Source organism: Rufibacter ruber (assembly GCF_001647275.1).
GTDB lineage: Bacteria > Bacteroidota > Bacteroidia > Cytophagales > Hymenobacteraceae > Nibribacter > Nibribacter ruber_C.
In genome coordinates this window covers 1-57671 of sequence record NZ_LRMM01000020.1, presented here as the reverse complement: position 1 = coordinate 57671, position 57671 = coordinate 1, and the positions used below count along the sequence as shown (strand labels likewise).

Annotated in this window: 37 protein-coding genes, 1 pseudogene and 1 riboswitch (1 of these 39 running past the window's edge); of the genes and pseudogenes, 21 read left to right on the top strand and 17 right to left on the bottom strand. The window is 54.2% G+C overall.

Features of this window, described 5'->3' with window-relative positions; translation table 11 throughout:
• On the top strand, window positions 1–404 hold the 3' end of the coding sequence (locus A8O25_RS09885) for a succinylglutamate desuccinylase/aspartoacylase family protein (protein ID WP_066834239.1). It extends 535 nt beyond the left edge of the window; only the last 404 of its 939 coding nucleotides appear in the window; the start codon falls outside the window, past its left edge; it ends in the stop codon at window positions 402–404.
• 208 nt (window positions 405–612) lie between these two features.
• On the opposite strand, the gene metF is transcribed toward A8O25_RS09885, so the two are convergent.
• Window positions 613–1566: a methylenetetrahydrofolate reductase [NAD(P)H] gene (metF, locus tag A8O25_RS09880; RefSeq protein WP_066834237.1), complete on the bottom strand. Its 954-nt coding sequence runs from the start codon at window positions 1564–1566 to the stop codon at window positions 613–615.
• A 477-nt stretch (window positions 1567–2043) separates the two neighbouring features.
• A complete protein-coding gene (metH, locus tag A8O25_RS09875) occupies window positions 2044–6222 on the bottom strand; it encodes a methionine synthase (RefSeq protein WP_066834235.1) in 4179 nt (1392 codons plus the stop codon).
• Between the two features lie 83 nt (window positions 6223–6305).
• Window positions 6306–6413: riboswitch (SAM riboswitch) on the bottom strand.
• 162 nt (window positions 6414–6575) lie between these two features.
• On the opposite strand from metH, the gene A8O25_RS09870 reads away from it, so the two are divergent.
• Window positions 6576–8228, top strand: coding sequence for a T9SS type A sorting domain-containing protein (locus A8O25_RS09870; RefSeq protein WP_066834233.1), 1653 nt, complete (start codon window positions 6576–6578; stop codon window positions 8226–8228).
• Window positions 8229–8453: 225 nt separating this feature from the next.
• Here A8O25_RS09870 and A8O25_RS09865 read toward each other — a convergent pair whose 3' ends face one another.
• The 10 genes from A8O25_RS09865 to A8O25_RS09805 all read right to left on the bottom strand — a co-directional run bounded on the left by A8O25_RS09865 (window position 8454) and on the right by A8O25_RS09805 (window position 24223).
• Window positions 8454–9599 (bottom strand): fatty acid desaturase family protein, encoded by a 1146-nt coding sequence (locus A8O25_RS09865; protein WP_066834283.1) that lies wholly within the window; start codon window positions 9597–9599, stop codon window positions 8454–8456.
• Window positions 9600–10076: 477 nt separating this feature from the next.
• Window positions 10077–10586 (bottom strand): hypothetical protein, encoded by a 510-nt coding sequence (locus tag A8O25_RS09855; RefSeq protein WP_066834229.1) that lies wholly within the window; start codon window positions 10584–10586, stop codon window positions 10077–10079.
• A 143-nt stretch (window positions 10587–10729) separates the two neighbouring features.
• A complete protein-coding gene (locus A8O25_RS09850; RefSeq protein WP_066834227.1) occupies window positions 10730–11515 on the bottom strand; it encodes an SAM-dependent methyltransferase in 786 nt (261 codons plus the stop codon).
• A 58-nt stretch (window positions 11516–11573) separates the two neighbouring features.
• The gene (locus tag A8O25_RS22960; RefSeq protein ID WP_153042689.1) at window positions 11574–11777 is read right to left on the bottom strand and encodes a hypothetical protein; all 204 of its coding nucleotides are present in this window, start codon (window positions 11775–11777) and stop codon (window positions 11574–11576) included.
• Between the two features lie 911 nt (window positions 11778–12688).
• Window positions 12689–13351, bottom strand: a complete 663-nt coding sequence (locus A8O25_RS09835) for an oxidoreductase (RefSeq protein ID WP_066834221.1) — start codon at window positions 13349–13351, stop codon at window positions 12689–12691.
• A gap of 16 nt (window positions 13352–13367) precedes the next feature.
• Window positions 13368–15911, bottom strand: coding sequence for a DUF5916 domain-containing protein (locus A8O25_RS09830; protein ID WP_066834219.1), 2544 nt, complete (start codon window positions 15909–15911; stop codon window positions 13368–13370).
• Between the two features lie 31 nt (window positions 15912–15942).
• Window positions 15943–16779, bottom strand: coding sequence for a CvfB family protein (locus A8O25_RS09825; RefSeq protein ID WP_066834216.1), 837 nt, complete (start codon window positions 16777–16779; stop codon window positions 15943–15945).
• A 195-nt stretch (window positions 16780–16974) separates the two neighbouring features.
• Window positions 16975–18006, bottom strand: coding sequence for a PorP/SprF family type IX secretion system membrane protein (locus A8O25_RS09820; RefSeq protein WP_066834281.1), 1032 nt, complete (start codon window positions 18004–18006; stop codon window positions 16975–16977).
• Window positions 18007–18016: 10 nt separating this feature from the next.
• Complete coding sequence (locus A8O25_RS09815) at window positions 18017–21820, bottom strand: PKD domain-containing protein (protein WP_153042688.1); 3804 nt, start codon at window positions 21818–21820, stop codon at window positions 18017–18019.
• Window positions 21821–22432: 612 nt separating this feature from the next.
• Window positions 22433–24223, bottom strand: coding sequence for a hypothetical protein (locus tag A8O25_RS09805; protein ID WP_153042687.1), 1791 nt, complete (start codon window positions 24221–24223; stop codon window positions 22433–22435).
• A gap of 326 nt (window positions 24224–24549) precedes the next feature.
• On the opposite strand from A8O25_RS09805, the gene A8O25_RS09800 reads away from it, so the two are divergent.
• From A8O25_RS09800 to rodA, 12 genes are all read left to right on the top strand, one after another.
• Window positions 24550–25815: a putative DNA modification/repair radical SAM protein gene (locus A8O25_RS09800; protein WP_066834209.1), complete on the top strand. Its 1266-nt coding sequence runs from the start codon at window positions 24550–24552 to the stop codon at window positions 25813–25815.
• Window positions 25816–25892: 77 nt separating this feature from the next.
• Window positions 25893–26039, top strand: a complete 147-nt coding sequence (locus A8O25_RS23220) for a hypothetical protein (RefSeq protein WP_161947732.1) — start codon at window positions 25893–25895, stop codon at window positions 26037–26039.
• A 19-nt stretch (window positions 26040–26058) separates the two neighbouring features.
• A complete protein-coding gene (locus tag A8O25_RS09790; protein WP_066834205.1) occupies window positions 26059–26895 on the top strand; it encodes a TIGR03915 family putative DNA repair protein in 837 nt (278 codons plus the stop codon).
• A 1411-nt stretch (window positions 26896–28306) separates the two neighbouring features.
• Complete coding sequence (gene purN / locus A8O25_RS09785) at window positions 28307–28918, top strand: phosphoribosylglycinamide formyltransferase (RefSeq protein ID WP_066834203.1); 612 nt, start codon at window positions 28307–28309, stop codon at window positions 28916–28918.
• A gap of 214 nt (window positions 28919–29132) precedes the next feature.
• A complete protein-coding gene (purH, locus tag A8O25_RS09780) occupies window positions 29133–30662 on the top strand; it encodes a bifunctional phosphoribosylaminoimidazolecarboxamide formyltransferase/IMP cyclohydrolase (protein WP_066834200.1) in 1530 nt (509 codons plus the stop codon).
• Between the two features lie 940 nt (window positions 30663–31602).
• Window positions 31603–31767, top strand: a complete 165-nt coding sequence (locus tag A8O25_RS23215; RefSeq protein ID WP_161947731.1) for a hypothetical protein — start codon at window positions 31603–31605, stop codon at window positions 31765–31767.
• A 234-nt stretch (window positions 31768–32001) separates the two neighbouring features.
• The gene (locus tag A8O25_RS09775) at window positions 32002–33030 is read left to right on the top strand and encodes a rod shape-determining protein (protein WP_066834197.1); all 1029 of its coding nucleotides are present in this window, start codon (window positions 32002–32004) and stop codon (window positions 33028–33030) included.
• A gap of 175 nt (window positions 33031–33205) precedes the next feature.
• Window positions 33206–33448, top strand: a complete 243-nt coding sequence (locus tag A8O25_RS23800; RefSeq protein WP_241498986.1) for an MreC domain-containing protein — start codon at window positions 33206–33208, stop codon at window positions 33446–33448.
• 62 nt (window positions 33449–33510) lie between these two features.
• Complete coding sequence (gene mreC, locus A8O25_RS09770; RefSeq protein WP_241498985.1) at window positions 33511–34107, top strand: rod shape-determining protein MreC; 597 nt, start codon at window positions 33511–33513, stop codon at window positions 34105–34107.
• Complete coding sequence (locus tag A8O25_RS09765) at window positions 34100–34624, top strand: hypothetical protein (protein ID WP_066834195.1); 525 nt, start codon at window positions 34100–34102, stop codon at window positions 34622–34624. The genes mreC and A8O25_RS09765 overlap by 8 nt, the downstream gene beginning before the upstream one ends.
• Window positions 34621–36456, top strand: a complete 1836-nt coding sequence (mrdA, locus tag A8O25_RS09760) for a penicillin-binding protein 2 (RefSeq protein ID WP_066834193.1) — start codon at window positions 34621–34623, stop codon at window positions 36454–36456. The genes A8O25_RS09765 and mrdA overlap by 4 nt, the downstream gene beginning before the upstream one ends.
• A 9-nt stretch (window positions 36457–36465) precedes the next feature.
• Window positions 36466–37740, top strand: coding sequence for a rod shape-determining protein RodA (rodA, locus tag A8O25_RS09755; RefSeq protein WP_066834191.1), 1275 nt, complete (start codon window positions 36466–36468; stop codon window positions 37738–37740).
• Window positions 37741–38084: 344 nt separating this feature from the next.
• On the opposite strand, the gene A8O25_RS09750 is transcribed toward rodA, so the two are convergent.
• Complete coding sequence (locus tag A8O25_RS09750) at window positions 38085–38768, bottom strand: response regulator transcription factor (RefSeq protein WP_066834279.1); 684 nt, start codon at window positions 38766–38768, stop codon at window positions 38085–38087.
• Between the two features lie 42 nt (window positions 38769–38810).
• Window positions 38811–40253 (bottom strand): sensor histidine kinase, encoded by a 1443-nt coding sequence (locus A8O25_RS09745; protein WP_161947730.1) that lies wholly within the window; start codon window positions 40251–40253, stop codon window positions 38811–38813.
• 103 nt (window positions 40254–40356) lie between these two features.
• Here A8O25_RS09745 and A8O25_RS23505 point away from each other — a divergent pair, with 103 nt between their 5' ends.
• On the top strand, window positions 40357–41571 hold the full coding sequence (locus A8O25_RS23505) for a TIGR03435 family protein (RefSeq protein WP_066834182.1): 1215 nt from the start codon (window positions 40357–40359) through the stop codon (window positions 41569–41571).
• Between the two features lie 95 nt (window positions 41572–41666).
• Here A8O25_RS23505 and A8O25_RS09735 read toward each other — a convergent pair whose 3' ends face one another.
• On the bottom strand, window positions 41667–42815 hold the full coding sequence (locus A8O25_RS09735; protein ID WP_153042686.1) for a hypothetical protein: 1149 nt from the start codon (window positions 42813–42815) through the stop codon (window positions 41667–41669).
• A gap of 34 nt (window positions 42816–42849) precedes the next feature.
• Here A8O25_RS09735 and A8O25_RS09730 point away from each other — a divergent pair, with 34 nt between their 5' ends.
• From A8O25_RS09730 to A8O25_RS09710, 5 genes are all read left to right on the top strand, one after another.
• Window positions 42850–43170, top strand: coding sequence for a 2Fe-2S iron-sulfur cluster-binding protein (locus tag A8O25_RS09730; protein ID WP_066834178.1), 321 nt, complete (start codon window positions 42850–42852; stop codon window positions 43168–43170).
• Between the two features lie 686 nt (window positions 43171–43856).
• Window positions 43857–44450 (top strand): thymidine kinase, encoded by a 594-nt coding sequence (locus A8O25_RS09725; protein ID WP_066834175.1) that lies wholly within the window; start codon window positions 43857–43859, stop codon window positions 44448–44450.
• Between the two features lie 457 nt (window positions 44451–44907).
• Complete coding sequence (locus A8O25_RS09720; RefSeq protein WP_066834172.1) at window positions 44908–48192, top strand: S41 family peptidase; 3285 nt, start codon at window positions 44908–44910, stop codon at window positions 48190–48192.
• Window positions 48193–48547: 355 nt separating this feature from the next.
• The gene (locus tag A8O25_RS09715) at window positions 48548–48847 is read left to right on the top strand and encodes a hypothetical protein (RefSeq protein ID WP_066834170.1); all 300 of its coding nucleotides are present in this window, start codon (window positions 48548–48550) and stop codon (window positions 48845–48847) included.
• Between the two features lie 465 nt (window positions 48848–49312).
• Window positions 49313–50536, top strand: a complete 1224-nt coding sequence (locus tag A8O25_RS09710; protein ID WP_066834168.1) for an RtcB family protein — start codon at window positions 49313–49315, stop codon at window positions 50534–50536.
• 966 nt (window positions 50537–51502) lie between these two features.
• Here A8O25_RS09710 and A8O25_RS09705 read toward each other — a convergent pair.
• Window positions 51503–52588: a mechanosensitive ion channel family protein gene (locus tag A8O25_RS09705; protein ID WP_066834166.1), complete on the bottom strand. Its 1086-nt coding sequence runs from the start codon at window positions 52586–52588 to the stop codon at window positions 51503–51505.
• A 254-nt stretch (window positions 52589–52842) separates the two neighbouring features.
• Between A8O25_RS09705 and A8O25_RS09700 the strand changes: the two are divergent.
• Window positions 52843–55013 (top strand): annotated as a pseudogene (locus tag A8O25_RS09700) (bifunctional alpha,alpha-trehalose-phosphate synthase (UDP-forming)/trehalose-phosphatase).
• A 739-nt stretch (window positions 55014–55752) separates the two neighbouring features.
• On the opposite strand, the gene A8O25_RS09695 reads toward A8O25_RS09700, so the two are convergent.
• Window positions 55753–57534 carry a glycoside hydrolase family 15 protein gene (locus tag A8O25_RS09695; protein WP_066834164.1) on the bottom strand — a complete coding sequence of 594 codons (1782 nt, stop codon included), beginning with the start codon at window positions 57532–57534 and terminating at the stop codon, window positions 55753–55755.
• Window positions 57535–57671: the final 137 nt, after the last annotated feature.

Here is a 57671-nt window from a genome sequence, read left to right as displayed (position 1 = left end):
GCCCCGGCTCTTTGCGGAAACAAGCCGCCGGCATGGGCAAAACCATCATTGTCTATGAAACCGGCGAGTCGCTGCGGTTTGACGAACCCGGGATCAACCTGGCCATGGAAGGCACAATCCGTATCATGCAGTACCTGCAGATGGTAGAGCAGGCCGTGCCCGTGTCACACCCCCCGGTCATCTGCCAGAACACCACCTGGATCAGGGCCCGGCGGGCAGGAATGTTCAGGAGCTTTGTCAAAAACGGACAGGCGGTGAGCCGGGGCCAGCAGGTAGGGGCCGTGTCAGACCCCTTCGGCTATGCCACCCACCCCATTACCTCGCACGTGAGCGGCTACGTGGTGGGCGTCAACAACATGCCCGTGGTCAACCAGGGAGATGCCATCTTGCACATTGGCTACTGATCTTCAGGTGAACTTTTCTCTTGGGGCACATTCCCGTTTTGGGGCTGTTTTTCAAAAAATAGGCTGAAAACAGGAATAGAATCAACAGTTGCGTGGGGGCAGAAGATAACAGAGAGCATGCTGTCAAATAAAAACGGGAGCCTGTCTGGTTAAATAGACAGGCTCCCGTTTTGGGGCTGCTTTTTGAAAAACAGCCTGAAAACAGCTGTTAGAAAATGGCTCTTGCCACAGCCGCGGTGGCCTCAGACTTGCTCATGGTATAGAAGTGCAGGCAGGGCACCCCAAACTCCACCAGCTCTTTGCATTGCTGAATGGTCCATTCAATGCCTATCTGTTTCACCTGCGCGGGCGTTGTGGCGGCTTCTACGGCGTTCACCAGATCCTCAGGCAGGTCAATGTTGAAATAGCGCGGCAGCACGTTGAGCTGGTTTTTGGTGGTCAGCGGCTTCAGGCCCGGGATAATGGGCACGTTGATTCCCGCGGCGCGGCAGGCTTTTACAAAATCACAGAACTTCTCGTTGTCAAAGAACATCTGCGTGATGATGTAATCTGCCCCCAGGTCAACCTTCTGTTTCAGGTACTTCAGGTCAGTAGACAGGTTGGGGGCCTCCATGTGTTTTTCCGGGTAACCGGCTACGCCAATGCAGAAATCGGTGGGCACAGGGTTCTCCATTTCCTCATCCAGGTATTTGCCGTGGTTCAGCTGCACCACCTGCTGAATTAACTCAGAGGCGTGGGCGTGCCCGTCTTTGTGCGGTCTAAAGCCCGGCTCGGTCTTCACCGCATCGCCGCGCAGCAAGAGCACGTTGTCAATGCCCAGGAAGTTGAGGTCCATGAGCGCGTTCTCGGTTTCCTCTTTGCTGAAGCCCCCGCAGATGATGTGCGGCACCGCGTCTACGTGGTACTTGTTCATGATGGCGGAGCAGATGCCCACCGTGCCGGGCCGCTTTCTAATGGTGATTTTCTCCAGCAAACCGTTCTCGCGCTCCTTGAACACGTACTCCTCGCGGTGGTAGGTCACGTTGATGAACGGCGGCTTGAACTCCATGAGCGGGTCAATGCCCTGGTAAATAGACTGAATGCTGGTGCCCTTCACCGGTGGTAATATCTCAAAAGAGAAAAGGGTTTGGGTAGCGTTCTGTAAGTGCTCGGTAACTTTCATTGACGTAGTGTCGGTGTCTTTTTTGGCCGTTGGCCGATGTTTATTTTTGATTCCGCCCAGGGCGATGCTTCTGTTTTATTGTAATTCTATGGGGTAAGCTTCTGCTTGGGTCCTTTCCCATTTTTGCCTGTTTTCTGGAAAACGGGCCAAAAACGGGACTGCCATTAGACACAGACATCGCTTTCGCTATTTTGTTTATGTCTCTAGAGGTTTACCTTTCTTATTGCTTTTGTTTCGGCTCTTATTCCCTTCTTTTTGTCATCCTGGAAGGATCTTGTGAGCGAACAGTAGCAGCGCTTTTTCCACGCTTTTCTAGTTCGCCTACTGTTCCCTAAGTTCCTTTCAGGATGACAGCAGGGGGAGAGGGTTGCAGAGAAAACAGAGTACAATATAAAAGACGGGTTTCTCCGGCTCCACTCCACCTGTTTGGTTTTCCGTTTTTGGCCTGTTTTCACCAAAACAGGCAAAAACGGAAAATCAGTAATTTAAATTCGGCGACAGCCAGCGCTCGGTTTCCTCCACAGGCATGCCTTTGCGTTGCGCGTAATCTACCACCTGGTCTTTCTCAATCTTGCCCAACCCGAAGTACCGTGACTGCCTGTGCGCGAAGTACATACCCGACACCGCCGCCGTAGGCCACATGGCCAGACTCTCGGTTAAGGTGATGCCGGTGTGCTTCTCCACGTTCAGGAGCTGGAACAGCGTGGTTTTCTCGGTATGGTCCGGGCAGGCCGGATAACCGGGCGCCGGACGGATGCCCTGGTATTTCTCTTTGATGAGTTCTTCGTTGGTGAGGCTTTCCTCGGGCTCGTAGGCCCAAATCTCCTTACGCACAATCTCGTGTAGTTTCTCCGCGAATGCTTCGGCCAGACGATCAGCTAAGGCTTTGGCCATGATGCTGTGGTAATCGTCATGATCGGCTTCAAACTGTTTTACCAGATCGTCCAGGCCAATACCGGCGGTTACCGCGAAACCACCCGTGTAATCTGCCAATCCGGTTTCTTTAGGCGCGACAAAGTCAGCCAAAGCTAAGTTGGGCACGTTCGGGCCTTTCTGGCCTTGCTGGCGTAGGGTACGGAAGTGTGTGAGGACTTCGGTGCGTTGCTCATTGGTGTAGATTTCCACGTCATCATCCCCTATGCTGTTGGCTGGGAACAGACCTGCCACGCCGTTGGCGGTGAGCAGTTTTTCGTCTACAATGCGTTGGAGCAGGGCCTGAGCATCGGCGTACAGTTTGGTGGCTTCGGCACCCACTACTGCGTCTTCCAGCAGTCTCGGGAATTTGCCGTGCAGCTCCCAGGCCTGGAAGAAGGGCGTCCAGTCAATGTACGGCACCAGTTCTTCCAGCGGGAAGTTTTGGAACACCTGTACACCGGTTTTGGCGGGCGTGTACACATCTTCGGCTTTCCACTCAATGGGTAGTTTGTTCGCACGGGCCTGCGGCAGGGGCAGGTATTTCTTTTCCTTCTGGCGGCTCAGGTAGCCTTCGCGCATCTCGTCATATTCTTTCCTGATGTCTGCCGCAAACTGCTCTTTATTGTCCGGGCTCAGCAGGTTGCCTACCACGGGCACGCTGCGCGAGGCATCCAGCACGTGTACCACGGTGCCGTTGTAGGCCGGTGCCACTTTCACAGCGGTATGGGCACGGGACGTGGTGGCCCCGCCAATGAGCAGCGGAATGTTGAAGTTCTGGCGCTCCATTTCTCGGGCAACGTGCACCATCTCGTCCAAAGAAGGCGTAATCAGACCACTGAGGCCGATTACGTCTACGTTGTGCTCACGGGCGGCATCCAGAATTTTATCGGCGGGGGTCATGACGCCCAGGTCAATCACCTCGTAGTTGTTACAGGCCAGTACCACGCCCACAATGTTTTTGCCTATGTCGTGTACGTCGCCTTTCACGGTGGCGAGGAGAATGCGCCCGGCATAGCGGGAGACCTCACCCCCCTGCCCCCTCTCCCGCGGAGAGGGGGTGTCCGCTGATGGGGTTGGGAGCGGTAATGGTTCCTTTTGGAGTTCCTTTCTTATTTTTTCTAACACCTGCGGTATTTGGGTGAGCACTTCCTCGTTGGTGAAGCGGATTACTCTGAAACCAAGGCTGTTCAAATAATCGGTTCTCAGCGCATCGTATTCTTGCTGCTGCTCATGGATTTCTCCGTCCACTTCTACCACTACCCGTGGATTCAAGCACGCAAAATCGGCGATGAATTCTTCAATAGTGTGCTGTCTCCTAAACTTGAAGCCTTCCAATTTTCGATTTCTAAGGGCTTGCCACAGCACATCTTCTGCTTTGGTAGGCTCTTGGCGGTTGTGCTGCGCAAACTCCTTCAAAACTTTCCACTTTTCGGCCGGCGATGTAAACACAAAGTTTCCCAACGCATCAGCTGAACTCCCCTCTCCGTGGGAGAGGGGTTGGGGGTGAGGTCCGTCTTCTGCTTCCAATGCAGCCACTCTCGCTTTCTCTTCCTCAATGAACGGCAACAAATACGCCACCGCTTTTTTCATCACGCGGGCGCTTTTCACCACCTGCGGGAGAAACATTTTGCCTTCGCCGAAGAGGTCGCCTACCACGTTCATGCCGTCCATGAGCGGACCTTCAATCACTTCCAGTGGCTTGCTGTACAGGTGGCGGGCTTCCTCCACGTCCTGGTCAATGTATTCTACCAGTCCTTTCACCAATGCGTGCGTTAAACGCTTTTGCACCGGTTCGTTGCGCCAGGCCTCGTCGCGCACCACTTCTTTGCCTTTGTTTTTCACCGTTTCGGCGAACTCCACGAGGCGCTCGGTGGCGTCTGGGCGGCGGTTCAGCAACACATCTTCCACGCGCTCCAGCAGGTCTTTCGGAATTTCCTCATAGACTTCCAACATGCCCGCGTTCACAATGCCCATATCCAGACCGGCTTTGATGGCGTGGTACAGGAATACAGAGTGCATGGCCTCGCGTACGGGGTCATTGCCCCGGAACGAGAAGGAAATATTACTCACCCCGCCGCTTACTTTGGCACCCGGCAGGTTCTGCTTGATCCAGCGGGTGGCGTTAATGAAGTCAACGGCGTAGTTGTTGTGCTCCTCCATACCGGTGGCCACGGTGAGGATGTTGGGGTCAAAGATGATGTCCTCGGCGGGGAAGCCTACTTCTTTGGTTAAGATGTTGTAAGCACGCTCGCAGATTTGGATGCGGCGCTCGTAGTTGTCGGCCTGGCCTTCTTCGTCAAACGCCATCACTACCACGGCGGCGCCGTAGCTGCGCACTTTGCGGGCATACTCTTTGAATTTTTCTTCGCCTTCTTTGAGCGAGATAGAGTTCACGATGGCTTTCCCCTGCACGCACTTGAGACCGGCCTCAATCACGCTCCACTTGGAGGAGTCAATCATGATGGGCACGCGGGCGATGTCTGGCTCGGAGGCGATCAGGTTCAGGAACAAGGTCATGGCGGCCTCGGAGTCCAGCATGCCTTCGTCCATGTTCACGTCAATGATCTGGGCACCGTTCTCCACCTGCTGACGGGCTACGGCCAGGGCTTCTTCGTACTGCTCATTCAGGATCAAGCGGGCGAATTTTTTGGAACCGGTCACGTTGGTACGCTCGCCAATGTTCACGAAGTTAGAACCTTCATATACAGTAAGCGGCTCCAGACCCGAGTAGGTAGGAACGGCCGGTAGCTGCGGCAACGGACGCGGCGGGTATTCTTTGGCAATCTCGGCAATGACCTTAATGTGCGGCGGGGTGGTACCGCAACAACCACCCACAATGTTCACGAAGTTGTTCTCCAGGAAATCACGGATGTGCTGGCCCATTTGCTCCGGCGTCTCGTCGTACGCCCCGAAGGCGTTGGGCAGACCGGCATTGGGGTACGCACTGATGTGGAATTTAGACGCTTTGCTCAAGCTCTGTAAGTGCGGACGCAGCTGCTTCGCCCCGAGGGCACAGTTAAAGCCCACGCTCAACAGCGGCATGTGTGAAACCGAGTACAAAAACGCCTCTACGGTCTGTCCGGATAGGGTACGACCGCTGGCATCAGTAATAGTACCAGACACCATGAGCGGCAAACGCTTGCCCGTCTGCTGGCTGTATTGGTCAATGGCGAACAGCGCCGCCTTGGCATTGAGGGTATCAAAGATGGTTTCTACCAACAGCAAATCCACGCCGCCGTCTACCAGCCCGCGCACCTGCTCGGTGTAGGCTTCTACCAGCTCATCATACGTGATGGCGCGGTAGCCGGGGTTGTTCACATCCGGCGATAAAGACGCCGTACGGTTCGTAGGTCCGATGGCGCCGGCTACGAAGCGGGGTTTCTCCGGGGTTTTGGCAGTCCATTCCTGGGCGGCTTCTTTGGCTATTCTGGCAGATTCATAATTCAGTTCGTACACCAGATCCTGCATGTCGTAGTCGGCCATGGCAATGGAGGTGCCGCTGAACGTGTTGGTTTCGGCTATATCGGCGCCCGCCTCAAAGTAGAGGCTGTGGATTTCCTTGATGATGTGGGGTTGGGTGAGGGAAAGCACATCATTGTTGCCCTTCACGTCCAGGTGGTAGTCTTTGAAACGCTGGCCGCGGTAATCTTCCTCTTGCAGGTTGTACCGCTGGATCATGGTACCCATGGCACCGTCTAAGACTAAAATTCGTTTCTGTACTTCTTCCTCAATGCGGGTCATCTTCTTGTGCAAACCTAAAGGGTTAGTGGCGGCTCAAGAAAGGGTAGGAGGAAAGTGGCGGGCAGGTGTGTAGGAATCTCCGTCACTCATCTCCCCCGGCGCGTAGGTGCAGCGGGTAGGAAGTAGCACCCAACTGAATTGGGTTGCTAAGACATCACAGGGCCTAATCCCTCCGTCTTTCTTGATAAGCATCTGCAAAGGTACACGGCGGTAAGCGATTCTGCAAATGAAGGTTCTCTTGCAGGTAGTTTGCAAAAGCATTTAGTTTTCTGAAAAAGATAAGGAAATAGCCATACCTTTATCTTTAAAGCTCCTTGTTTGTCAATTCTATACAGAAACTATAAATTAAATAAATGAAGATTCTCAGCTTATTTAAGAACCAGAAAAAGACGGGAGCCTGGCTGTTGCTGCTCCTCCTCCTCCTGACTAAACTGTTGCCGGCTGCTTTGGCACAGACAGTTGTAACAAAGCAGTGGGACAAGCTCTATGGAGGCAGCGGAATAGAGGCGTTCAGGTCTGTGGTTGCTACCAATGACGGGGGATTTTTATTGGGGGGATACTCTAAATCAGGTATCAGTGGCGACAAGACGATGGTTCCCCGTGGGGAAAGTGATTTCTGGGTGGTGCGGGTAAACGCAGATGGGAACAAACTGTGGGACCGGAGTTATGGAGGGAGTAACATTGATGAGTTGACTTCTATGTTAGCCACCCAAGATGGAGGGTTCCTGTTGGGTGGCTATTCCAGGTCAACCATAAGCGGTGATAAAACAGAGGCTCCATGGGGGTGGGATTATGATTATTGGGTGGTGCGCATTGATGCAAACGGTGATAAGCTATGGGATCGGCGTTTCGGGGGAAGCAATGTTGACCAATTAACATCTATGGTAGCCGCCTCTGATGGGGGCTTTCTTTTGGGAGGGCATTCCAGGTCATTGAGTGGGGGGGACAAAACAGAGGCACCTAGAGGCGAGGCTGACTTCTGGGCTGTCCGGATAGATGCAAGCGGGAACAAGGTTTGGGACCGCCGCTTCGGCGGAAACTTATATGAAGCATTAACCTCAGTGGTGGCCACGCAAGACGGAGGCTTTCTGCTTGGAGGCTACCTGCTCCCTGGTTCAGGGGGTGACATCTCAGAGTCTCCTAAGGGCGGGAATGACTTCTGGGCTGTCCGGATAGATGCGGCGGGCAACAAGGTTTGGGACCGTCGCCTGGGCGGGAGCGGACAGGATGAGCTAACCGCAATGTTGGCGACCCAAGACGGCGGATTTCTTTTAGGGGGGCACACTAGGTCTGGTAAAGACGGCGATGTCACGGAAACCCTGAGGGGTGGGGCAGACTTTTGGGTAGTGAAGGTAGATGCGGCGGGAAGCAAGCTGTGGGATAGGCGCTATGGCGGGAAAGGGTATGACTTTATTTTCTCAATGGAATCCACGCAAGACGGTGGCTTTCTGCTAGGTGGGCACTCAGACTCAGGTGCTGACGGTGACAAAACCGAGGAATCAAGGGGAGGGATAGATTTCTGGGTGGTGCGGATAAATGCAGACGGGCATAAGCTATGGGACAAACGCTATGGCGGCAGCGGTGATGACCTTCTATTCTCGGTAGCGGGCACCCAAGACAGTGGATTCCTGTTGGGCGGGGAGTTACGCACCGGATTGGGCGGTGATATTTCTGAGACATCTAGAGGAGGGCAGGATTATTGGGCCTTAAGGATAAAAAGTAGTTTGGCTACCGGGGTAAAGGAAAGTGAGATGGCCAAACAGCTGCTCCTATACCCCAACCCTGTGACCGGGTTGCTGCGCATTTCCCTTCCTCTGCCCAGGCAAAAGGAGGTAGAGTTACGGCTTCTGGACGCACAAGGCAGGGAAGTGTTAAGGGAGAGCCAGGCACAGCAGACTGGGAAGTTTGAGGCAACATTACAGCTGAAAAGCCTCCCTGCAGGGGTGTACTTGTTGCAATTGGTTACTGACCAGGAAGTCATCTCCAAGAGAATAGTCAAGGAGTAATGAAGCAGTGGCTTGGGGCTTCTCCAAGCCACTGCTCTCAAAGGAGAACCTGAGCCTGCATTAACTTGCATCTATGATAGAGGACTTTCCGTTTTCGGCCTGTTTTCCCAAAAACAGCGAAAACAGGAATAGGAGAAGCTCCTGTCTAAAAGTAACCTGCGTGCTGCGCGGCTGGCATAAGCGTTAGGGCAAGGCACATGCGTTTTCAGATAGCAGGTCTAGGGCTTAGCTGACAAGAAGGTGCTTATGCTTTGGGCTTTCAGTTGCCAAGGAAAAGGATTGTTCCCGGTACGCCTGCCAGCCCAGCTTCTTGAGCATGCGGTAGTGGGAGCTCAAAGCCTTCAAGAATGTAGGGCTTTCAATGTAGGGCAGCCCGAACTCATGCGCTGTGGCTTTGACAATGGCCGCAATGCCCGGATAATGGATGTGACAAACTTTAGGGAAGAGATGGTGTTCAATCTGCTGGTTCAGGCCGCCCAGCAGGAAGCCAGCCAGCTTGTTCTGCGTGGCGAAGTTGGCGGTAGTACGCATCTGGTGGTCTGCCCAGGCTTCCTCCATGTTGCCGTCTTCATTGGGCGTAGGGAAATCGGCTCCTTCTACCACGTGCGCCAACTGGAAAACCAGCCCCAGAACCAGCCCCTCCACCAGGTGCAGGCTAACAAAGCCAATCAAAAACTGCCACCAGGTAATGTCTAAGAGAACCAGGGGCAGTGCAATGAACATCACGTAATAGATGGTCTTGTAAAAGAAGAGCCTGAAGACCTCTTTTTTAGGGTGGTTGACCGTGGCATGTTCTCCTATCTTTTTCTGGAAGAACTTGAGGTAGTCTTTCCTCAGCACCCAGGAGATGGAAGAAAGGCTATAAAGCCCGAAGGCGTAAATATGCTGGAACCGCTGGTGTTTAAAGACCTTCTCCTCCGGGTTTACCCGTATGAGGCCGGGTGCCACCTCTATGTCCTCATCATGGCCAGGTATGTTGGTGTAGGTATGGTGGACCACGTTGTGGGTCAAATTCCAGACGTAGGGGCTGGCGCCAATGAGGTTAAAGACAAAGCTGTAGCTTTTGTTAACCTTGTTGCTGGCCGAAAGCGACCCGTGAATAGCGTCATGGCACACATTGAAGCCAATCAATGCGCAAAACACCCCCAGCAGCAAGGCCAGCCCAAACATTTGCCACACAGAAAACAAATTGGAGAGAATAAGACCATAAAGGCCAGCCGCCCCCACCAGGTAGAAGGCTATTTTGCGCCACATGGCGGCGTTGGCATGCTTAGAGTTGCCATTTTCTTTCAGGTAAGCCTCTACCCGTAAACGGGTGGTGGCATAGAACGCAGACTTATCTTTATTGATGAATTTTAACTTGGAAGACATGAAGAGGAAGTGAAAAGGCCAGGCAGCGCCGGTAGGGGGTTTTTGTGCCAAGGAGAAGGTTTAAATCAGTGGTCTGTCAGTACAAACAGCTAGAATAAGGTGCTGCCAAAAGAATTCTTCAACCTTGTGCCAGTGCTGCAAAGGTGAGAGAAGCCAATAGGCAACTCCTGCCAAAACCGCTTGCCGCAAGATAGACCAACTTTACACATGCCCTAAAGATGAAAATAAAAAACCAGACCATCTACTGGGGCTGCTATCTTGTCAACGAGGTTGTTGAGGATAAAGTGCTGGGGAAGGTGTAAATAGTAGGTATTTGTTTCGGCCGGCGGCCGGCTAAAAGAAAAGTGCGTGTGAGAAAAAGTCTGAACCCGGTTTCTGTTTTGGGGCTGTTTTCTGAAAAACAGCCCCAAAACAGAAACCGCAGAAATAGAAAAAGCCTGCACAGGGCAGGCTTTTTCAAGTAGGTCTGGGGAAGCATTAGAATGTGTACCTAACGGTCAGAGCTCCGTCAGGAAACAAGAAAAGACCGTCTTGGTTGACATCCAAAAATGGCTTAAAATCGATGCCCACCGAAACCGGAATTTCCGTAATCTGATATTCCAGACCTACAATTCCGTCTATCCCCACCGTGGCGAGGGTTTTATTTGCTGAATCATAGTAGTGTTTGTAGGTGCGGTCATGGTAATACCGCCCCTTGTAGGAGCCAATGTGCGCCCCCGCGCCGTAAAACCACTGCAGTCCCGGTACCCCCAGGGCACTGGCGTGCAGCTCATACAGCCCGGTGAGATGAAAGCCTTTGCGCCCGAAACTGGTTCCTATGATCGCTTCTATGGCCGCGCTTCCGTTCAGGAAGTACTTGCCGGAGATCCCAGATGAAAGGCCCCCCACCCTGATCCCAACGCCATGCTGCTGGGCACGGGCCTGGGTAACAGAGAAAAGGCAACACCACAGCAGGCTCAGCCCAAAAATAAATCGCAGTTTCTTCATAGTAAAGTTAATTCTTGTTTCTAAGACAGGTGATACTGCCCCAGCCCCTATAAAACTGCAGTTGGGGCAGAATTATTTTACCAGTTTCAAAAACGTACGCAGCCGGTACAGCCTCCCGGTCAGTGGCCGCCGCTGGGGCAAAGTTAACTTTTTTTGTAAGACTGCAGGTAGGCATCTTTGCGGGTTCTCTGCCCAATAAGCCGGAAAAAGCTGATCTGGTGGTGGTTGTCTTTTTTGAGCGCCCGGGCAAAAGGGTCTTTTTTCTGGCCGTGCTCCTCAAAATCCTTCACGTACTGCTCCCGTATGAGCTCGGCGGCCGGCAGCAGCTCTGCCACCGTGACCTGCACCAGGCCCGTCTTCTCCCAGAGCTTCCGCCACCAGGGCACCGAATGGATGTAGTACCAGTAATCCTGGTAGTCTTCGCGCAGAAACACGGGCACCTGCTCCAGTGTCTCAATCTCTTCTTTGAAGCAGACGTCTACAACGCCAATGTAGCCGTCTGGCTTTAGAAAGTGGCAGATGTAGGGCAGGTACTTGTCATCTGTCCCAAAATAGGTGTACGAGTCAATCACCAGCACCACGTCAAAGAACTCCTCCGGGAAGGGGAGCGCGCGGGCGTCTGCCTGCAGCGGGAACACGCGGTTCTCCAGCCCGGCCTCCAGCACACGCGTATAATTGGCCGTGGCCGAAATGGCCTCGTCTACCGCCCACACCTGCACCTTGAATTCCTTCGCCAGAAAAATGGAGCTGGCCGCCTTGCCGCAGCCAAGGTCCAGCACCCGCATACCTTCCCTCAGAGGCAGCAGGGCCGTGATGCTCTCCAGGTTGAAAAGTACGTTTTCGCCCATTGAATGCTCCCGCACCCATTGGGGGTCATAGTGCGCGCTGCGCGGAAAGAAATGCTTGATCTGGTGTTGGGCCGAGGACATAGGCAGTAGTTGTTTGCAGACTGTACGGGGGAGAAGGTCTGGCGGTTGGGGCATTCAGCTAGGCGCTTTGCAGCGGGAAGGATTGGTCTGCTGTTCTAAAGGCGATGTGTCGTTTGAGGTTCCCTTGGCGGTGGCTGCCGTAGGTTAGTAACTGCCAGTTGCTGATGCTGCAATGCGAAGTCTGCTGCTCCCCTGGCTGCGGCAGGTATGCGTAGTCTGCTGATCCCTTGGTTCTCCCGTTTGCTCCGGTGCGAAATCCCATTGCTGTTGCATTGTCTCCGGTAAGCGCTCACGGCCGCGGGGCCCCGCCCTGGCGGTTCGCACTGCTGTTAAAACTAGGCCCTCCGGCCTTGCCGCTGGAGCGGCACCGTATTAACAGAGGCGCTCACCCCCAGGACTGGTTGCTGTTCCTTTTTTGCTATTGCTTTTCTTGATGTAGATTGTTTGCTGGTTAGTGCTGTAGTTTCGCTAGCCTGAGACGAGCCCGTGCTGCGCACATCAGCCAGGGGCAGAAGTGTTGACTGTGCATTATTGCTTGCCTGTGGCGAATGGTTTCCCCTATCCCGCGCTGGCGCGAGTCTCCGGCCTCGTGCCCACAGATGACGGGTGGTCTCTGGCTGCCTCCGCGGCGCGGCTGCGAGACCAGGCATTGCTGCTTCATTCCGGCTGAATTCCCTAAGATGAAAAGAAAGGACTCTGAACTCAGGACTCATAACTCAGGACTCACTCCAATACTCCCCCTTTGAAGGGGGCGAAGGGGGATGTTGACACCTGCCGGTCCACGCATTGCAGATCATTCCCCTCCTCAGAGGGGTAGGGGTGGGTTCCATACGCCTGCCCCTGCTGTGCCGCCTGCTCAAAAGACCTCGTAGCGTCTTTCAGACCTGCGAGCGTCTGTGCCAGTAGCTTCTGCCATAACAACATGAACCGTTTCCCCTCCTCCTGACCTTCTTCCGCAGGGAGAAGCAACACCGCTATGCTGTTTCTGGCCTGTTTTCCTGAAAACAAGCCAGAAACAGAATCTACGCCTGCCCCCGCTGTGCCGCCTGCGCCTAAGACCACATATCAACCGAAGGACCTGCGGGCGTCTATGCCAACGGCGTTGGTTGCTGCATTTCTGTTTTTGGGCTGTTTTAGCCAAAACAGCCCAAAAACAGAAACAGCAATGCACAATTAATTATACTGCTGCATCTGGACTGACGGGTGCCGCTGCACGCCGCCGCCGTCTTGCTTGGCGGCTTCGAGCATGGCTTTTGCCACGGCTTTGGCGGGTATGGCGCGGTACTTCCTGAGCGGGCCCTTGAAGATAAACCCGAAGAGCTTCATAAACACCTCGGCGGCTTTCTCCCCAAACCGTACCTCCGGCCGGTCGCCCAGCAGCAGCGAAGGCTGGAAGATATGCACGGCCGTAAAGGGCAACGCCTGCACCGCCTGCTCCATTTCGCCTTTCACCCGGTTGTAGAAGAGGCGGGAGCCGGCATCGGCGCCCAGCGCCGACACCACCAGGAACTGGGCGGCAAACGTGTGGGAGGTAACTTTGGCCAGGTTGACCACATAGGTGTAGTCTACCTGCTTAAACTTCTCCTGCGAGCCCGCTTTCTTGATGGTGGTGCCCAGGCAGCAGTACACATCATCAGCGGTGAGGCTGTGGCGGTGCTTCTCCAGGTGGTTAAAGTCTACCACTACCTGCTGCAGCTTGGGGTGCTGTACCGGCAGCTCCCTTCGGCCCACTGAAATCACTTTGCGGTAACGCGGGCTCTGCAGCAGCAACTGCAGGCAATGGCTCCCCACCAGACCGCTGGCACCGGCAATCAACGCTACTTTGGGTGATTCCATAGGCTTGTTGTAAGGGTTAAGATTTGAGGGCACGCTTCATGACCTGGTAATCTAAATAGTACAGAATCTTAACGGAGAAGCTGTTGAGTTGGTTTGCCTGTAACGTGTTGCGCAGGTTCATGAGGTAGTTGTTCTGCTCTGGGAACAACTCCTGAGAAATGGCGTTCTTCCAGACCACGCTGACCTCGCTGCCCGGGGCAAAGCGCCAGCTGTACACCAGGTCAATGTTGAAGGCGTTGAAATTCCGGTCTTTCGCCCACGGCGAAGACGGGGTGTGGTCTACCGGTTCCAGGTCGCCGTTGTCCTGCAACAGGAAGTAGTCATAAAAGTTGGCACTGGACCAGTAGTGGCGCATGTTCAGGTTGAGGGCGGTGCGGGCGTTAAAGATATAGGTGCCCGTAAGCGAGTTGGTAACCGTGTGCACGGTACGGGACCCAAAGAAAATACTGTCATTCTCGCCGTTCCCGGCGAAACCGTAGTCGCGCAGATCACGGCTCAACTCAGCGCTGTACACCATCTGCAAATGGTCATTGACCCTAACCCTGGGGCTAATGCCCACCCAGGTGTTCAGCTGGTCATACGCTGGGGAGTGGTAAACGCCGCCGTTGAGGTCTAAGGCAAATTTTTTGCGGTAGTCACTGGAGATGTACCCACTCAGCTCTGTGCCGGCGGGGTCTCTGAACTTGCGGTTGGGAATGCCGCCCCGGTCTTTGAAAACCCTGCCTTGGATCACACCTTCATACGAGCGGGAGCGGGGTTCAAAGAAGTCAAAGTTGTTCCTGGGCAGCCAGGCCAGCGTGTACCCAAATGAGATGAAGTTCTTGGTGGTGGCGTTGGTTTCCAGGTAATAGACCAGCCTGCTGAACGAGTTGGGCTTGTACAGCTGGCGGTGCTCCACCCCCACGGCATTGAACAGGCTGTTCAACTTCCAGAAAGGCTTGAAAATATTGTACCTGATGTTGGCTTCGTTCTCAATGATGTTGTTGTTAGACAGGTAGCCCAGATCATTGATAAAATAAGAGTCGCTTTCTGTGCTGTGGCGTACCGTGAACTGGAAATTGCCGCTGGTCTTGCCAAAGTCTGCGTAATAGGCGTGCCCCAGCTCCACCTTGTCTGTGCCCTGGGGAACAGACCCTTTGTGGAAGCGCTGGCTCAGGTTGGCGGCCAGGTTGAGGGTGTAGCTGTTCTTCTTGTTCCGGAGCCGGGTCATGAGCCCAGACACATTGGCGTTGTAGAAGCCTTTGCCTCTGGTCACATTGGTGTTGGTGAACGTAACGTATGAGCTGTTGGGCAGGTTCTGGTCCAGAACCAGTACATTGTAGTTGGTGGCAGGGTCTGTGAGTACTTTGAACTCCTCCTGCGTTTTGTTGCTCCTGAGCGTGGCATAGGTGTTCTGGGTCACGGCGTTGAACACCCCAATCCCCAGCCCCCTGTTGGTGCGGCCTGAGATTTTGGTAGCGTTCAGCAGGCTTGTTTTCTCGGGGTTCTCCAGAACCACTACTTCCTCGCTCCTGCCGTACTGGCTGTAGTCATACCGCAGGTCATAGAGGTGCAAGGGTTCGTTCCCTATGCGGCGCGAATAGAACAGACCGGCTTTGTTGAACAGCTCGGTGCCCTCTGTGAAAAACTGGCGGTTCTCATTGAAGCGCACCTCAAAAGGCGACAGGTTCAACACCTGCGCGTCTGACTGCGTCTGCCCAAAATCTGGCACCAGGGTCATGTCAAGGGTAAAGGCGTCATTGATCCCGTATTTGATGTCCATGCCGCCGTTGAGGGTGGTCTTCAGGTCTTTCTTCCCCTCCTGCTCAGTGGGGAAGTGGTCGGCGTAGCCGGAGAGGTAGGGCATGAGCGAAAGCCGCAGCGGTGCCTCCAGCCCCTGCACCCCCTGCAGCACGCCAAACTGGTTGACCCAGCCCTGCATAGACCGGTCTACAAAATTCCAGAAGGCGCTTTCGCGGTAGCGGCGGGTGGAACGCCAGAAGTTCACCCCCCATTCCTGCACATTTTTCTTAGGGAACCGGATGGCGGAGTAAGGGATTCTGAACTCAACTGACCAGCCTTGGTCATGGCGGGCCACAGCACTTTCCCAGACCGCGTTCCAGGCCATGTCATCTCCGTTGCTGGTAGACCTGAAATCTGTCTGCACCCCGGCCGTGGAGACTTCAAACCCGAAGGCATTCTGCCGGTCCAGGTAGGTGTCAAAGTACACCCCAAACATGTCTGCGTTCACCTGCCCGCCATCGCGCTGGCTGAGTTGGGTGAGCACTGAGTCTGGGGCGGTGTCATAGAGCATGGCACCCACGTAAATAGCCTCGTCATCATAGAGAATGCGCACCTGGGTGCGCTGCCGGGAAGGGGCGCCGTTCACCGGTTCATTCTGGGTAAAGCCGGTGGCGGGTGCTGCCTGTTGCCAGACTTCCTCGGTGGGGAGCCCGTCAATTTTTGGGGGAGTGGCAGTGCGTACCGCCTGCAGGTGTTTTGTTTCTTTGGGCGCCTGTGCCTGGGCAGCTGCCTGTAGAAAGCAGCTGAGGAGGAACAGGAGAAGACAGACGTATCTCATAAAGGGTGTAGGCGGAACGCAGAGGGCGGGTTTAGGAGTTGGCTAAAAGACGAACCCCGTCTGGCTGTAGTTGCACGTCGCCACGTTTGTACAGGGCGCCAATGGCTTTCTTGAAGGTTTTCTTGCTCATGCCCAAGGTCTGGTAGATCAGTTCAGGGGCGGTTTTGTCAGTAAGGGGCAGCCAGCCGTTTTCTTTTTTCAGGCGCTCCAGAATGAGTTCAGCAGCGTGCTCCACCTCATTGTAGCCTTGTTTCTGCAGGCTCACATCCAGTTTGTCGTCTTCCCTTATCTTTTTGACATAGCCTTGGGTGTACTCGTTCGGCTCCAGTTTGCGGAAGACCTCATTGCGGTAGAGCATGCCCAGGTAGCTGTTGTTCACCATCACCTGATACCCCAGCGCCTTCTCCGGGCCAATCAGTAGACTGACTTCATCGCCTTCCTCCAGTGTGATGGGCTCGTAGCTCAGGTAAGGCGCCAGCTTGGTGGAGCCTACAATGCGGTCAGAGGTTTCATCCAGATACAGGTAGACCAGTGCCCATTGGCCCACGTGCAGGTCTTCATGCTGGTTGGAGTAGGGCACAAACAGGTCTTTCTCCAGACCCCAGTCCAGAAACGCCCCAAACCGGCTAACATCTTTCACCTGCAGGCAGGCAAACTGGTCTACCTTGGCTTTGGGCTCCAGGGTGGTGGCGATCAGGCGGTCTTCTGAGTCACGGTACACAAACACGGAGAGCATGTCTCCCACGTGGGCGTCTGCGGGCACGTATTTGCGGGGCAACAGCACGTCGCCATCATCAGAGCCCAGGTACAGGCCGTGTTCCAAATCACGCAGAATTTCCAAGTAGTTGTAGTCGCCTAGGTGCAGCATATTGATCCGGTTTGTGTTCAGGAACAAAGGTAGAGAATCTAACCGGCACCTATCTACCGGCGGCAGAATTTCTGCAAGACACGGTGGTTTGGGGCTGATTTCAGAAAAACAGGCCAGAAACAGGGGCTTTAAGATGAGTCCGGTTCCTTTTCCTGTTTTGGGGCTGTTTTTTTGAAAAACAGCCCCAAAACAGGCTTACCAGTATTGGGAAGGGGAATAGATATCCCGTTTGTTCCGGAGCATGAGGCCCAGCACCAGCTCATGGGAGCCGTGGCTAACGCTGCTGAGGGCAGAGGTGGTCATGTCATAGGCGTAGCCCAGGTGCAACAGCTGCCTGAGCTGGAAACCGGCCATGAGAACGGTGGCGTCATGGTGGCGGTAAGAGCCTCCCACCCAGAACTGGTCTCTCCAGTACACCTTGGTGTTGGCATCAAATGAAACCGGGCTGGGCGAGGCGTGTTTGACCACCAGCGAAGGCATTACACTGAAGTGTTTCCCTAAAAAGAAGCGGTATCCGCCATGGGCGAAGACGTGCCGCTGCTGTTTTGCGGGTACCTCTGGTTCAGAGTTTCTGAAGCTGAACGGGGTGGGGAGTACCTGGGCCACAGAGATGCCTGCATAGAGGCGGGAGCTGTAGAGCATCACGCCCACGCCCACATTGGGTAAGAGCCGGTTGTACTCGCGGGCGGTGGTGACAGGGTCACCAGCGGCGGTGAAGGTGAGCAGGTCACGGTTCAGGCTGTACTGGGTGAATCCCGCCACCACGCCCGCAGAAAGTTTCAGGTTGGCGTTCAGGGGCAGGTGGTACGCGTAGGTGAGCTGCCCATCGGTCCGTTTAAGCCCTCCGGCCTGGTCAACCTGCACCAGGGCGCCTATCCCGTGGTGGGCGCGCGGTTTCTGGGAGGTGCTGCGGTGGGGGGGCTTCCACTGATTACGGTACTTGCCCTTTGAGATAGGCCGCGGGCTAAAGGAAGTGGCCGAATTGATATAGTCTAACCGCCCCAAAGGCATGTGCGCGCTCAGGTAATAAGACGTAGGGGCGCCTTCCAGACCTACCCACTGGTTGCGGTAGCCCGTCCGGATGTCCAGGTAATTGTCTGTTCCGCTAAGGGCGGGGTTGAGCAGCAACGGGTTGAGCATGTACTGGCTGTAATGCGGCAACTGCTGGGCCTGCCCAAAAAAAGGGAGCCACGCCAACAGCAAAAGAAGGAAGGTATGTTTCTTCATGGCCATGCCGTTAACGCAGAATTGTGAGAGAGCCAGAGAACTTAGGCCGCCCGTTGTGCGGATCTATTATGTAGTAGTAGGCGCCAATGGGCAGGTCCTGGCCGTTGCGCTTACCATCCCAGGGGGTGGGGTACCCATAGGTGGAATAGATTTTTTCACCCCAGCGGTTATAGATGTCAATGGTGATTCTGGGGTAGTCTTCAATGCCACCCAATTCCCAGACATCATTGGTGCCGTCCCCGTTAGGGGAAAAAGCCTTGGGAATCTGTAGTTTCTTGAGCACTTTGATCTCTACACTGTCAATGTTAGGACAACCCGCCTCTGACATGACGTGCAGGTAGTATTTAGTGGTGACCATGGGCGAGGCCACCGGGTTGGCTATGTCTGGGTTGCTAAGGGCGTAGGCTGGGCTCCACTTCAAAGATCCTTCGCCAGTACCGGCAAGGGTGGTGCTTTCGCCTTCCACCAGAATCACGGGCTTGCCGGCGTCTGCGGCAGGAGTGGGACGGAGTTTGACCACTACCTCATCCTGTACACTCACGCACGGGCTGTTGCTGACGGTCCAGCGCAAGGTATAGGTCTCGCCCATGGTGCCGGTGAACGTTGCCTTAGGGTTAGACGGGTTGGAGAAAGTGCCCCCAGCGCCGCTGACCACCGTCCAGAGACCGGTGGCAGGGGCGGGCGCGTTGGCCGCTAGAGGGGTGGTGACTTGTCCGCAAAGGAGTTGGTCAGCTCCCGCAGAGGCAACAGGAGTAGGGGTGATGGTGACCGTCTTGCTCACCACGTGGGTGCACCCTTTGTCTGAGGTAACTTTGAGGCGTACCGTGAAGCTTCCGGCTCTGCCGTATTTGTGTTTGGGGTGCTGGGTTTGCAAAGAAATGCCAGCACCAAAATCCCATTCCCATTTCACCAGCCTGCCCGTGAGCAGACTGCTCATGTCCTGGAAAGATACCTCATCTGCCAGACAGCCCACTGTTGGGGAAAAATCTGCTTTGGGGGTAGGGTAAACAGTGAACGCCTGGGAGAAAACCTGCTCACAGGCATTGCCACCCCTAACCGTTAAGGTGACGGTGTAGTTGCCTGGGGCGGCATATAGGTGGGAAGGGCTTAGCGCCGAAGAGGTTTTGCCATCGCCAAAGTCCCAGCGATAGGTGAGCGTGCCGCTCCCGTTGGCGGTAGAGGTGTTGGTGAACTGCGCTAACTCGCCCTCACAGACATTGGCGGTGGTAAAGCCTGCCTCGGGATTAGGGATAACCGTAATGGTTTTGGTAACAGAATCTGTGCAGACAATGCCAGACCAGATGCGCAGTTTCACAGTATAAGTGCCGGCGGTGGGGTAGGTATGCTTGGGGTTTTGCTCATCAGAGAACCGGCCATCACCAAAGTCCCAGCGCCACCGCACTATGTTCCCAAATGCAATGCTGCTGGCATCTTTAAATTCAACCCCTTGCTCCTGACAGAATGAGGAGGCCGTGAAGTCTGGGATTGGCACCGCCCCACTAATGGTGTAGGTGTGGGCAACACTGTCTTTGCATCCCTTATCTGAGGTCACTACCAGCTTAACCGTGTAAATGCCCTCAGCTGTGTAACGGTACTGTGGCTGCGGGTCTGTTGAAGTGCCTTTGCCGTCACCAAAATCCCATAAGTACCGGAGAGAACCGCTCGTGATAGAGGAGGTGTTCTGGAAAACTGCCTTGTCTTTTATGCAAATATCTGGTAAACTGAAACGGACAACCGGAACCGGGTCTACGGTCACCACCAGGCTACTGGCTTCTGAGCAACCTTGGTCAGAGGTGGCTTTGAGTCTCACTGTGTACGTGCCGTGGCTTGGGAAAAGATGGCGGGGGTGCTCTTCATTGGAGGTGGTGCCGTCGCCGAAATCCCATTCCCAGCGCACTACGTTCCCAACGGCGACGGTGGTTTGGTTTTGGAAAACCATTGATTTGCCGTCACAGGTAGAGCTTGCGCTGAATTTTAGTGCGGGTGGCTCAAAAATGGTGATGGTTTTGGAGACATCTGTTAGGCAGAAAGCCTGGGTCTGGATCTGTAACTTGACCGTATACGTGCCAGGTTTTTTGTACAGGTGCACCGGGTGCTGTTTGGTAGAAGTTTGGCCGTCACCAAAGTCCCAGCGCCAATGGGTAATGGTTTCACCTGTGGTAACCGTTGATTTGTCTGTGAACCGGGTACTGTCATTGGTACACACGGTGGCAAAATCAAAATCTGCTACCGGGTTGGGGTGTACCTCCACCTCAATGTATGTAGAATCCTGGGAGTCGCAGTCATTTCCGTTAGACTTGGTGGTCACCAGGGAGACGGTGTAGGTGCCAACTCCCGGAAACCTGTGGGTGGGGTTCTGTTCATCTGAGGTGGTGCCGTCTCCAAAATGCCATTTCCAGGCCAGCGGCTGGTAAACGGCAAATCCTTTGAAGCGGATGTCCCGCCCGTCACAGATGCTGTCTGAGAGCACTGTAATGTTTTGGTTCAGGTTGTTTACATTGGCTCCCGCTGAGTAGCCGTAAGACTCTACATTGCCAAAGCCATAGGCAACCGCATTGAACCCGCTGTCTGCTTTCAGGCTATGGTTCCCAGTGGTGACAGTGTTCTGCGAATAGACAAAGTTTTGATTGGCGGCAATGGGGGTGAAGGTTACTCTTTTGCCGTCTAACCTAAAAGAGGCGGTGTCAGCAGTTTTCATGGTCACATTGATGTAGTGCCTTGAAATCTGGTAGTCTTTTGAAGAGTATAGGGTAATGTCTGTAAGGGTTTGCTCTACAGGGTTCACAAGCGTCATCTCCGGGTCTGCTAGCACCCCGTCACAGGATTGGGTTTTCGCATACTGGGCAAACAGGATAGGTTTGTCTGCTGTCACATAGTTAGCCACTTTGCTCTCAAATTCATGGTACTCTCCTTTGTCTCTGGTGATCCTGCTCCCGTTAATAGTAATGGCGGTGTTGTCTTCAGAAGCCAGCACCCTGAACACGTCTCCAGCTGTGCGGCTCAGGAAGGGGGCTGTGACAAAGTTCTTCCCCCACGCACTGATAGGGTAGAGTTGCTGATAAAGGTTATCTCCGCTTAAGGTGGCCGGGCAGTCAAGGGGAACCGCTGTCCAGGAGCTGCCTGAGAAAACAGCAATCCGTTTGCAACTGCCCATTCCTGTGTCAACTGACTCAATTTTGGTTCCGGTAAGGTCTGTTTTGGAGCGAACCTGGTACAGTTCCCCTTTCATAAGAGGCCTGGGCGGGGAGAAGGTTACCCCAGCCTGATTTCCGCGCAGGGTAGTCGCGGTTGGGGTGATATTGATAGTGGTGTTGTCTTCCAGGGCAACCACCATTAACTGTGAGGTGGCTTCATCTGCGTTCTGAACATTTTGAAGCTGGTCATAGCTGATCGCGTAGTAAGACCGCCCCAGGGTATTGCTCGGCAAAACCAGCGTGGCCGCTGACTTGTTCGTGAAATAAATGTGCGAGTACACCACTACCGGAAAATCTGAGGTCACATGAATGGCTTTTTGCTCAATCACCTCGCTGCTGGAGACGTGGGCCAACTGGGAACGTATGGGGATGATGGTCACCTGGTTGGCGGTGACGTTGTGCTGGGTAGGAGACAGGGTGCCTATGGTAACCGTGACAACAGCATTTCTGTCTGAGGTGATATACAGGTTCATCTGTGACCTTGTGCCCTCATAGTGGGCCATGTACCCTAACCAGAAATCACGGCCTTTGTTAGAGGTGCTCTGCGCGCTGGACAGGGCAGGCAAAAACAAGAGCAGGAGGCAGGACAGAATCCATCTAACGGTGGCCTTTCGTTTCACAGAGAAAAAAATAATGTGTGAGCGGCTTCCCGGCGGGCGGTGCTTTGACTGCTGGGAAACTTGGTGGTTGTGAGTTATGTATACCTCTGATCTTTCAGGAAAGCGGTGAAAGGGGGCTATGCAGCACTTTACACCGGGCAGCGCTGCAAAAGAGGAAACACCCCAACGCGAACGAAGCCTTATTCCCAGCTTTAAACAACAAGACGTACCCGTACTTCTATGGCAAAATAATAAAATTTATTGAGATATTACTTTAAAAACAGGTTTTTTGCAACAGGGGTCCGTTTTTTTTAGCACTTGTAAATTCCGGGTGCCCGTGGGGCGGCAGTAGGTGGGGGTTTTAGCTTGCCTAAGCTTTGAAGCTGTAAGCTCAACTGGCAGTAGAAAGGTTCTGCTGAAACCTATTTTGCGCCTAGTGACAGCCCTGGGAAGACAATGACAAGGCAATGACAGGCTCTTGCCATGGGCATCTGCAGCGCAAAAGGCGAATAAGAACAAGCGCTCAGAGTGGGATGCCGGGCTGGCTGTGGTGAAAAATTTGAAGTTCCTGAGATAACTATAGGTAGCTCCTGTTTTCGGGCTGTTTTTCTGAAATCAGGCCCAAAACAGAAACTACCTGAACTCTGTGATCAGCGGCTGGGTGAACCTTAGCTCATTAAAATCATAGTACTGGCGGCCGGTCTGGAAGATCTTAAACTCCTGCTGTCCCCCCACCTCCGGGAGCCTTGGGTAATACCCCAGTAAGATCTGAATGGTGTTGAAGGGCAAATATTCGTTCCGGAAACGGGCTCCAATCCCAAAACCGGTATAGGGTTTCTCTTTAAAAGGGGATCGGTTCTGTACATTGGTCAGCCAGGCCATATCGGCAAAGCCGATGATGGCCAGCCGGAAGCCAAACAAGGTGAGCGGTGAAAAAAGGTTGGTCTCATAGTTGAGCACAAACTTGCGGTAGCCCCGCACGCTGGCAGAACTGAACCCCCTAATGCCGTCTTCCTGGTCTACATCCAGAGCGAAGAAGTCAGGCCGCCGCAGGCCAATAGAGGTTCTGTTCCAGATAAAGTGACGCCAGCGCCAGTTCCGGATGCGGTGAAGCGGCGTGAAGTACAGAACCTCTGAGGTGAGCACTCCCTGCTCCCAGGCCTCGTTGTGCCGGTAGCTGCCATATTCAACGCCCCCATAGAGGTACCCGAACGAGGGGTTGTACTTGCCAAATGCACCTTTCACACCCAGGTAAGGCCTGTTTTTGACAGCGCCGTCTTCAAACCCGGCGGTGATGGCCAGCAGGTTTCCCGCCGGAATATCTTCTGTACGGCCAAAACCGAACAGGTACTGGTCTTTGTAATACCGCCGGAGACTGTACCCGAAGGCGGCCAGGTAAAGGCGGGCACTCTGGATGGTGGGGCCGCTTCCCTCTGTGTACTTAATGTTCATTACACGCGCGGCCGTAATAAACCGGCTGGGGTTGTCCCGGGCCAGGTCATAGGACTTCAGCCGGAAGGCGCGGGCAATCCAGAAGTCTTGCGTGTAGTATTTCAGCGGAATATAACTTAACTCCTCGTTAGGGGCCGGGGGCGGGCCCTCCCCTAAAATATAGGTGGGCTGCAGGGTTTGGAACCAGGCGGCAGAGGCACCGCCGGCATATTTGGTGGTGGTGGCGTAAAAGTCCCTTCTGAAGGAGAGGCTCTGCTGCTTATAATAATACGTGTTCTGGTAAAGCAGCTCGGCTGAGATGTAACTGCTGGAGATGTTCTCAATCAGGTAGCTGCCGGTGAACTGCCACGGCTGGGGTTCACTCAGCCCAAACCGGTACGTGGTACGGAACTGGTGCCCCACGCCCATAAAGTTGATGTCACGCAGGGAAAGGCGGGTGCCTGAGGTGCTGGCAGACCCGGACCCGCTAATGCTGAACACGTCACGGGTATAAATAACCACGTCTACACTGTCCTGGGTAGAGGTAGAGTCGTTGATGGTGACGCGGGCATCCAGAATATAGTCTGTCTGGCGCAGGAGACGTTCAGATTCAGACAGCGCCAGCGGCTCCAGCATGTCGCCCTCCTTAAAGAGAATGGTGTTGCTTAGCCTGCTGCGTTTGGTGCGCATATGCAGGGCATTGCCCAGTCGCTCCAGGTCGTTGTCTGGCAAAGCCAGGGTGTCATTGATAGAGAAGCCAAAAGGCTCCAGCCGCTTAAAGTAAATAGACCTGACTACTTTGTAAGTATGCTGCTCAAGAGCCTGGGGCAACAGCTCTATCTCCAGGGGCACAACCTGCTGCCTGGGTTTGAAAATGACAAGCGCTTTCACAAACCGCCCGAACAGGGTTTTCCGCTGACTGATATGCCGTAGCTTCTGCAGGAACCGTTTGGGGTCAGTGGTGTCTGGGGCCACGGCCGGTGTGGGCCGCACAGGGGCGGAGAGCAAGGTGTCTGGTGTGGTTTGGGCAGTGGCAGGGGTTGGGCGGCAAAAGCACAGGAGTACGCAGAATAGCAGTACCCACCAACCCTCAGCGCGCTTACAGATTAATTGCGGTGCCGTGTACATACCTTTTGCTCCATCCCTAAAAATACGGCAAAAACTCCTGACAAAAATAAGAAACCATGGGTTGCTATTGTTATTAGTTATTTAGTGAGGGATGGGTCAGGATTAGAAATAAATAATACTAATTTAATTAGCTTTTTAGCAAATAGTCTCTTACCTTGCTAACGAATTCAGGAGCAGATTTAGCATACGCCATGCAGCACACCGTCATAGAAAAGCTAAGTATTTTGGCAGATTCTGCCAAGTATGATGTTTCCTGCTCTTCCAGCGGCGGCAAACGCAAGAATGAGGGGAAAGGTTTAGGCAACGCTGAAGGCATGGGCATCTGCCACAGCTATACAGAAGACGGCCGCTGCGTTTCGCTGCTCAAGATTCTGCTCACCAACTTCTGCATCTATGACTGCGCCTACTGCGTGTCACGCAAGAGCAATGATGTGAAGCGGGTGGCCTTTACGGTGCAGGAGGTGGTAGACCTGACCATTAACTTCTACCGCCGTAATTACATTGAAGGGTTGTTCCTGAGCTCAGGCATCTTCAAAGATGCAGACTATACCATGGAGCGGCTGGTGCGCGTAGCCAGGAAACTACGCCAGGAGCACAAGTTTAACGGCTACATTCACCTTAAAACCATTCCCGGGGCCAGTGAGGAGCTGATCCGGGAAGCGGGCCTGTATGCAGACCGTCTGAGCGTGAACATTGAGCTGCCCACAGAAGCCAGCCTGCAGACCCTGGCGCCTGAGAAGAACTTCACTGAGGTGCTCACGCCCATGAGCCACATCAAAGACCAGCTGGTGCTGGTGAAAGAGGAGAAGAAGCTGTTTAAATCAACCCCCGCCTTCGCGCCCGCGGGGCAGAGCACGCAATTAATAGTAGGGGCAAGCCCCGAAAACGACCGCCAGATTCTGACCCTCGCCAGCGGCTTGTACCAAAACTATGAGCTGAAGCGGGTGTATTATTCCGGCTATGTGCCGGTGACGGCAGACAGCCGCTTGCCTTTGATCAGTACACCGCCCATTATCCGGGAGAACCGCCTGTACCAGGCCGACTGGCTGCTGCGCCTCTACGGGTTTGGCGTGAATGAGCTGGTAGACGAGCAGAACCCGCAACTGGACCTGCAGATTGACCCCAAGCTGGCGTGGGCGCTTCGCAACCGCCAGGTGTTTCCCCTGGAAATCAACACTGCTGACTATGAGATGATTGTACGGGTGCCGGGCATTGGCTTGAAGTCAGCGAAGAAAATAGTGGCGGCCCGCCGCTTTGCCCCCCTCACCTGGGAACACCTGCGCCAGATAGGGGTGGTGCTGAAACGGGCGAAATACTTTATCACCGCCGGAGGGCGCAGTTTGGAGAGAAGGGAATGGGACGAGGAAGTCATCCGGAGAAGAATCCTTTTTGGCGAAAAGGGAGACCGAAACGGCCTGTGGGGAAGTCAGTTAGATCTGTTCTCGCAGGCGGGGTAACTAAACGCCCAATACATGGTCAGAAACGGCCAGTCAGAAAGAAATTAAACTTTGTCAAACATCAAATAACAAACAACATGCAACCTGTAGCCCTTCGTGAAACTGTAGCTCCCCTTTCTATCCGTTGCAAACTGAGCACCTTGGTGCCGCAACTTCGGCAGATGGCGGCCCAACGCAAAGCCGCCGCCCAGGCTGTGTACCCGTTCATCAAAATCGCCTCCTGACCCAACCAGCCCCGGCGCCATGCACTTCTACACCTATGACGGCTCTTTTGAAGGACTGCTCACTGTGGTCTTTGAGGCGTACGAGCGCAAAGAGTGGCCAGACCAGATAGGCAAGGCGGGAGAGGCCCCGGCCGGGATTTTTGCCACCCACCATTTCATTCCCACCCAGGAGGCGAAGGCCAAACGGGTGTGGCAAGGGTTGGCAAAGAAATTGTCTCAGGCCGCGCTGGAGAACGTGTATAAAACTTATCTGTGGGAGCAACCTGGGTGTGAGATGCTGCTCTTCCGGTTTGTGCGCCTGGTTTTCGCCAGCCCCCAAAGCGGTATTGAGGAGAACTTTGCAGAGCCGGTGGTGCAGAAAATAGCCGCCATTGGCAAGCAGATGTTCCGGGAGAAACACCGCATGGAGGCGTTCATCCGGTTCCAGCGCACCCAAGATGGTTTGTTTGTAGCCCCCATCAACCCTGATTTCAACGTGCTTCCCCTTATTGTAGGGCATTTTGAGAAGCGTTACGCAGATCAGCCGTGGCTTATTTATGACGGGCGCCGCGCGTATGGCGCGTACTATGACCTTGAACAGGTGCAGCTGGTTTCTATAGAGGAGCTGCCAAAAAGCCTCAAAAAAGGCCAACTGCCCACTGACCTCCTCACTGAGGTGGAGCCACTGTACCAGCAACTGTGGCAAGTCTACTTTGACCATGTGAACATACCGGAGCGGAAGAACCGGAAGCTCCACCTCCGGCACATGCCCAAACGCTACTGGAAATACCTGACGGAGAAAAAGCCCCGCGTGCAGGCGCATCAGCCCATTCAGAACAAGCAGCTGCCCACCGGAGTGTACCGACTGCAACCTTGAAATTGCGTTTTCGACCTGTTTTGGGAAAAGTAGGCCAGAAACAGCTTTTGTTCCAAATGTTTGCAGGTTCTCTCTGGACGCTATAAGTTCTTTTAAGCACCGCAGATGGCAAATGGTTAATTGTTGGATGATGATACTGCGCGAAACCCCCGTCTCGTGCCATGGATAGGGCTAATCTTTAGGCTCACCGGGAGCAGCGGGGAGACCAGCCATGCGTAGAACCCATCTCTACCCCTCCAAAGGAGGGGAATGATCTGGCATGGGTGGGGCAAGTGGCGTGTGACCTCGTCTCTGAAATCTCGGCTGTCAGGGATATGTCATCCCGGACACGGTACCTGCGGATTTGCAATCTGCGGCGCCTGCAGATCAAACGTGCCGCCACGGGGATTGCAAATCCCCGTGTACCAGCTTCCTGATTGCAAATCCGGAAGAGCGCCATGCTGGGCAGCGCCTAACAAGCTGCGGCATGGAGAGAATTGATCAGCAATGCGTTCCCTCCCGTGTAAATATCCCCTATCCCTTCAAAGGGGGAGTATCTGGTAGTGTTAGAAGGCACGGAAGTAACTTCCGCGCCATAGAGGGAGCTATAGAGGGCAGAAGCAGTGTGAGGCTGCCGCCCCATGGAAGCTGAAAGCTTCCGCCATGGTAGGTCCAAGTTGGAAACTTGAACCAGAGAAAGTGACAAACCAGCAGCAATAGATAAACCAACAAACAACTATTAACAATCAACACTTCTGCTAATGGCACCTCTGTTAATTAGCACTTCTGCCCTGACTGATGTGCGCAGCACGGGCCCGTCTCGGGCTAGCGGAACTACAACTGTTACCTGCAAACAAGCTATTACCAGCACAAGCAGTTACAGAGAAGGAACCCAAACCAGTCCTGGCGGTGAGCGCCTCTGTTAATATGCTGCCGTTAGGCAACGCCAAAGGCGTAGTTTTAACAGCAGTGCGAACCGCCAGGACGGGGCTCCGCAGCCGTGAGCGCATAGCGGAATCTATGAAACAACACAGTAAATGAAGCAGAGTCAACAGCCGCACAGCCAGGGGGACAGCAGACTACGCATTCCAACTGCAGCAGCAATGGAACAGAGCAGATGATGAGACATTGCATGCCACTGCCCAGCAAAGAAAACAGCAGACTACACATACCCGGCAGCCGTACCTCCCTACTTATAAAAACAAACCACCTGGTAAAGTGAACGACCAAAGTGCCAGAGCAGGGGCAATGCAGAACGCTGAGCAAAGTCTAGACCTACCTGTACAACCGCCCCTTTAGCTAGACTGGCCTACCTCCTCACAGACCCCCATCTACCTCCACAACACAACAGGAAAGAAACGTTTTTCGCCTGTTTTCAGAAAAGTAGCCCAGAAACAGTATATTTGCTCTTCCATTGACAGCACCGGCAGTTTTGGGTACCTCTTCAGACAAAAAGAACATCGTTATTTTCGCTTCCGGCTCCGGGAGCAACGCCCAGCGCCTGCTGGAGCAGTTTGAGCACCACCCGCATGTGCAGGTAGTGGCGCTCTTCTCCAACAACCCAGAAGCGTTTGCCCTGCAGCGTGCCCAGAATTTTGGCGTGCCAACTGCCGTGTTTGACCGGCCCATGCTACGGGAGGGAAAGGTGCTGGAGCTGGTGCAGGCCTACCACCCAGACCTGATTGTGCTGGCCGGCTTTCTGTGGCTGCTGCCCGCCAGCTTTGTGCAGGCGTTCCCCAACAAGATCATCAACATACACCCCAGCCTGTTGCCCAAGTTTGGGGGCAAGGGCATGCACGGGCAGCACGTACACCAGGCGGTGATCAACGCCCAGGAAGCAGAGACCGGCATTACCATCCACTACGTGAACGAACACTATGACGAGGGCGCGCCTATTTACCAGGAGCGCTGCCCCGTAGAGCCCCATGACACCTGCGAGACGCTGTCGGCGCGGGTGCTCACGCTGGAGCATACCCACTTGCCCCGCGTGGTGGAAGAATTGCTGACGGCTGACAAAAACAGCCCAAAAACACCGGCCGCCTAACCACCCAGCCCCATGACGCACCAGACACGGCCCTTTGCACTGCACCTGCCACGCATTCTGTGTCTCCTGCGCGCCTCCCTGCCACTGTTGCGTACGCCTGCCCCTTCGCCTGTCTGTAAAAGCTGGGCAGACCAGTTATTGGCAGGAAGTTCTTCGGCCTATGCCGTACATGTTATTGCCTATTCCTTTCTAACCCATATTTCTTTTTAACCAGATGAATTCCGTTCAAATCAAATCGGCTCTTATCTCTGTGTACTACAAAGACGGTCTGGAGCCGTTGGTGCGCGAGCTGCAGAAACAAGGCGTTACCTTTTACTCTACCGGCGGTACGCAGACGTTCCTGGAGGGGCTGGGCGCCGAAGTGGTGGCCGTAGACCAGGTAACCGACTACCCGTCTATCTTTGGGGGGCGCGTGAAAACCCTGCACCCTAAGATTTTTGGGGGAATTCTGCACCGCAGACACCATGCACAGGACCAGCAGGAAGTGCAGCAGTTTGAGATTCCCGCTATTGATCTGGTGATTGTAGACCTGTACCCGTTTGAAGAAACGGTGGCCTCAGGTGCCGCTGAGGAAGACGTGATTGAGAAGATTGACATTGGGGGCATCTCCCTCATCCGCGCCGCGGCCAAGAATTTCCAGGACGTCCTGATTGTGTCCTCGCGCGAGCAGTACGGCGAGGTGGTGGAACTGCTGCAAGCCAAAAACGGCAGCACTGATCTTTCTGACCGCAAGAAATTCGCCGCCAAGGCTTTTGATGTGTCCTCGCACTATGATACGCACATTTTCAACTACCTGAGCCAGGAGCAGGAGTTGGCGCCGGCGTTCAAGCAAAGCGAGCGCCAGAGTCAGACGTTGCGCTACGGCGAAAACCCGCACCAAAGCGGCACGTTCTACGGAAATCTGGACGCCCTTTTTGACAAACTGAACGGGAAAGAGCTGTCTTACAACAACCTGGTAGACGTAGATGCCGCTGTGTTGCTCATGCAGGAGTTCGCGGAGCAGCCCGCCGTGGCCATTCTCAAGCACACCAATGCCTGCGGCGTGGCCGTGGCCGATTCGCTGCACCAAGCCTACGTAAACGCCCTGGCCTGCGACCCGGTTTCTGCGTTTGGCGGCGTGATTATTGTAAACAAAACCGTTGATTTGGCTACCGCCGAAGAACTGAACAAACTCTTCTTTGAAGTGCTCATTGCGCCGGAATATGACCAGGACGCGCTGGAGCTGCTGAAAGGCAAGAAAAACCGCATTCTGCTGCGCCAGAAACCCGTGCAGTTGCCCGCTAAGCTGTTCAAAACCCTGTTGAACGGCGTGATTGAGCAAGGCAAAGACCTGGCCACTGAAACCGCCGCTGACTTCAAAACCGCCACTGAGCGCGCCCCTTCGGCTGAGGAAGTGGCCGGTTTGGAGTTCGCTTTGAAAGTTTGCAAGCACACCAAGTCTAACACCATCGTGCTCGCCCGCGGCAACCAGTTGCTGGCCAGCGGCGTGGGGCAGACCAGCCGGGTAGATGCCTTGAGACAAGCTATTGAGAAAGCCAGAGGCTTCGGGTTTGACTTGCAGGGTGCCGTGATGGCGTCAGACGCGTTCTTCCCGTTCCCGGACTGCGTAGAGATTGCCGCAGAAGCCGGAATCACTGCCGTGGTGCAGCCGGGCGGTTCCATCAAAGACCAGGATTCTATTGATGCCTGCAACGCCCGCAACATGGCCATGGTCATGACGGGTGTACGCCACTTTAAACATTAATCTCACTTGTATTGATGTTGAAAGCCCCAGCTACCCTTGTAGTAGCTGGGGCTTTCTGTTTTCGGGCTATTTTCAGAAAAACAGCCCGGAAACAGAAAGCTGCAGTGGGTGACGGGCTGTATTGGCGTTGTTGACCCAGACGCTCGCAGGTCCTCCGGACGCTACGAGGGCTTTTGAGCAGGCGGCACAGCGGGGGCAGGTGTATGGAACCCACCACTGCCCCTCCCGGGAAGGGAGTTGATCTGCAATGCGCGCCCTCCTGTGCAAACATCCCCCTTCGCCCCCTTCAAAGGGGGAGTATCAAAGTGAGTTCTGAGTCTTGAGTCCTGAGTTCTGAATCCTTTCTTTCATCTCAGGTACTTCAGCACGAATGAAGCAGCAATATCTGGTTTCGCTGCCGCGCCGCGAGGGCAGCCGGAGACCGCCCGTCATCAGTAGGCACGACTCCGGAGATTCGCGCCAGCGCGGGAGTATCAGCTGGCGTTAGAAGGCACGGAAGTAACTTCCGCGCCATAGGGGGAGAAAACCGCCATTGCGTTTCTGGGCTGTTTTCCTGAAAACAGGCCAGAAACACAATGACTGTTTCAATCCTTCTACTTACGAGATTGCTCCTATTTGCTTCAGCTGCCGGCACTTCTGCTCCCAGTACTCGCTTCTGTCATTGCTACTCCTCTTTTAACAGTTCTGCCTCTGACTGATGTGCGCAGCACGAGCTTGGCTCAGGCTAGCGGAACAGCCACTGTTACCTGAAGAGGCAGAAAGAATAGGAGAAGCTGATCAGGAGGGGAACCTAAACCAGTCCTGACGGTGAGCGCCTCTGTTAATACGGTGCCGCGTGAGCGGCAAGGCCGGAGGGCCTAGTTTTAACAGCAGTGCGAACCGGCAGGACGGGGCCTCGCGGCCGTGAGCGCTTACCGGAAAAGATGAAACAACACAGCCCGTGAAGCAGAGTCAACAGCGCTCCAGCCAAGGGAACTACATACTACGAATTGCCTCAGCAGCAGCAGCAGATAATACTCTGAAGGGAACAGCAAACTACGCATTCCAGAAACTTGAAGAAGCAACTTCTAAAGCAGCAGCAGACTACTCCTTCCTGCCACAGTAAAACAAACAACAAAGCCAAATGCCTTTAATAGCTCCTGCAACACTCTCAAAAATCCTGAAAGAGAAGAACCTGTTTTTGGCCTGTTTTCTAAAAAATAGCCTAAAAACAGAACTGCTTTACGCCCAACAGAAATTATTAACGGGAAATACTTAATTTTGCGCGGAAGTAGTACCTTGTAAAGAAATTATTTTTCATATATAGTACTCTGCCTGCAGAGCACTCTAACGATACCCAATGGGATTATTCAATTTTTTCACTGCCGATATAGCGATTGATTTGGGCACGGCCAATACCCTGATCATCCATAACGATAAAATTGTGGTAGACGAGCCGTCTATCATTGCCATTGACCGCACCACCAACAAAGTGTTGGCCGTGGGCCGTGAGGCCATGCAGATGCACGAGAAAACCCACGAAAACATCAAGACCATCCGCCCACTGAAAGACGGGGTGATTGCTGACTTTACCGCCGCCGAGCAGATGATCAGGGGCATGATCAAGATGATTGACAAAGGCAAGAAACGCCTGTTTCAGCCGTCTTACCGCATGGTGATCTGCATTCCGTCTGGCATTACCGAGGTGGAGAAACGCGCCGTAAAAGACTCAGCTGAGCACGCAGATGCCCGCGAGGTCTGGATGATCCAGGAGCCCATGGCCGCGGCTATAGGGATTGGCATTGATGTGGAGCAACCCGTGGGTACCATGGTGGTAGACATAGGGGGCGGTACCACAGAGATTGCCGTGATTGCCCTGTCCGGGATTGTGTGTGACCAGTCCATCCGCGTAGCGGGCGACGTGTTCAACAAAGACATTCTGGACCACATGCGCCGCCAGCACAACCTCTTGATTGGGGAGCGCTCCGCGGAGCGAATTAAAATTGAAGTAGGGGCGGTATTGACCGAGCTGGACAACCCACCCGCCGACTTCGAGATCAGGGGCCGTGACTTGATGACGGGTATCCCGAAGGTGATTAAAGTAACCTACCAGGAAATTGCTATTGCGCTGGATAAATCAGTTTCTAAGATTGAGGAAGCTGTGCTGAAGGCGCTGGAGATTGCCCCGCCGGAACTGTCTGCCGATATTTATGACAACGGAATTCACCTGATTGGCGGCGGTGCGTTGCTGCGCGGGCTGGACAAGCGCTTGGCGGCTAAAACCAAACTGCCCATTCACATTGCAGAAGATCCGTTGCGCGCGGTGGTACGGGGCACGGGGGCGGCCGTCAAGAATATTGAAGGGTTCCGCAACGTGCTGTTGAGCTAAGGGCTTTTTAAATTTGTCTTTGCGCTGCAAATGGCCACGGTAAGAACCTGCCTTCGCATTTTTAGCACCTTTGTAGCGCGGCTGCAAGGTTCAGAAACCGCTCCCGCAGAACTTTACTTTGCCCATTGTCGCCAATAAACCCAAAAAGTTAAAGAAGCTCTAATTACGCACGCCCATGCGGAAACTCTTTCAGTTTATCTTCCGGATTAGGGCTTTCCTGTTGTTTCTGTTGCTGGAGGGCGTGTCGCTGTACCTGCTCTACCGAAGCAACACCTACCACAATGCCGCCTTTTACCAGTCATCTAACTACTATGTGGGGCGGGTGCTGGAGTTCCAGAGCGAGGTCTCTGAGTATTTCAAGCTAACAGACGTCAACAAGACGCTGGCCGCTGAGAATGCCGCCTCAGAGCCCGCCTGACAGACCTGCAGGAGCAGCAGCAGGATGACAGCCTGGGCTTAGTCAGGGACTCAGTCTTTCAGGTGGCTGATACTTCTTTGCTGGCGGGAGACTCGCTGGGGCAAGGAGTGCCGGACAACGCCGTTTACACCTACCGTCCGGCAAGGGTGATCAACAACTCTGTGAGACGGCTCAACAACCACCTGACGCTCAATATTGGCGCTGAGGCGGGTGTGAGTGCCGGGATGGGGGTTATCACGTCAACGGGTGTGGTAGGCAGGGTGAAAGCCGTTTCCAGGCACTATGCCACGGTCACTTCCCTGCTGCACTCGCAGACACTGATCTCCGTGCGGCTGAAACGAAACCGAAGCCTGGGGTCTATCAAGTGGGATACCAGAGACCCGGAGACCGCCAGTCTGCACTATATTCCGCTGAGTGAGAGGGTATTCAAAGGTGACTCGGTGGTCACATCCGGCTCGGGGGGGATTTATCCGCCGGGAATCATGATTGGCCGCGTGATCAGTGTTAGGAAGGAGCTGGACAAGAGTTTCTATACCATCAAAGTGAAGTTGAGCGTTGACTTTGATAAGCTGGCGTACGTGTACGTGGTGGAAAACAAACGCAAGCTGGAAATGGACAGTTTGCAAATCAGATCAGGGGTAACAGAAGAAGATGAATAGTTTCCGGTTCATTCATTTAGTACAGTTTGTGGTGCTTATGGGCTTGCAGATCCTGCTCATGCGCAACCTGGTGCTCTATGACCGGGGTTTCTGCTTTGTGTACATAGGTTTCATTCTGTTCCTGCCCATTGACATTGACAAGGTGCTGTTGCTCATTCTGGCTTTTATGTCTGGCATCACCATTGACCTGTTTTATGACACGGCGGGCATGCACGCCGCCGCCACGGTACTCATGGCGTACCTCAGGCCGTCAATGCTCAAACTACTCACGCCAAGGGATGGGTATGAGGTGTCTGATAACGCCAGCCTCACGTCTATGGGGTGGCGCTGGTTCTTGACGTATGCTATGGTTTTGATCTTTGTGCACCACTTCACCCTGTTTTTTTTGGAGCTGAATGGATTTAAATTGATCGGGTTTACGTTGGCCAAGATAATCATCAGTACTTTGTTCACCGGAGCCGTGCTGGTGATCTTCCAGATGTTATTTTTTGAGAGGAGAGCAAGGGGTTTTAGATGAAGTACTTAGAAGGCCGCAAATACGTCATTCAAGCTATTTTTATTGCAATAGGGGCGGTTTATCTCATCAAACTTTTCTTTATACAGGTTTTAGACGACAGCTACAAAACTGCCGCCGACAACAACGCCATGCGCCGCGTGGTGCAGTATCCGTTCAGGGGGCTGATCTATGACCGGGACGGCAAGCTGCTGGTAGAGAACACGCCGGTATATGACCTGATGGTGGTGCCCAAAGAAGCCAAAGCCATTGATACCCTCAAATTCTGCCAGCTGGTGGGGTTGACCCTGCCGGAATACCGGGAGAAAATCAAGGCCGCCAGAACCTATTCCTATGTCAAGCCGTCGCCGTTTCTGCAGCGCCTCACCAATGCTGAGTTTGCGGCCATTCAAGACAACCTGGTTGATTTTCCCGGGTTTTACATCAATGCCCGTACGGTACGCGGCTACCCGCACCAGAGCCTTGCGCACGCGCTGGGCTATATTGGCGAGATCAGCCCGCGGCAGTTAGAGGACTCAGCCTACAAAGGCTACCGCCAGGGTGATTATCTGGGGGTGAGCGGCATTGAGCGGCAGTATGAGCAGTACCTAATGGGGCAGCGCGGGGTGAAGTACACCATGGTGAACGTGCGCGGGCTGGAGAAAGGCTCTTTCAAAGACGGGGCCTATGACACCCTCTCGGTGGCCGGGCAGAACCTGATCACCACCATTGACCTGGAGTTGCAGAAATACGGGGAGAAGCTCATGCAAGGCAAGACAGGCAGTATTGTGGCCATTGAACCCAAAACAGGCGAAATACTCTCCCTGATCTCCGCCCCTTATTATGACCCTTCGCTCCTGACTGGTAAGGAGCTGGGGAATAACTACATGAAGTTGTTGAAAGATCCGGTGAAGCCGCTCTTCAACCGGCCTCTCATGGCCACGTACCCGCCGGGCTCCATCTTTAAGCTGGCGCAGGCGCTCATTGCCATGCAGGAAGGTACCCTCACCCCAAACACAGGGTATGCCTGTAACTGGTCGCTGGTAAAATGTTCGCACCGTCACCCGCACCCGTCTAACCTGGGCATTGCCATTGAGCAGTCGTGCAACCCGTACTTCTATCAGGTGTTCAGAAGCGTGGTGAACAAAGGCCGGTCAGCCAACGTCTTCCAGGACTCGCACCTGGGGCTGGATGCGTGGAACAAACATATCAAGAGCTTCGGGTTCGCCTCCAAGCTGGGCATTGACTTGCCTAATGAAAAGAAAGGCTTAATGCCAAACTCCCAGTTCTATGACAAGATCTACGGGCCCAAAGGCTGGAAATTCCCCACCATCTACTCGGTGAGCATTGGGCAGGGGGAGACAGGGGTGACGCCGCTGCAGATGGCCAATTTTGCCGCCACCATTGCCAACCGCGGCTATTACTACACTCCGCACATTGTGCGGTCTGTGGGCGAGAAGGGGAAACCATTGCCAGCGTATTCTGAGAAACATTACACCTCAGTAGACCCCAGGCATTTCCCAGCGGTAGTAGAGGGTATGCAGCGGGTAGTAGAATCAGGCACCGCCCGGTATGCCAGGCTGAACCACATTGGCGTAGTGATCTGCGGAAAAACCGGAACCGTGCAGAACCCCCACGGCAAAGACCACTCGGTGTTTATTGCCTTCGCGCCCAAAGATGACCCTAAGATTGCCATAGCGGTATATGTGGAAAACGCGGGGGGCGGGGCCATTGCCGCGGCGCCTATGGCCAGCTTAATGGTAGAGAAATATTTGAATGACTCCATCACCACCCCGGCTAGAAAACGGTGGGAGCATGATATGGTCAGTGGCGCCTTCTACAAATGGGGACATTAACAGTAAGCTATGCGGACTTCCTATAAACTTACGCAGAACATTGACTGGATTACCATTGGCCTGTACGCGCTCATGGTGATCCTGGGCTGGATGAACATTTACGCCGCGGTGTACAACCCGGAGAACGTGACCAACATCTTTGACTTTTCCCTCAACTCTGGCAAGCAGTTGGTCTGGATTGGGGCATCAGTGGTGATCATTGTCATGTTGTTTGCCATTGACTACAAGGCGTATGACTCTTTGGCCTACGTCATCTACTGGTTCTTTATTCTGCTGCTGCTGGGTACCTTGGCGTTTGCGTCAGAGATTAAAGGCTCCAGGTCGTGGCTGGTGATCACCGAGTCTATCAGGCTGCAGCCGGCTGAGTTTGCCAAGTTTGCCACGGCGCTGGCGGTGTCTAAGTTCATGAGCAGCATTAACCTGCGGCAGCAGAACTGGAAAGACCAGGCCAAGCTGGCGGGGTTGGCCTTGCTGCCCCCCACCATCATCATTCTGCAAAATGAGACGGGGTCAGCGCTGGTGTTTGCCGCGTTCACCCTGGCGTTCTTTCGGGAGGGCATGTCGCCGTTGATCCTGATCATTGGGGCGGTGGGCGTGTTTGTGTTCGTGCTTACGCTGCTGATTCCGCAGTGGTACCTGGCAGCGGGCGTCACGGTACTGATGGCGGCCTACGGCTGGTTCAACTTTCACCGCATTAAACGGTTTTTGTACCCTTACATTGGTATTTGGGTGGCGGTGCTGGCGGTGGTGTTCAGCGTGAACTTCTTTGTGGAGAACGTGCTGCAGGAGCACCAGCGGAACCGGATCAAAGTACTGGTAGACCCAGACATTGACCCGCTGGGCGTGGGCTGGAACGTAACCCAGTCTAAGATTGCCATTGGCTCTGGCGGGTTTTTAGGCAAGGGGTTCTTAGAAGGAACCCAGACCAAGTTTGACTTCGTGCCCGAGCAAAGCACTGACTTTATCTTCTGCACCGTGGGCGAGGAACACGGCTGGATTGGCAGTCTGGTGCTGATTGCGCTGTTCATGGGGCTCCTGATCCGGATCATTACCGTGGCCGAGCGGCAGCGCTCGGTCTTTGGCCGCACCTACGGCTACTGCGTGGCCTCCATCATTTTCTTCCACTTTCTGGTGAACGTGGGCATGACCATTGGCCTGGCGCCGGTGGTGGGGATTCCGCTGCCGTTCTTCAGTTACGGCGGGTCCGGTTTGTGGTCATTTACCATTCTGCTGTTCATTCTGCTGGCCATTGACGCCCACCGCAAGCTGGATCTGGGGCGGTAGCGTGTGGGGGAGCAGGTAGTGAATATTCCCGTTTTGGGGCTGTTTTTTCAAAAACAGGCCCAAAACGCAAACTTTTCCTTTGCCCTTCTGAAAAGCTAAAGAAGTTCCAGTTTTGCCCTGTTTTGCCAAAAACAGCCCGGAAACGGGAGCCGTCTACTGAGTGAAAACCTGGTGCCTGCCAACTAAGCGCTTGTCTACGTTTTGAGTTTGCAGTCAAAAACGGAGGGTAAAAGGTTCTCCTCTAGCAGGCATTGAGCAGCCTGGCAGCGCCACGGGGTGAGGCAACCGCCGGGTCAGGTTCCTGTAAAGCCCGCTTGCAGCGAAAAAACAAATCTAAACCTGCTCTAAGCTAACAGCTTGTACCCCACGCCCCTGATGTTCAGAATTTCCACTGAAGGGTCTTCCCGCAGGTGCTTTCTCAGTTTAGTGAGGAACACGTCCATGGTGCGGGCCTGAAAAAAACCGTCATCGCCCCAGAGCTGCAGCAGTACCGTTTTGCGCTCCAGCACCTGGTGGCGGTGCTGCACCAGCAGGAGGAGCAGCTCACTTTCGCGGTAAGACAGTTTGGCGTGCAGTTTCTTGTCTAGCCACAACTCCTGCTTTTGCGGCAGAAACGTGTACCGGCCCACCAACAAGGTTTCACTCAGGTTTTCTTTGGGCGGCTGCCGCCGAAGGAGTTCCTGGAGGCGCAGCACCAACTCCTCTAAGGTGAACGGCTTCTTGAGGTAGTCATTTCCGCCGGAGGCGTAGCCTTGCACCAGGTCCTGGGTCTGGGACTTGGCCGTGAGGAAGAGCACCGGAACCTGCCCGTCTACTTTCCTGATTTCCCGCACAAATGAAAAACCGTCCAGCAGGGGGAGCATCACATCAACCACGCAGATATCAAACGGCTGCCGCCGAAACAGCTCCAGCCCTTGCTGGCCGTCTGGGGCATGGGTCACGGTGAAGCCGCGTTTCTGGAGGCTTTCCTGCAGAATCTTGGCCAGCGGCACTTCATCTTCAAGCAACAACAGGTGCGGGGGCTTCATGGCGCGCAAGCGGAATAGAAAGGAGGAAGGTGGTGCCAATGCCTAACCGGCTCCGGAGGGTGAGGGTGCGCCGTGCCGCTCGGCCATGGCTTTGGCGTAGCTGAGGCCCAGGCCGTAGCCTTTCACGTTGTGCACATTGCCAGCCGGCACCCGGTAGAACTTCTCAAAAACCTTAACCTGATGCTCTGGGGCTATGCCCAACCCGTTGTCTGCTATTTCCAGTACCGCATTCCCGGCCTGTTTGTAAAGGGAGAGGCGGAGCTGGAGCTGGTGGTTGCGGTATTTCAGGGCATTGTCCAGCAGGGTAGCCAGTACGTTGCCCAGGTGCAGCTCGTCGGCGGTAACGGTGAGGCACTCAGGGGGGAACTGGGTTTCAACGGTGGCAGACACCTGTTCCAGCTGCGGTCTGTGCTGTGATAATACACCGGCAACTAATTCCTGCAGACAGATGCTCTTCTTCTCCAGCGCCACGCTTTCCTGCTCCAGGGCCACGCTTTTCAGGATCTGGTCAATGAGTCCGGTCAGCCGGCCGCTCTGCTGCCGAATGATGCTTATATATTCCTCGGCGGAAGCCTTGCTCAAATCAAATGCCTGAATGGCCTCGGCGGCCAGGCTGATGGTAGCCACCGGCGTTTTAAGCTCATGGGTCATGTTGTTCACAAAGTCGTTCTTGAGCTCGGCCAGCTTCTTCTGCCGGAACAAGGTCTTCAAAGTATAGCCGAAGCAGAAGATAGCGGTTACGATGAGCAACAGAGAGCTGCCAATCACCCACTTCATGCGCTGCAGAAACACAAGGTTAGGGTCTGGGAAATACGCCTGCACCCGTTGCCGGGGCTTGCGAAGGCTCACATTGTAGGAGCGGGTGGCGTATTTGAAGTCTGCTGGGGTTGCGTTTTTGGCCTGTTTTTCAGAAATCAGGGCAAAACCAGCGCGAATGTCCCGTTGCTGTAACTGCTGCTGGAACAGCTTTTTCAGGCGAGCGGGGTTGAGGCGGTTCTGGGTGTAGGCCTCCTCCATTTTATCGCCTAGTTTCCTGGTGTAGAAGTAGAGCGAGCCCTCCTGCAGGTTCTGCCAGACTATATCCTCGGTGAAGTGCTTGATGAAGTAGGCCTTGGCGGCCGGTGTGATTTCTGGCAATTTCTGGGTGAAATGATTGAACCCAATGGTAAACGGCTCGCGCTTCTCCGGGGCCCAGGGGTGTTTGTCGGCGAGGGAAAATTTGGTGGTTTTGTAGATGGGGTCAACGCGGCACGTGATCTTCACCAGGTTAGTGTCTGCCAGCCAGCCGCGGTACTGCTGCAGGAGCTCCCTCCGCCGGGCGTCCTGCTCCAGCTTTACCGCCTCCTGCAGCGCCTCGTTGATGTCTCTGGTAAATTCCTGCGAAGCCGTGCGGTAGCTCTGGTAACTCCAAATGAGCTGCAGCCCCACCACGCCCACCGTGCAGGTTACCATCATGAGCAAGACCAGGTGAATTCTCCGCTTCATATGGCCAAAGATAAGGTTTCTGCGCATGGGCAGGGCAGGCGTTAACACTAATTAACAGTGCTTAACGCTGGTTAACCCAGTTCCCGGAGCCGGGGCGGTAGGTTTGGGGAAATTATTCAAACCGTATGAAAAAGCTTTTTTCACTTCTGCTCCTGGCGGGCACGCTGCACGGGCCGCTCCTGGCCCAGACCACCCTCGGCGAGGCCGCGCGCCCATCACTTTCGGCAACGTCCTGAACGGAAACAGCCCCTCCCTCAATCTCGCTAACCTGAAAGGCAAGGCGGTGCTGCTGGAGTTCTGGGCCACGTGGTGCGGCCCCTGTGTGCAGGCCATGCCGCATCTGCAAGACCTCCAGAAACAGTTCAAGGACCGGCTGCAGATTATTACGGTTACTGAAGAAACCGAGCAGCGCATACAGCGGTTTCTGGCCAACCGGCCGTCTACGCTGCTGTTTGCGGTGGCAGACACGGGCGGGGCCAGAAAGGCGTTTCCCTACCGCATGATTCCGCATTCGGTGCTGATTAGCCCACAGGGCAAGGTGGTGGCTATCACGGCGCCCCAGAACTTTACTTTTGCCGTCATAGAGAAGGTGCTGGCGGGCAAGCCCATAGATTTGCCTTTGAAGGAAGACAACCTGGCGGCAGACCCGCTCACGTACTTCACAGCGGCGGCCCAGACCCGCGCGCATTTTCTGGTGCAGCCCGAGCTGAAAGGAGTTGGCGGACAGTCCCACTCGTATCTGCAGGACCCCGTGTTCAAAGGCCGCCGGCTTACCATGATCAACCTTCCGCTGGAAAGCGTGTACCGCCTGGCGTATGAAAGCCTGCCCTACGGCCGCACTCTTGATCTGACCACGGGAGAGAGCGTGGAGGAGAACAAGACCAAGTATTGCATTGATATTATTGTGCCCAAAGGGCAGGAAGCCCAACTCCTGCCCACGCTCCGGCAGGAACTCCAGAAGATGTTCACCGTGCGGGCGAGCCTGGAGAAGCGCCTGCGGCCAGTGTACGTACTGCAGGTGGCAGATGGGGCCAAGGTGAAAAAGATACCCGTCTCGCAGGCCAAGGCCGAGGTCTTTGGGGCCTCTGCGGGTGCGTTTGACGGTGAGCACGTGCGCTTGGAGAAGGTGGCCCATTATCTGGAGAGCTTCGGGATGGTGAATTTGCCCGTGGTAGATGAAACCGGCAACCAAACGCGGTATGACCTCTCCTTTGAATTTGAGCCCGAAAGAAAAGGCGCCGTTCATGAAGCCCTGGCCAAGCTGGGCCTGAAACTGGAGAAAGCCGAGCGGTCTATTGACGTGCTGGTTTTCCGGTAGACAGAAAGGTGGTAAAACAGAAATCCCCTGCCGTCTTCTGGTGGCAGGGGATTTCTGTTTTGGGGCTGTTTTTCTAAAAACAGGTCAAAAACGGCTTATGCGAACTTTCTTTCAATCAGGCGCACCAGCTTCTGCACGTGCTCTTCTTTCTTAGACCAGTTGTACTTGCTGCCGACCTCTTTGAGAAGGAATTGTTTGGCCTCATCGGCAGAGCCGAATTCATCCAGTTGCTTGATTATGGCGTGGTAGGCCATGTTGTCCCCCTCAAACAGTTCATTGATAAATGAAAAACGCTGATTGATGGAGATGGCGTCTTTGAGGGAACCAATCTTCTGGTCTTGCTGGCGGTCGGCCAGAGAGGCGTTCACGGGTTGCTTGAAACGGTCATTGAGGGTCTGCTTCTGCTCCTGCTGGAACCGCTCATTCAGTTTAGGCTCCATGTTCACCTCTGGCCGGAAGAACGGGGAGGCGGCTGCGCCTGAAGACGTAGAGGAACCGTTGGTAGACGGCGCAGTTGGTACGGGCGGCACGGCGGCCACCGGAGTGGGGGCTGGTGCCGCAGCAGGGGGCGGCGGTGTGGCAGGTACCACCGGAATGGAGGGGACAACAGGGGCTACGGGAGCCTCCGGGGTCAGGATCTCATCCATTTTCAGGGGTTTCAGCTCATTGAAACGGGTTACCACATCGGCTACAGAAAACCGCAGGGAGTTGTGCTCGTTCAGGAACCGCTGCAGTTTGGTGGTCACCTTGCCGCGGTCCAGATTTTCCTCAGAGAGGGAGTCTATGAACTGGCGGTACAGCTCCTTGTCCAGGTCTTGGTATTTCAGGCCTTCCTGCAGCTTGGCCGGTGAGAGGTCGTCTACCCGCAGAAACTTCTCCTCAAACACCTCCACCGGCTCCAGCACCGTCCGGAACGTGTCTTGTATGGCTTTCTGGAGGAGCGGCTCAAAGTGCGGGCGCTTGATAGAGATTTTGCGCGAGAGCACGTTCATGAACTGCACCAGCGCGTCTTTCACCTCAGGGCTCTCAAAGTCAAAGTAAGGGCTGCGCAGGTTGGCCATCTCATGGTTCCAGAGCGTGAGCAGCTCCCTGATGAGGTAGAGGTTCACCTGTTTGATGGGGGTAAATGAAATCAACTGCGGCGCAGTAACCACTTCATGCTGAGCGAAGTGTTCCTCGCTGAGGCGCTGGGCTAGCTCTTGGCTGTACTGAGCGAGGCGTATTTGATTATATTTGTCTTTCATTGGCGGAAGCATACGCTCGTAAATATAGCGAATAATGGGGGAAATCACGGTGCGGAATCTGGCAGATCTGCGGGTATCTGTATACGAAGGCCAAACGGTTCTGGCCGCTCTGCAGGCCCAAGGCATTGACTGGATGCACGCCTGCGGCGCCAGGGGCCGCTGCACCAGCTGCCGCATGATTGTGCTGCAGGGCATGGAAAACACCGCCCCGCCCACCCCCGCCGAGGAGCGCTTCCGGAGCAACGGCCGCCTCAAACCCAACGAACGCCTCACCTGCCAAACCCAACTCACCGGCCCCGTTACCTGCCAAGTACCTGAGCAGACCAAGCTGCCGCACATGACCTATAGCGGGTGATTTAGGGGGAGGAAGGAGTGAGGTGTTGAAGGGATGAGCGTACAATAGTTGAAGGATTTGGTGAACAATTAAAATCGCTCATGACAGCAACGCTTGTTCAGTGCAGATTCTCATGCTTCACTCTAGTGCATTTGCACGCATTGCGTCCCCCTTTGAAGGGGGTAGGGGGATGATGACTCGTGTTGATCTACTCGTGCAGAGTGACGTATTCCAAGAATAATCTTCTATTTCATTTAGCTGATGCTGACAGTTCTTCAACGGCCTTGGTCATCCCCCTACCCCCTTCAAAGGGGGACGCAATGCGTGCAAAAAGATAAAGAGTAGGAGGAGCCTCAAGAAGAGAATTTGCAGCCAATTAATTTGAATGCGTGTTTCCAGCCTGTTTTTCTGAAAGTAGCCCCAAACCACCCCCAAAACCACCCTCTTTGTCATCCTGAAAGGATCTTAGGGAACAGTGGGCAAACTAGAAAAGCTATTGCTTTGATTGTCTCACTCTCACACTTTCTACTTTCTGACACTTCTTCCGGGGTATAAGTTATTGTCATTGAGTGTATTGAATAACTCTGTGGAAAAGTTGTGCATTGGCAAAGGGAGGGTTGGCTGTACCTTCGTCTAAGAGAAAAGCTGAGGTGCCGTCTTTTTTGAGCGGCGCAATAGTCCATTCATTCATTAGCACAGTAGCATATATGTTTATAGAGCCTCGGGTAGGAAACAGGCATCAGGCCCAGAAGCGTGGTTGGATTGAAGTGATTTGCGGGTCTATGTTCTCCGGAAAGACCGAGGAGCTGATCAGAAGGCTCAACCGCGCCAAGATTGCGAGGCAGCGGGTAGAGATTTTCAAACCGGCCGTTGACACGCGGTACCATGAGGAAGACGTGGTGTCGCACAACGCCACGGCCATACGGTCTACGCCTATCCAGTTTGCCAATGACATGCTGCTGCTGGCCAGCGGCTGTGACGTGGTGGGCGTTGATGAGGCCCAGTTCTTTGATGAAGCCATCACCGAGGTCTGCGTGCACCTGGCCAACAACGGCATCCGGGTGATTGTGGCCGGTCTGGACATGGACTATCTGGGCAAACCCTTCGGGCCTATGCCCGCGCTCATGGGCGTGGCCGAATACGTGACCAAAGTGCATGCCGTCTGCGTGCAGTGCGGGGACATTGCCTCATACTCCTTCCGCAACGCGGTGTCACAGGAGAAGGTGCTTCTGGGCGAAACCGACTCATATGAGGCCCGCTGCCGCCACTGTTTCATGGAGGGCATGAAAGGGAAGCTGTAGACAGAGTTCTGAGTCTTGAGTCAGTTTTGCTGTTTTTCAGAAAACAGGCCCAAAACGCATTTAACCCCGTAGAGACCAGGCACCGCCTCGTCTCCACGCATTCCTGAATCCTTATTTCATCTCTTACATCCCACTACCCCAAATGCTGGACAGACAGGCCACGACCTGTCCCACCTGCTGGTTAATGTATGAAACCTTGCCTGCTTTAAACACAGGTCGCTATCGCTGGTGAAAATAGATGTGCAATGCGTGGGAGACGAGGCGGTGCCTGGTCTCTACCTATCAGCAATACCGTTCCCCATTTTTACCTAATGCGTTTCCGGGCTGTTTTTCAGAAAACAGCCCGGAAATGGGAATTCGCTCCTGCCTCCCTTTCACCACAACCGCCGCCTGTTTGAATTGCCCCGCCTGTTTGGTATATTTAGTATTCCAATCTAACAAACAAGCCCTTTACTTTATGAAAAAGCGGTTTCTTGCCGTGTTGGCCTTCTGCTGCGCCAGCAGCGTGGGTGCCATGGCCCAGACCCAGACACCGCTGTGGTTAAACACCCCAGCCATTTCGCCCGACGGGCAGACCATTGTCTTCAGTTACCAGGGAGATTTATACAAGGTAGCCGCCGCGGGCGGAAATGCCACGCCGCTCACCATGCACGAGGGCTATGAGTTCAACCCCGTGTGGTCGCCAGACGGAAAGCAGATTGCCTTTGCCTCAGACCGCTACGGCAACTTTGACGTGTTTGTGATGCCCGCCCAGGGCGGCGAAGGCAAGCGGTTAACTTTCCATTCAGCCAGTGACGTGCCCTCAGATTTCACGCCAGACGGCAAAAGCGTGATTTTCTCCTCTTCACGGGTAGACGCTGCGGCCAATGCCCTATTCCCTTCTGGGGCCTTCCCTGAGCTGTACACGGTTTCGTTAGGCGGCGGGCGCAACGCCATGGTCTTGACCACGCCCGCAGAGGCCGCCCGCTACAGCGCCAACGGCGAAGTGCTGGTGTACCAGGACAAGAAGAGCTTTGAGAATAACCTCAGAAAGCACCAGACCTCTTCCACGGCGCGTGATCTGTGGGTGTACAACACCAAAACCAAGCAGCATACCAAACTCACTGAGAACATAGGCGAGGACCGTCAACCCGTCTTCGGGCCGAACGGGCAGGAGCTGTTTTACCTGAGTGAGCAGCCCAACGGCACGTTCAATGTGCGCAAAATGAGCCTGCAGAACCCTAAGCAGAGCACGGCCGTCACCAACTTCAGCAAACACCCGGTGCGGCACCTGAGCGGCGCCAAAGACGGAACGCTTTCGTTTACCTACAACGGCGAAATCTACACCTTGAAACAAGGCGGACAGCCGCAGAAAGTGGCCATTCAGCTGTATTCTGGTATCAGGTCAAACCCAGAGACGGTGCTGCCTATTTCGGGCGGAATGACCGAGATGCAGGTGTCACCCAACGGCAAAGAGGTGGTGTTTGTGAACCGGGGCGAAGTCTTTGTAAGCTCCGTAGAGGGCGGCATCACCAAACGCATCACCAACACCCCAGAGCAGGAGCGCAGTGTGAGCTTTTCGCCCGACGGGCGCAGGATTCTGTACGCGGGCGAGCGCAACGGCAGCTGGAACATCTATGAAACCAGCCTGGTGCGCGCCGCTGAGCCTTATTTCTACGCCTCTACGCTCCTGAAAGAGGAGACCGTGATTGCCACGCCAACCGAGGAATTCCAGCCTGCCTACTCGCCAGACGGCAAGGAGGTGGCGTATCTGGAGGACCGCGTGAACCTGAAAGTGGTGAACAAAGCCAGCAAACAGGTGCGCACCATCCTGGCCAACGCTAACAACTATTCTTACGCAGACGGTGATCAGGATTACAAATGGTCGCCAGACGGAAAGTGGTTTCTGGTGCAGTACAACCAGCCCAAGCAGTGGCTGTCTGAGGTGGGCTTGATTTCCGCCAGCGGAAACGGCAACGTGATGAACCTCACCCAGAGCGGCTACTATGAAAACGGCCCCAGATGGATGGCAGGCGGCAAGATGATCATCTACTACTCCAACCGCGAAGGCCTCAGGGGCAACGGCAATAACTCGGGCACCGGCGACATTTACGCGCTGTTCACCACCCAAGACGCGTTTGACCGCTTCAAACTGAGCAAAGAAGACTACTCGCTGCTAGAGGATCTGGAGAAGCGCGAAGCGGAGTCTAAAGGGCCGGAAGAAACAGCAGAACCAAAGGGTAAAACCAAGGGCAAAGGCAAGAAAGGGGAAACAAGCAAAACATCGGCGCCCGCCGGCATGGCCTTGGAGCTGGACAACCTGCCGTACCGCAAAGCCCGTCTCACGGCCACTTCCTCAGACATTTCAGATGCCGTGGTGTCCCTTAAAGGCGATAGGCTGTTCTACCTGAGCCGCTTCGAGAAAGGCTATGACCTGTGGGTGACCAACCTGCGCGACAATGACACCAAACTGCTGGCCAAACTCGGCACCCGCGGCGGGGAAATGACGCTCTCTAAAGACGGAAAAAACCTGTTTGTGCTCACCGAAGGCAAGATTCTAAAACTGGACACCGAGAACGGGAAACAGGAAATGGTGCGCGTGAACGGGGAGATGAACCTGAACGCCGCCGCTGAGCGCGCCTACATGTATGACCACGTGATCAGGGAACTGGAGCAGAAATTCTACGTGACAGACCTGCACGGCGTAGACTGGAAATTCTACACAGAGAATTACCGCCAGTTCCTGCCGCATATTGCCAACAACTATGACTTCGCAGATGTGTTGAGTGAACTGCTGGGCGAACTAAACGCCTCGCACACAGGCGGTCGCTACAGTCACAGACAAGCCAACGCAGACGCCACCGCCTCTTTGGGATTGTTTTTTGATGAGCAATATTCGGGGGCGGGTCTAAAGGTAAAAGAAGTGATCAACCTGAGTCCGTTTGACCGTGCCAGCTCTAAGGTGAAAGCGGGCGTGATTGTAGAGAAAATTGACGGCCAGCCCCTGGAAGACAACACTGACTTTGACCAGCTCCTGAACCGCAAAGCCGGCAAATTCACGCTGGTGTCTTTGTATGACGAGAAGACCAAGAAGCGCTGGGAAGAAACGGTGAAACCTATCAACGGCGGTGAACTGAACGAACTGCTGTACCAGCGTTGGGTGGAGAACCGCCGCAAGGAGGTAGACCGCCTCTCGGGCGGAAGATTGGGCTACGTGCACATCAGGGGTATGAATGACGCCAGCTACCGCACCGTGTATGAGGAGGCCCTAGGCAAAAACGCCACCAAAGAAGCATTGATTGTAGACACCCGCGCCAACGGCGGCGGCAACCTGCATGACGACCTCATCAGCTTCCTGAACACCAAGCAGTACGCCCAGTTCAGCCCGCGCGGCCAGCACCTGAGCGATGAGCCCCGCAACAAATGGACCAAGCCATCTGTTGTGGTCATGAATGAGGCTAACTACTCAGATGCGCACATTTTCCCGGTACTCTACAAAGAGCTGGGCATTGGCAAAACCGTGGGCACGCCCGTGGCCGGAACGGGTACGTTTGTGTGGTGGGAAACCTTGATTGATCCTACCATGGTCTTCGGGATCCCGCAGATTGGGTACCGCACGCTGGGCGGCGGCAAGTTCCTGGAGAATTCGCAGCTGGAGCCTGATTATCTGGTGGCCAATGATCCCGCCGTCGTCGCGCAAGGGCGTGACCAGCAGCTGGAGAAAGCCGTGGAAGTGCTGCTGCAGGAACTGCCTAAGAAGTAACCAAAGCCAATAACTATATTATTTGTCATCCTGAAAGGATCTTGTGGGCGAACTGTAAACGCTTTTAGAAACAGCAACTACCGTTCTCTAGCAAGGTCTTTTAGGAGGACAAATAAAAATGGCCTTAAATAGAGTTACATTTTTCTACTTCGCACAGAAGCCTCACCGGTTTGGTGGGGCTTCTGCGTTTTGGGGCTGTTTTTGAGAAAACAGCCCCAAAACAGAAATCAGGCTGAAAAGATGCAAAGGTTGATCTGGTTGCTGTTCAGGAAGAAGACTTGTGAAATTTAGGTAAACCCTCCCGCCGTTTATTCGTTTTCATAGGGGATTGAAAACTTTAAACGCAAATAAAACTATGGCAAAAGCACAAGATGTAAAAGACGCTGCAGACAACTTCAACCCAGAGCACAGAGAAGGACCAGTAGCCAGAACAATAGAAGAGTATACCGCTAAACTTCCTTCTGACCTGTTCCTGTGGGCAGCACTAGGCTCCATGGCGGTTTCAGCTACGCTAAAAATCATGAAAAAAGATGATGAGGCGTTGTTCGTAGGCCAGTGGCCAGCCCCGTTCCTGTTGTTAGGATTGTACAACAAAGTAGTGAAAGTAAAAGGCCATGAAGGTGAGAAAACCGGTGGCACCCGCGGCGGATTATAATCAGAACCGCTCAACGGAAAGAGAAAGGGGAGGCATAGGCTTCCCCTTTTTTTGTGTCCATAACCCAAGTTGCGAGATAAAAATGGTAAATGATGAGGCAAGAAGTGTCTACCCCTCCAAGAAAGGAAATTTTCGCACTCGGGCAGAATTCCCCTACCTGGGGCAGGGCCGTTTCATTCTAAACTTTTCTGGTTCAAGTTTCCAACTTGGTCCTACTTTAGACTGAAGTTTTCAACTTCAGTGAGGCGAAAGCCTTAAAAGAAGGCATGGCGAAACCTGCAGATCACTAGAAATGCGTAGAATGAAACGGCCCTGCTCCTTAAAGGGGTATGGGTGGGTTCAAAAGCATTGACTAATCCCAGCTGGACCATCCTTTCTTTCTGTTTTCGGCCTGTTTTTCTGAAAACAAGCCGAAAACGGCATCTTGAAATTCCGTATAGAAGAAGCGACCAACCAGACAAGGCCATGGCTACCGTAGAAAACAACATCACCATTTTTGGCGAGGAAATCATTGACCAGAGCGCTATAAACCAGATTAAACGCTGCGTGGGGCCAGAAGACATTGGCGTGCTCACCGCAGATGCCCACTACGGCTACAACCACCCCATAGGTGGCGCCGTGGCCTACAAAAACAAAGTTTCGCTCTCTGGCGTGGGGTTTGACATTGGCTGCGGAAACAAGGCGGTGCGGACAGATATCATGGCCCGTGACGTGAACATTGCCCGCGTCATGGACGAGATCATGAAGACCATTGGCTTTGGCGTGGGGCGGCCCAATCCCAAGCGCGTGGACCACCCCGTGCTGGAGCACATCAAGAAGGCAGAGTTCAAACCGCAGCGCGAACTCAGAAAACTGGCCGCTGAGCAGTTGGGCACCGTGGGCAGCGGAAACCACTTCATTGACCTCTTTGAAGACGAGAAAGGCTACCTCTGGATTGGCGTGCACTTCGGGTCCCGCGGGTTTGGGCACAAGACCGCCTCCGGGTTCATTGCCCTCTCACAGGGCGGAAGCTTCTTTGACAAAGCCCGTGAAAGCGGCATGGACGGTCCGCCCATTCTCTTTGACATTGACTCAGAAATTGGGCAGGACTACATTGCCGCCATGGCCCTGGCGGGCGAATACGCCTACGCGGGCAGAGACATTGTGGTAGAGAACGTGCTGCACATTCTGGGTGGCACCGCCACCGAAGTCATTCACAACCACCACAACTTCGCGTGGTTTGAGCGCCACCAGGGCGAAGACTACTGGGTGGTACGCAAAGGCTGCACGCCTGCGTTTCCGGGGCAGAAAGGATTCATTGGCGCCAACATGTTTGACAATTCGGTCATCATTGAAGGCGTGGAAAGCGAACTGTCTGTGCGCGGACTATATTCTACCGTACACGGCGCGGGCCGCCTGCTCAGCCGACGGGCCGCCGCGGGCAAGACCAAATGGATCAGAGACGCCAAAGGTGTGAAGCGCAAAACCGTGGTCTCCCCGGGCCTGGTAGATTTTGACGCCGTGCAGCAGCGCATGAAAGAGAAGCGCATAGAACTCCGCGGCGCAGGCGCCGATGAAGCCCCCGAGGCTTACAAAAAACTGGAGGACGTCTTGAAATACCAGGGCAACACCATCAAAATCCTGCACACCCTTCGCCCGTTGGGTGTGGCCATGGCGGGCGAAGATGTGTATGACCCCTATAAAGAGTAGGGGAGCCGTAGGGTGGTAAGCATTCCTGTTTTCGGGCTGTTTTTCTGAAAACAGGCTGAAAACGGGAAATGGCATAGACCTCACAGGTTTTTAAAACCTGTGAGGTCTTTTGAGCAGGCGGTAAAGCGGTGGCAGCTGTAACAAACCCACCCCTACGAGGAGGGGAGTTTTCTGGAATGTGTGCCCTCCTGTGTAAACATCCCCCTTCGCCCCCTTCAAAGGGGGAGTAGCTGGTAGCGCTCTTTGAGGCTTCGCCACATGTAAGCTTCAAGCTTCCGCCATGGTGGGTCCAAGTCGGAAACTTGAACCAGCAAAAGGTGCATCTGAAACGCGTGGTTTCGCTGCCGGGCAGCGAGGGTAGTCAGAGACTCCCCATCATCTGTAGGCACGAGTCTGGAGACTCGCGCCAGCTGCTGAAGTCACTTCCAGCAGTAGCAGCAGCAGCCACTAACAGTCAACCACAGACATTCCACCACCCATGCCCCTGACTGATGTGCGCAGCACGGGCTCGTCTCAGGCTAGCGGAACAGCAGCAGTGACCTGCTAAAGCAGACCCAGCAGACAAGCTGATCAGGAAAGGAACAGAAACCAGTCCTGGCGGTGAGCGCCTCTGTTAATACGGTGCCGAAGGCAACGCCAAAGGCGTAGTTTTAACAGCAGTGCGAGCCGGCAGGACGGGCCCCGCGGCCGTGAGCGCTTACCGGAAGAGGTGAAACAGAACAGCCAGTGAGGCATTGCCAACAGCGGCACAGCCTAGGGAACAGCAGACTACGCAAAGGCAAACACTTCTCCATTAGATCCTTCAGTAGCTACGCCTAGCTCTCTTCGGCTCCCGCCTCAAGGATGCTCAGGATCACCAGAAAGCGTTTTCGGCCTGTTTTTCTGAAAATAAGCCTAAAACAGATTTTCTACTTTACTCAAACCAACCAATTTCAACAGGACAAAACTAAATCTTGAGTCATCAACCTACGCCACGGCAGGATCTGTGCCGGCGGGCAGAATGGTTCTGTTGAGAGGCAGGCACTCCGGGTAGTTTTTCTGTACGAAATCTACCAGCTTCTCCCGCACAAAGCAGCGCAGGTCATACGCAGTCCCAGAATCTCGGGCACTGACCAGGGCGCGCAATTCTAAGGTTCTTTCCTTGGAGTCGGTGACCTGCAGTATGCCCACGCGGCCGTCCCAGAGGTGGGTTTCTTTCAAGATGCGGGTGAGTTCTTCGCGCAGCGCATCTATGGGGGCGGTATAATCCAGGTACAGGAAAACGGTGCCCAGCAACTCAGCGTTGGTGCGCGTCCAGTTCTGGAAAGGCTTCTCTATAAAGTAGTTGATGGGCAACACCAGTCGGCGCTGGTCCCAGAGGCGCATGACCACGTAGGTGAGGGTGATTTCCTCTACGCGGCCCCATTCGTTCTCCACCACCAGCACATCATCCAGGCGCATAGGCTGCGTGAAGGCCAGCTGAAAACCCGCCAGCAGGTTCCCCAACGATTTCTGGGCCGCAAAGCCCAAGATCACGCCCGCAATCCCGGCAGAGGTCACCAGACCCGTACCAATTTTACGCACCGTTGGGAAACTCATCAGGATAAGGCAGGCGGCCAGGAACACAATCAGGATAATGGCCATCCGCCTGATGAACTGGAGCTGGGTGAAGAGCCGACGCTCTTTGATGTTGTCTGCCTTGTCCAGCTGGTGCTTCTTTCTGATCTGGTACTGAACCACGTTTACCCACCCAATCAGGAACCAGGCAAACACCACGGTGAGGGAGATTTCCATGACCCGCCTGAAGACTTCCCGCGCCTCTGGGGTCAACGGCAGCAAGGGCAGGGCAGCGCCCAGCGCCAGCAGGGGCATGAGGTAAGAAACAGGTTTGCTGAGTTTTCTGAGAATAGCCTCTACCCAAACATGGGGGAACCAGTGCTGATAGGTGGAAAGGACCTTAAAGATCAGCCACTTGATAATGATGCCTACCATGATAGCCCCCGCTATGACGCCGGCACCTTGCAGAAAATGGGGAAAGTGGTCTAGGGTAAAGTGTTTAATTTCTTCAATCATTCCTGTTGACCTGTTCAAATACAAGTTCATGCTTACCCGCCAAGCAGGAGAAAGGTTACTTTTCACTACGGGCTGGGGCCGTTTTTAAGCGTCTTTTTATATATTAATATTTGAATATTAACCAACAAAAGCTTACCCAAACCAGTAAACCCATACATAAGAGCAGGTGGGGCTGTTTAGGGAATTATTCCTGAAAGGCAAAACGAAACCCTTGCCTGGGGCTCCCACTTATTTTCCATTAAATCCAACCTACTATGCCCAAAACCATTATCATCTCCAACCGGCTGCCTATCAAAGTACAGAGAACAGAAGAAGGCTTGGCATATGAGTCAAGCGAGGGTGGCTTGGCTACCGGTTTGGGATCTATCTACAAACAAGGCGACAACGTCTGGATTGGCTGGCCCGGCACCTACTTTGAGGAAGACTCAGAGAAAAAGCAGGTGCGGCAAGACCTTCATCAGCAAAGCATGCACCCTGTCTACCTCACAGAAGGGGAGATCAGGGATTTTTACGAGGGGTTCAGCAATGAGACGCTGTGGCCTACATTTCACTACTTCAGCCAGTACGCGGTATATGAGGACACCTACTGGGAGGCCTACCAGCGGGTGAACCAGAAGTTCTGTGAGGCGGTCATGGAGCTGGCCTCTGCCGGTGACACCATCTGGGTGCATGATTACCAGTTGCTGCTGCTACCGGCCATGCTTAGGGAGCAGATGCCGGAGAGCACCATCGGGTTTTTCCAGCATATCCCGTTCCCGTCCTTTGAGGTTTTCAGATTACTGCCTTGGCGGGAGCAACTGCTACAGGGCATGCTGGGCGCAGATCTGATCGGGTTTCATACCTATGATGACGCGCGTCACTTCCTCAGTTCCGTGAGCCGTATTGTGGGGCTGAACACTTCGCAGGGGCTTATAGACAACGGGTTCCGGAACATCATGGTAGATGCGTTCCCCATGGGATTGACTATGACAAGTACGCCAGCCTGGCCACGTCAGAAGAAACCCACGCCAAAATTGCCGAATACCGCGAAGCCTTGCAGGAGCAGCGCATTATCCTGTCTATTGACCGCCTGGACTACTCCAAGGGGATTCCGCAAAGGTTGCAAGCCTTTGAGTTGTTCCTGAAGGAAAACCCAGATTTTCACGGCAAGGTAACGCTGTCTATGCTGGTGGTGCCGTCTCGGGACCAGGTGGAGATGTACAAGCAACTTAAGGAGACCATTGATGAACTGGTGGGCCGTATTAACAGCTCTTACCGCACCATCACCTGGACCCCCATTCAATATTTCTACCGCTCGTTCCCCATTGAAGAACTTTCGGCGCTGTACAGCGTGGCAGACATTGCCTTGGTCACGCCTATGCGGGATGGCATGAACCTGGTCTGCAAAGAATACATTGCCAGCAAGGTAGACCGGAAAGGCGTGCTGATCTTAAGCGAAATGGCAGGTGCCTCCAGAGAGCTGGCAGACGCCCTGCTCATCAACCCCAATGATCTGGGGCAGATGGTGCGCACCATCAGAGAAGCCTTGTTGATGCCCGAAGAGGAGCAGATCACGCGCATGGAGCACATGCAGGAGATTGTGCAGCGCTACAACATACACCATTGGGTGAGCATTTTCATGAACCGGCTGGAGTACATCAAGGAAAAGCAAAAGGCAATGGCCACTGAGTCGCTTTCTAAAGAGGAGAGTGCCCAACTGCTGGAAAGCTTTAAAAAGTCACATCAGCGCATGCTGTTCCTGGACTATGACGGCACATTAAGTCCCTTCAAGAAAGATCCTAACGCGGCGTTCCCAGACCAGGAACTGCTGGAAACGTTAACCTGCCTTACCCAGAACCCAGAGAACCAGGTGGTGATTGTGAGCGGCCGCGACCGCCATACGCTGGAGAAATGGCTGGGGCACCTGCCGGTAGCCTTTATTGCCGAGCACGGTGTTTGGTCACGGGAGCAGAACGGCCAGTGGGAAATGCTGCAACACCTCAGTGACAGCTGGAAAGCAGAAGTGAGGCCTATTCTGGAGCTGCACGTAGACCGTACCCCAGGCTCGTTTATAGAAGAAAAAGATTTTTCCCTGGTGTGGCATTACCGCAAGGTAGACCGCACACTGGCCGAACTGCGCGCCCGTGAACTCAGCAACTATCTCCTGTTCATAGCCGCCAACATTAACCTGCAGGTCATGGAGGGCGATAAGATTGTGGAGATCAAAAACGTGGAAGTTAACAAAGGCGTGGCCACCGCCCGCTGGCTGGAACAGCACCCGCATGACTTTATCCTGTCTATTGGCGATGACCGCACAGACGAAGACATGTTCCAGGCCATGCCCAAAGAGGCCTTCAGCATTAAAGTAGGCAATGAACGCTCCAACGCCCGCTTCAATGTAGACGGCAGCAATGACGTGCGCAAACTGCTCAAGTCGCTTTGTTAAGGAAATGCTAATGGTTCATTGCTGATTATTGTTTACTAAGAGCTTGTTTACATTTTGATTTTGCAGGCGAAAATGGGGAGCACAAGGTTCTGGCGAAGCGATTTTTGAGCAGCATACGCCCCGCTATGGTGCGAGAAAATGGCAAAGTCAGGTTCTTTTGATACCCGTTTGCAGCGCAGAAGGAAAATGTAAACATGCTCTAATTTCAGTCGCAGTAGACATTTGTAGCATGATGTAGTCCAAACCCTGTGAGGTTTCCCAAACCTCACAGGGTTTTCTGTTTTCGGGCTGTTTTCTCCAAAACAGCCCGAAAACAGAAAACCACGGAGTTCCTTCTCCCAAAGGGAGAAGGTTAGGAGGGTAAGGCCGTTCTACTGGTAAGACAATTTGCCTAAGAGAAACTGCATGAATCTTTCGGCTTTAGCCAGTAATACAAATTCATGTTTACTCATTCATTCTACTGGCACGAGCTGCAAGCTCGCGCCAGTGCTTTCGTTTTTAATAATCAACATTTCATTAAGACCTCGTAGCGTCCGGAGGACCTGCGAGCGTCTGTGCCAACTGCAGTTACAACTGGAACCGCCTCGCCCTCATCCTAGCCTTCTCCCAGGGGGAGAAGGAATACCGCAGTTTCCGTTTTCGGGCTGTTTTGGCCAAAATAGGCCAGAAACGGAAAAAGCTCCTGCCATTTCTAGCAGGAGCTTTTTCTTGTCAACTATGCTTTTCAGAAGCTAAGCATCTACAGAAAGGACGGTCTATCCAGACGTTTGGAGATGCGGTAGGCGGCGTTGAGCAGCCCCACGTGGCTGTAGGCCTGCGGGAAGTTCCCCCACTGGCTGCCGTCACGGGAATCCACGTCTTCGCTCAACAAGCCCAGGTGGTTCGAGTATTTCAGAATGTTCTCAAACTCAAAAATGGCTTCGTCTACGCGGCCCACGCAGGCCAGGGCCTCAATGTACCAGAACGCGCAGATCAGGAAAGTGCTTTGCGGCACGCCAAAGTCATCTGCGTGCTTGTAGCGGTAAAAGAGACCTTCTGGGGTTTTCAGTTCCTTTTCCATGGCTGCCAAGTGCGTTTTGGCGCGCTCAGAGGCGGGGTCCAGATAGTGCATCATGATGAGCTGCAGCGTGCTGGCGTCCATGTGGTTTTTCCCGATGGCCTGCGTGTACACGCCCTGCGCCGGGTCAAAGCACTCCTCAATCTTGGCCGCGGCCTGCTGCATGAGGTCGTTGGCCAACTGGCCCAGCTGCTCATCTCCCATGTAGCGGGCGGCACTGCGGGCGGCGGCGGCCCCGGCCCAGTGGAACAGGTACGTATAACAATGGTACTGCGCAAAATCACGGAACTCCCACAGGCCGGCGTCCGGCTCGTTCATGGTATCGCGTATCTTGTACAGCGTCTTGTAGATCAGCTTCTGTGATTCTATGCGCTCGGCGTCATTGAAACGGCGGTCAACGTACAGCGGCAGCAGCGCCACCAGAATCTGCCCATACACGTCATTCTGGATGTGGGTGTAAGCGTCATTGCCTATGCGCACGGGTTTGTTGCCCAGGTAACCGTCCAGCTCCAGTTCAATCTCAGTGAGCTTGCTCTGCGCACTGATGGAGTAAAGCGGCTGGTAGCGCTGGGTATCTTTGGCCGTGATGTTGGCAATGAAATGGAAATACCGCTCCATCTCCTCAAAGTGCCCAATGTTGTTGAACGCGTTCAGGATGTAATACGTGTCGCGCATCCAGCAGAAGCGGTAGTCCCAGTTACGGCCGGAGCCGGGGTGTTCCGGTAGGCTGGTGGTTGGTGACGCAATGATGGCGCCCGTGTCTTCGTACTGGTGAATTTTGAGGGCCAAGGCCGAACGGATGACTTGTTCCTGGAAGAAGTTGCTGATGCTGGTGTTCTTCACCCACATGCGCCAGTAGCGCGTAGTCTGGCTCAGGAACTCCTCAGCGGTGCTTTCCAGACGGGCCTCCAGCGGCGCGCCATACGTCAGCACCAGGTAAATGGTCTCATTCAAGACAAAATACTGGTCTTCCAGAATATAGCTGAGCGAGGCGTTGGTGGTGAGGCGTACCTCCTCGTCAAGGCCTCTGAACGAGATGTGGTTGCTGCTGCGGCGGCGCTTGAGCTCCAGCTGCCCGTAGTTGCCCACGGGGCGGCAGGTGACCTTGATACGCGGCGAACCCGCCAGCGGCTCTACCTTCCTGATCAGCATGAGCGGTTTGTAATAGCGCTGGTGCTGCCTGAAACGCGGTGCGAAGTCCGTGACCCGGTAAGAGCCTTCTTCACAGGAAATCTCGGTACAGAGAATGTTGGTGTTCTCTGTGTAGTATTGGTGCGACGAGAAGTGGTCTGTGTCTGGCTTGATCGAGTACTCACCGCCTTTTTCCCGGTCCATCATGGGCCCGAAGATGAAGCTACTGTCAAAGCGGGGCCAGCAGAGCCATTCAATGTTGGTGTCTTTGTGAATAAGAGCCAGATAGGCACAGTTGCCAATCAGCCCCATGTCATAGGTGTGCTTCGCCATATGGTTTTTGTTCGGGCACCGGGGTTGCCTGCCGGCGCTTGAACTAACATGTACCGTTTTAGACGTATAGAGGTTTCCTAATTTTTACAGACGGCGGTATTCCCTCCTGTTTTGGGGCTGTTTGCAAACAAGCCCAA

Coding starts and splice junctions, on each gene's coding strand:
- A8O25_RS09775 (WP_066834197.1), top strand. CDS start 32,002: ATGGGATTATTCAATTTTTTCACTGCCGATATAGCGATTGATTTGGGC.
- A8O25_RS22960 (WP_153042689.1), bottom strand. CDS start 11,777: ATGGGATTTCGCACCGGAGCAAACGGGAGAACCAAGGGATCAGCAGAC.
- A8O25_RS09800 (WP_066834209.1), top strand. CDS start 24,550: ATGCAGCACACCGTCATAGAAAAGCTAAGTATTTTGGCAGATTCTGCC.
- A8O25_RS09830 (WP_066834219.1), bottom strand. CDS start 15,911: ATGAGATACGTCTGTCTTCTCCTGTTCCTCCTCAGCTGCTTTCTACAG.
- A8O25_RS09820 (WP_066834281.1), bottom strand. CDS start 18,006: ATGAAGAAACATACCTTCCTTCTTTTGCTGTTGGCGTGGCTCCCTTTT.
- rodA (WP_066834191.1), top strand. CDS start 36,466: ATGCGGACTTCCTATAAACTTACGCAGAACATTGACTGGATTACCATT.
- A8O25_RS09750 (WP_066834279.1), bottom strand. CDS start 38,768: ATGAAGCCCCCGCACCTGTTGTTGCTTGAAGATGAAGTGCCGCTGGCC.
- A8O25_RS09730 (WP_066834178.1), top strand. CDS start 42,850: ATGGGGGAAATCACGGTGCGGAATCTGGCAGATCTGCGGGTATCTGTA.
- A8O25_RS23220 (WP_161947732.1), top strand. CDS start 25,893: ATGCAACCTGTAGCCCTTCGTGAAACTGTAGCTCCCCTTTCTATCCGT.
- A8O25_RS09765 (WP_066834195.1), top strand. CDS start 34,100: ATGAATAGTTTCCGGTTCATTCATTTAGTACAGTTTGTGGTGCTTATG.
- A8O25_RS09705 (WP_066834166.1), bottom strand. CDS start 52,588: ATGATTGAAGAAATTAAACACTTTACCCTAGACCACTTTCCCCATTTT.
- metH (WP_066834235.1), bottom strand. CDS start 6,222: ATGACCCGCATTGAGGAAGAAGTACAGAAACGAATTTTAGTCTTAGAC.
- A8O25_RS09710 (WP_066834168.1), top strand. CDS start 49,313: ATGGCTACCGTAGAAAACAACATCACCATTTTTGGCGAGGAAATCATT.
- A8O25_RS09725 (WP_066834175.1), top strand. CDS start 43,857: ATGTTTATAGAGCCTCGGGTAGGAAACAGGCATCAGGCCCAGAAGCGT.
- A8O25_RS09850 (WP_066834227.1), bottom strand. CDS start 11,515: ATGTCCTCGGCCCAACACCAGATCAAGCATTTCTTTCCGCGCAGCGCG.
- A8O25_RS09870 (WP_066834233.1), top strand. CDS start 6,576: ATGAAGATTCTCAGCTTATTTAAGAACCAGAAAAAGACGGGAGCCTGG.
- A8O25_RS09855 (WP_066834229.1), bottom strand. CDS start 10,586: ATGAAGAAACTGCGATTTATTTTTGGGCTGAGCCTGCTGTGGTGTTGC.
- A8O25_RS09790 (WP_066834205.1), top strand. CDS start 26,059: ATGCACTTCTACACCTATGACGGCTCTTTTGAAGGACTGCTCACTGTG.
- A8O25_RS09745 (WP_161947730.1), bottom strand. CDS start 40,253: ATGAAGCGGAGAATTCACCTGGTCTTGCTCATGATGGTAACCTGCACG.
- purH (WP_066834200.1), top strand. CDS start 29,133: ATGAATTCCGTTCAAATCAAATCGGCTCTTATCTCTGTGTACTACAAA.
- A8O25_RS09695 (WP_066834164.1), bottom strand. CDS start 57,534: ATGGCGAAGCACACCTATGACATGGGGCTGATTGGCAACTGTGCCTAT.
- A8O25_RS23800 (WP_241498986.1), top strand. CDS start 33,206: ATGCGGAAACTCTTTCAGTTTATCTTCCGGATTAGGGCTTTCCTGTTG.
- A8O25_RS09715 (WP_066834170.1), top strand. CDS start 48,548: ATGGCAAAAGCACAAGATGTAAAAGACGCTGCAGACAACTTCAACCCA.
- A8O25_RS09825 (WP_066834216.1), bottom strand. CDS start 16,779: ATGCTGCACCTAGGCGACTACAACTACTTGGAAATTCTGCGTGATTTG.
- A8O25_RS09835 (WP_066834221.1), bottom strand. CDS start 13,351: ATGGAATCACCCAAAGTAGCGTTGATTGCCGGTGCCAGCGGTCTGGTG.
- metF (WP_066834237.1), bottom strand. CDS start 1,566: ATGAAAGTTACCGAGCACTTACAGAACGCTACCCAAACCCTTTTCTCT.
- A8O25_RS09735 (WP_153042686.1), bottom strand. CDS start 42,815: ATGAAAGACAAATATAATCAAATACGCCTCGCTCAGTACAGCCAAGAG.
- mrdA (WP_066834193.1), top strand. CDS start 34,621: ATGAAGTACTTAGAAGGCCGCAAATACGTCATTCAAGCTATTTTTATT.
- A8O25_RS09865 (WP_066834283.1), bottom strand. CDS start 9,599: ATGTCTTCCAAGTTAAAATTCATCAATAAAGATAAGTCTGCGTTCTAT.
- A8O25_RS09720 (WP_066834172.1), top strand. CDS start 44,908: ATGAAAAAGCGGTTTCTTGCCGTGTTGGCCTTCTGCTGCGCCAGCAGC.